Annotated in this window: 55 protein-coding genes, 1 pseudogene and 1 other annotated feature (1 of these 57 running past the window's edge); of the genes and pseudogenes, 20 read left to right on the top strand and 36 right to left on the bottom strand. The window is 45.6% G+C overall.

What is annotated here, in order from left to right; translation table 11 throughout:
- The 7 genes from AB3114_RS06160 to AB3114_RS06130 all read right to left on the bottom strand — a co-directional run.
- Positions 1-510 carry the 5' portion of an aldose epimerase family protein gene (locus AB3114_RS06160; protein ID WP_367342385.1) on the bottom strand. Its footprint begins 531 nt before the window's first position, so only the first 510 of its 1041 coding nucleotides appear in the window; the start codon lies at positions 508-510; its stop codon lies off the left edge, out of view.
- Positions 511-553: 43 nt separating this feature from the next.
- Positions 554-880: a hypothetical protein gene (locus tag AB3114_RS06155; protein ID WP_367342384.1), complete on the bottom strand. Its 327-nt coding sequence runs from the start codon at positions 878-880 to the stop codon at positions 554-556.
- Positions 881-969: 89 nt separating this feature from the next.
- Entirely contained in the window at positions 970-2394 is a 1425-nt protein-coding gene (gene araA, locus AB3114_RS06150; protein ID WP_367342383.1) for an L-arabinose isomerase, read from the bottom strand.
- A 141-nt stretch (positions 2395-2535) separates the two neighbouring features.
- The gene (locus AB3114_RS06145; protein WP_367342382.1) at positions 2536-3894 is read right to left on the bottom strand and encodes a sugar porter family MFS transporter; all 1359 of its coding nucleotides are present in this window, start codon (positions 3892-3894) and stop codon (positions 2536-2538) included.
- 312 nt (positions 3895-4206) lie between these two features.
- Positions 4207-5283: a GntR family transcriptional regulator gene (locus AB3114_RS06140; RefSeq protein ID WP_367342381.1), complete on the bottom strand. Its 1077-nt coding sequence runs from the start codon at positions 5281-5283 to the stop codon at positions 4207-4209.
- Positions 5284-5357: 74 nt separating this feature from the next.
- Positions 5358-6089 carry an L-ribulose-5-phosphate 4-epimerase gene (locus tag AB3114_RS06135; protein WP_367342380.1) on the bottom strand — a complete coding sequence of 244 codons (732 nt, stop codon included), beginning with the start codon at positions 6087-6089 and terminating at the stop codon, positions 5358-5360.
- 12 nt (positions 6090-6101) lie between these two features.
- Positions 6102-7736, bottom strand: coding sequence for a xylulokinase (locus AB3114_RS06130; RefSeq protein WP_367342461.1), 1635 nt, complete (start codon positions 7734-7736; stop codon positions 6102-6104).
- Between the two features lie 350 nt (positions 7737-8086).
- Between AB3114_RS06130 and AB3114_RS06125 the strand changes: the two genes are divergently transcribed.
- On the top strand, positions 8087-8398 hold the full coding sequence (locus AB3114_RS06125; RefSeq protein ID WP_367342379.1) for a thioredoxin family protein: 312 nt from the start codon (positions 8087-8089) through the stop codon (positions 8396-8398).
- 33 nt (positions 8399-8431) lie between these two features.
- Here the strand turns inward: AB3114_RS06125 and AB3114_RS06120 are convergent, their stop codons facing one another.
- From AB3114_RS06120 to treR, 3 genes are all read right to left on the bottom strand, one after another.
- Complete coding sequence (locus AB3114_RS06120) at positions 8432-8824, bottom strand: hypothetical protein (RefSeq protein WP_367342378.1); 393 nt, start codon at positions 8822-8824, stop codon at positions 8432-8434.
- A 157-nt stretch (positions 8825-8981) separates the two neighbouring features.
- Positions 8982-10643: an alpha,alpha-phosphotrehalase gene (gene treC / locus AB3114_RS06115; RefSeq protein ID WP_367342377.1), complete on the bottom strand. Its 1662-nt coding sequence runs from the start codon at positions 10641-10643 to the stop codon at positions 8982-8984.
- A gap of 13 nt (positions 10644-10656) precedes the next feature.
- Positions 10657-11382, bottom strand: coding sequence for a trehalose operon repressor (treR, locus tag AB3114_RS06110; RefSeq protein ID WP_367342376.1), 726 nt, complete (start codon positions 11380-11382; stop codon positions 10657-10659).
- A gap of 190 nt (positions 11383-11572) precedes the next feature.
- On the opposite strand from treR, the gene AB3114_RS06105 reads away from it, so the two are divergent.
- Complete coding sequence (locus tag AB3114_RS06105) at positions 11573-13513, top strand: glucose PTS transporter subunit IIA (RefSeq protein WP_367342375.1); 1941 nt, start codon at positions 11573-11575, stop codon at positions 13511-13513.
- Positions 13514-13599: 86 nt separating this feature from the next.
- Here AB3114_RS06105 and AB3114_RS06100 read toward each other — a convergent pair whose 3' ends face one another.
- The 8 genes from AB3114_RS06100 to AB3114_RS06065 all read right to left on the bottom strand — a co-directional run bounded on the left by AB3114_RS06100 (position 13600) and on the right by AB3114_RS06065 (position 20550).
- A complete protein-coding gene (locus AB3114_RS06100) occupies positions 13600-13965 on the bottom strand; it encodes a DUF1304 domain-containing protein (protein ID WP_367342374.1) in 366 nt (121 codons plus the stop codon).
- A gap of 10 nt (positions 13966-13975) precedes the next feature.
- Entirely contained in the window at positions 13976-14920 is a 945-nt protein-coding gene (locus AB3114_RS06095; RefSeq protein ID WP_367342460.1) for an alpha-hydroxy-acid oxidizing protein, read from the bottom strand.
- Positions 14921-15122: 202 nt separating this feature from the next.
- Positions 15123-15968: an alpha/beta fold hydrolase gene (locus AB3114_RS06090; protein ID WP_367342373.1), complete on the bottom strand. Its 846-nt coding sequence runs from the start codon at positions 15966-15968 to the stop codon at positions 15123-15125.
- Between the two features lie 232 nt (positions 15969-16200).
- Positions 16201-17061, bottom strand: coding sequence for an amino acid ABC transporter substrate-binding protein (locus AB3114_RS06085; protein WP_367342372.1), 861 nt, complete (start codon positions 17059-17061; stop codon positions 16201-16203).
- A 20-nt stretch (positions 17062-17081) separates the two neighbouring features.
- The gene (locus AB3114_RS06080; RefSeq protein ID WP_367342371.1) at positions 17082-17723 is read right to left on the bottom strand and encodes an amino acid ABC transporter ATP-binding protein; all 642 of its coding nucleotides are present in this window, start codon (positions 17721-17723) and stop codon (positions 17082-17084) included.
- A gap of 21 nt (positions 17724-17744) precedes the next feature.
- Positions 17745-18392, bottom strand: coding sequence for an amino acid ABC transporter permease (locus AB3114_RS06075; RefSeq protein ID WP_367342370.1), 648 nt, complete (start codon positions 18390-18392; stop codon positions 17745-17747).
- A 62-nt stretch (positions 18393-18454) separates the two neighbouring features.
- Positions 18455-18799, bottom strand: a binding site (T-box leader).
- 56 nt (positions 18800-18855) lie between these two features.
- The gene (locus AB3114_RS06070; RefSeq protein WP_367342369.1) at positions 18856-19800 is read right to left on the bottom strand and encodes an L-lactate dehydrogenase; all 945 of its coding nucleotides are present in this window, start codon (positions 19798-19800) and stop codon (positions 18856-18858) included.
- 93 nt (positions 19801-19893) lie between these two features.
- Positions 19894-20550, bottom strand: a complete 657-nt coding sequence (locus AB3114_RS06065) for a nitroreductase (protein ID WP_367342368.1) — start codon at positions 20548-20550, stop codon at positions 19894-19896.
- Positions 20551-20716: 166 nt separating this feature from the next.
- Here AB3114_RS06065 and nth point away from each other — a divergent pair, with 166 nt between their 5' ends.
- Positions 20717-21358, top strand: coding sequence for an endonuclease III (gene nth / locus AB3114_RS06060; protein ID WP_367342367.1), 642 nt, complete (start codon positions 20717-20719; stop codon positions 21356-21358).
- A 25-nt stretch (positions 21359-21383) separates the two neighbouring features.
- Here nth and AB3114_RS06055 read toward each other — a convergent pair whose 3' ends face one another.
- Positions 21384-22397, bottom strand: a complete 1014-nt coding sequence (locus tag AB3114_RS06055) for a uroporphyrinogen decarboxylase family protein (RefSeq protein ID WP_367342366.1) — start codon at positions 22395-22397, stop codon at positions 21384-21386.
- 345 nt (positions 22398-22742) lie between these two features.
- On the opposite strand from AB3114_RS06055, the gene AB3114_RS06050 reads away from it, so the two are divergent.
- A complete protein-coding gene (locus tag AB3114_RS06050) occupies positions 22743-22901 on the top strand; it encodes a hypothetical protein (protein WP_367342365.1) in 159 nt (52 codons plus the stop codon).
- Positions 22902-22918: 17 nt separating this feature from the next.
- Positions 22919-23242 (top strand): nucleotide pyrophosphohydrolase, encoded by a 324-nt coding sequence (locus AB3114_RS06045; protein ID WP_367342364.1) that lies wholly within the window; start codon positions 22919-22921, stop codon positions 23240-23242.
- 161 nt (positions 23243-23403) lie between these two features.
- On the opposite strand, the gene AB3114_RS06040 is transcribed toward AB3114_RS06045, so the two are convergent.
- The 7 genes from AB3114_RS06040 to AB3114_RS06010 form a co-directional block, all read right to left on the bottom strand.
- Entirely contained in the window at positions 23404-24009 is a 606-nt protein-coding gene (locus tag AB3114_RS06040; protein ID WP_367342363.1) for an N-acetyltransferase family protein, read from the bottom strand.
- A gap of 71 nt (positions 24010-24080) precedes the next feature.
- Complete coding sequence (locus tag AB3114_RS06035; protein ID WP_367342362.1) at positions 24081-25238, bottom strand: glycerate kinase; 1158 nt, start codon at positions 25236-25238, stop codon at positions 24081-24083.
- 100 nt (positions 25239-25338) lie between these two features.
- Positions 25339-26205 carry an aldo/keto reductase gene (locus AB3114_RS06030; protein WP_367342361.1) on the bottom strand — a complete coding sequence of 289 codons (867 nt, stop codon included), beginning with the start codon at positions 26203-26205 and terminating at the stop codon, positions 25339-25341.
- A 124-nt stretch (positions 26206-26329) separates the two neighbouring features.
- Positions 26330-26668 carry a branched-chain amino acid transporter permease gene (locus tag AB3114_RS06025; protein ID WP_367342360.1) on the bottom strand — a complete coding sequence of 113 codons (339 nt, stop codon included), beginning with the start codon at positions 26666-26668 and terminating at the stop codon, positions 26330-26332.
- On the bottom strand, positions 26665-27384 hold the full coding sequence (locus AB3114_RS06020) for an AzlC family ABC transporter permease (protein WP_367342359.1): 720 nt from the start codon (positions 27382-27384) through the stop codon (positions 26665-26667). Before AB3114_RS06020 ends, AB3114_RS06025 begins: the two co-directional genes overlap by 4 nt.
- Positions 27385-27410: 26 nt before the next feature.
- Positions 27411-28835 carry an APC family permease gene (locus tag AB3114_RS06015; RefSeq protein WP_367342358.1) on the bottom strand — a complete coding sequence of 475 codons (1425 nt, stop codon included), beginning with the start codon at positions 28833-28835 and terminating at the stop codon, positions 27411-27413.
- 22 nt (positions 28836-28857) lie between these two features.
- Positions 28858-30030 carry an ATP-binding protein gene (locus AB3114_RS06010; RefSeq protein WP_367342459.1) on the bottom strand — a complete coding sequence of 391 codons (1173 nt, stop codon included), beginning with the start codon at positions 30028-30030 and terminating at the stop codon, positions 28858-28860.
- Positions 30031-30238: 208 nt separating this feature from the next.
- Here AB3114_RS06010 and pgtP point away from each other — a divergent pair, with 208 nt between their 5' ends.
- The 4 genes from pgtP to AB3114_RS05990 all read left to right on the top strand — a co-directional run bounded on the left by pgtP (position 30239) and on the right by AB3114_RS05990 (position 34164).
- Positions 30239-31549, top strand: a complete 1311-nt coding sequence (pgtP, locus tag AB3114_RS06005; protein ID WP_367342357.1) for a phosphoglycerate transporter protein PgtP — start codon at positions 30239-30241, stop codon at positions 31547-31549.
- A gap of 135 nt (positions 31550-31684) precedes the next feature.
- On the top strand, positions 31685-32410 hold the full coding sequence (locus AB3114_RS06000; protein ID WP_367342356.1) for an ABC transporter ATP-binding protein: 726 nt from the start codon (positions 31685-31687) through the stop codon (positions 32408-32410).
- Positions 32410-33528 (top strand): ABC transporter permease, encoded by a 1119-nt coding sequence (locus AB3114_RS05995; protein WP_367342355.1) that lies wholly within the window; start codon positions 32410-32412, stop codon positions 33526-33528. Before AB3114_RS06000 ends, AB3114_RS05995 begins: the two co-directional genes overlap by 1 nt.
- Before the next feature lie 12 nt (positions 33529-33540).
- Positions 33541-34164 (top strand): TetR/AcrR family transcriptional regulator, encoded by a 624-nt coding sequence (locus AB3114_RS05990; protein WP_367342354.1) that lies wholly within the window; start codon positions 33541-33543, stop codon positions 34162-34164.
- A 55-nt stretch (positions 34165-34219) separates the two neighbouring features.
- Here AB3114_RS05990 and AB3114_RS05985 read toward each other — a convergent pair whose 3' ends face one another.
- From AB3114_RS05985 to AB3114_RS05965, 5 genes and pseudogenes are all read right to left on the bottom strand, one after another.
- The gene (locus AB3114_RS05985) at positions 34220-36730 is read right to left on the bottom strand and encodes an excinuclease ABC subunit UvrA (RefSeq protein WP_367342353.1); all 2511 of its coding nucleotides are present in this window, start codon (positions 36728-36730) and stop codon (positions 34220-34222) included.
- Complete coding sequence (locus tag AB3114_RS05980; RefSeq protein ID WP_367342352.1) at positions 36705-37847, bottom strand: AI-2E family transporter; 1143 nt, start codon at positions 37845-37847, stop codon at positions 36705-36707. The genes AB3114_RS05985 and AB3114_RS05980 overlap by 26 nt, the downstream gene beginning before the upstream one ends.
- Positions 37847-38676: pseudogene (locus AB3114_RS05975) on the bottom strand (TIM barrel protein). Before AB3114_RS05975 ends, AB3114_RS05980 begins: the two are co-directional and overlap by 1 nt.
- A gap of 29 nt (positions 38677-38705) precedes the next feature.
- Positions 38706-40202, bottom strand: coding sequence for a cardiolipin synthase (gene cls / locus AB3114_RS05970; protein WP_367342351.1), 1497 nt, complete (start codon positions 40200-40202; stop codon positions 38706-38708).
- A 113-nt stretch (positions 40203-40315) separates the two neighbouring features.
- On the bottom strand, positions 40316-41224 hold the full coding sequence (locus AB3114_RS05965) for an L-lactate dehydrogenase (RefSeq protein WP_367342350.1): 909 nt from the start codon (positions 41222-41224) through the stop codon (positions 40316-40318).
- Positions 41225-41395: 171 nt separating this feature from the next.
- Between AB3114_RS05965 and AB3114_RS05960 the strand changes: the two genes are divergently transcribed.
- The 7 genes from AB3114_RS05960 to AB3114_RS05930 all read left to right on the top strand — a co-directional run bounded on the left by AB3114_RS05960 (position 41396) and on the right by AB3114_RS05930 (position 48088).
- Positions 41396-42235: an alpha/beta hydrolase gene (locus tag AB3114_RS05960; protein WP_367342349.1), complete on the top strand. Its 840-nt coding sequence runs from the start codon at positions 41396-41398 to the stop codon at positions 42233-42235.
- 21 nt (positions 42236-42256) lie between these two features.
- A complete protein-coding gene (locus tag AB3114_RS05955; RefSeq protein ID WP_367342348.1) occupies positions 42257-43492 on the top strand; it encodes an MFS transporter in 1236 nt (411 codons plus the stop codon).
- 148 nt (positions 43493-43640) lie between these two features.
- Positions 43641-44207: a cadmium resistance transporter gene (locus AB3114_RS05950; protein WP_367342347.1), complete on the top strand. Its 567-nt coding sequence runs from the start codon at positions 43641-43643 to the stop codon at positions 44205-44207.
- Positions 44208-44225: 18 nt separating this feature from the next.
- Positions 44226-44555, top strand: a complete 330-nt coding sequence (locus AB3114_RS05945; protein ID WP_367342346.1) for an ArsR/SmtB family transcription factor — start codon at positions 44226-44228, stop codon at positions 44553-44555.
- 103 nt (positions 44556-44658) lie between these two features.
- A complete protein-coding gene (locus AB3114_RS05940) occupies positions 44659-45723 on the top strand; it encodes a hypothetical protein (protein ID WP_367342345.1) in 1065 nt (354 codons plus the stop codon).
- A gap of 208 nt (positions 45724-45931) precedes the next feature.
- Complete coding sequence (locus AB3114_RS05935) at positions 45932-46402, top strand: YhcH/YjgK/YiaL family protein (protein WP_367342344.1); 471 nt, start codon at positions 45932-45934, stop codon at positions 46400-46402.
- 102 nt (positions 46403-46504) lie between these two features.
- Positions 46505-48088 carry an MFS transporter gene (locus AB3114_RS05930; RefSeq protein WP_367342343.1) on the top strand — a complete coding sequence of 528 codons (1584 nt, stop codon included), beginning with the start codon at positions 46505-46507 and terminating at the stop codon, positions 48086-48088.
- 67 nt (positions 48089-48155) lie between these two features.
- On the opposite strand, the gene AB3114_RS05925 is transcribed toward AB3114_RS05930, so the two are convergent.
- The 3 genes from AB3114_RS05925 to AB3114_RS05915 form a co-directional block, all read right to left on the bottom strand.
- Positions 48156-48809, bottom strand: coding sequence for a histidine phosphatase family protein (locus AB3114_RS05925; protein ID WP_367342342.1), 654 nt, complete (start codon positions 48807-48809; stop codon positions 48156-48158).
- A 61-nt stretch (positions 48810-48870) separates the two neighbouring features.
- Entirely contained in the window at positions 48871-49761 is an 891-nt protein-coding gene (locus AB3114_RS05920; protein ID WP_367342341.1) for an alpha/beta hydrolase, read from the bottom strand.
- 47 nt (positions 49762-49808) lie between these two features.
- Positions 49809-50249, bottom strand: a complete 441-nt coding sequence (locus AB3114_RS05915; RefSeq protein ID WP_367342340.1) for a MerR family transcriptional regulator — start codon at positions 50247-50249, stop codon at positions 49809-49811.
- Positions 50250-50389: 140 nt separating this feature from the next.
- Between AB3114_RS05915 and AB3114_RS05910 the strand changes: the two genes are divergently transcribed.
- Both AB3114_RS05910 and AB3114_RS05905 read left to right on the top strand, forming a co-directional pair.
- On the top strand, positions 50390-51892 hold the full coding sequence (locus AB3114_RS05910) for an MDR family MFS transporter (RefSeq protein ID WP_367342339.1): 1503 nt from the start codon (positions 50390-50392) through the stop codon (positions 51890-51892).
- On the top strand, positions 51892-52611 hold the full coding sequence (locus AB3114_RS05905; RefSeq protein WP_367342338.1) for a DUF4811 domain-containing protein: 720 nt from the start codon (positions 51892-51894) through the stop codon (positions 52609-52611). The genes AB3114_RS05910 and AB3114_RS05905 overlap by 1 nt, the downstream gene beginning before the upstream one ends.
- Before the next feature lie 55 nt (positions 52612-52666).
- Here AB3114_RS05905 and AB3114_RS05900 read toward each other — a convergent pair whose 3' ends face one another.
- Together AB3114_RS05900 and AB3114_RS05895 are read right to left on the bottom strand one after the other, a co-directional pair.
- Entirely contained in the window at positions 52667-53530 is an 864-nt protein-coding gene (locus AB3114_RS05900; protein ID WP_367342337.1) for an alpha/beta hydrolase, read from the bottom strand.
- Positions 53517-54851, bottom strand: a complete 1335-nt coding sequence (locus AB3114_RS05895) for a PTS transporter subunit EIIC (protein WP_367342336.1) — start codon at positions 54849-54851, stop codon at positions 53517-53519. Before AB3114_RS05895 ends, AB3114_RS05900 begins: the two co-directional genes overlap by 14 nt.
- 217 nt (positions 54852-55068) lie before the next feature.
- Here AB3114_RS05895 and AB3114_RS05890 point away from each other — a divergent pair, with 217 nt between their 5' ends.
- Together AB3114_RS05890 and AB3114_RS05885 are read left to right on the top strand one after the other, a co-directional pair.
- Positions 55069-55743, top strand: coding sequence for a type 1 glutamine amidotransferase (locus tag AB3114_RS05890; protein ID WP_367342335.1), 675 nt, complete (start codon positions 55069-55071; stop codon positions 55741-55743).
- A 475-nt stretch (positions 55744-56218) separates the two neighbouring features.
- Positions 56219-57671: anthranilate synthase component I family protein (locus AB3114_RS05885; protein ID WP_367342334.1), on the top strand; the 1453-nt coding region annotated here is incomplete at its 3' end.

Here is a 57671-nt window from a genome sequence, read left to right as displayed (position 1 = left end):
CGCTGCGTCAGTGTGACCATAGAAGTCGATCGTTACCTGATTTTGATTATCCAAAGTATAAACCACTTGGACATTCGTCACACCAGGCATTCCGTCATCTTTTGGTCGGTAATGATTGCTTAAAATAATTTGCCCTGAATTTTCGTTAATCTGTGTGTCAACGTGCCAAAAATGATTCTGCCAACCTCGATCACCACTATGATTAGTATTATTTCCTTCGTTAGCTTGCAACTGATAGTTGTGACCATCAATTTGAAATTGAGCATGACCAATCCGGTTGGCAACAGGACCAATCAATTGACACACACAGTAGCCAGATTTTTGATAGTTCTCAACCGAGTCAGCACTTAATAGCAAGTTTAACCGCCCTTGAGGCGTCAGCACAGAAAATTCCTGCCAAATTCCTCCATAGTTAAGCACACTCATTCGCACATGATGGTCATTGGTGACAGTATAGCGAGTCACTGGGTGACTATTCATCTCTCCAAAGTTATCATGCGTAATTTTCATATATAATAATCCCCCATCATCAAATCACGGTATTAATTAACTACTAATGGTTAACAAACATCATTTGTACTCGTTGAGGTTGGTGTTGGTGCCAGTAATCAATTCCGTGAACACGGCGGTAATGATCCCAATCGGCCTTTTTAACCAACAGTCGTTCATCAGGCATACCCACAGGTGATACATCTACTTTATCGATACAGTACAGGTACATGGCCAACAAAATAACATCTGACACAATCCCTACGCCAGTAAAAAGCAAAAGCACACCCACAATCGAAAAAACTTTTTCAAACTTTGTCCAGCGCCTGTAATAAACGACGCCATCCTTCATAGTATCCGTTTTAACCGGTTTTAATTTACGAAATTTCATGGTAATGTCCCTTCATTCGTGATTCACTCATTTACGACAAAGAGGTCGGGAAGATTACCCTTTCCGACCTCTTTCAAACGTTCTAATTATTACTTAATATCGATTAATTCAATTCCGAAGAGACTAGCTAAAGTCTTCATTTGATCCATCGTCAAATTCATTGATAGAACAGTGTGGTGGCCACCACCGTTGCGCATCCATTGTGTTGCACCTTTCTTCAGGCCACACTTTGGCGTCCACATTTGCTTAGCCACAGGCAGGTTAGGCATTTCTTTTTCTGGCTTAGCGCAGGAAACATCGTAAGCAATGAACTTGTAGCCATCATCAAAGTATGACAATGTAATGTCAATCCCCTCACCTTCAGAACCAGTGAAGACCAACCGTGCTGGATCAGCTTTGTCACCAATATCCAGTGGGTGAACTTCAACCCGCGGCTTATCTGAAGCCAGAGTTGGATCAACTTCAAGCATGTGTGAACCCATGATTGCTTCATGACCCTTGCGCAGATCCAGGGTGTAATCTTCCATAAAGGCTGTCTGCTTATTTTCAGCAATGATCTTCAGCAGCCGTGAGAGACCAGCAGACTTGAAGTCCCCTTCAGCACCGAAGCCATAGCCATCAATCATCAGTAGTTGAACAGCTAAACCTGGCAATTGTTCAAGACCCTTCAAATCTTGGAAGTTAGTAGTAAAGGCATCATAACCCTTTTCATCCAAGAAATGCTTGATTCCTAAGTATTCACGCAGTTGATAACGTACTGAGTGAACATACTTATCATGGTCATTGTCACCTTCAACCATTTCGTAGTTGTCTTCCAGACGCTTGTATTGCTTATCGATATCGTCTTCAGAAACAGCATTCACAGCGGCTACCAATTCCGGAACTGGCCAGTAGTCAACAGTCCACCCTAATTTGATTTGAGCGGCAACCTTATCGCCTTCAGTCACAGCAACATCACGCATCGTGTCACCGAAACGTGCGATCTTGATCTTGAAACTCATGTCATAGCCAACAGCAACCTTTTCCCAGTCAGCAATCTCGCCCTGAACTTCTGGGTCATTCCACCAACCATAAACAATCTTATCTGGAATACCCATCCGTGCATTAATGTAGTCATATTCACGGTCACCGTGGGCACTTTGGTTCAGATTCATATAGTCAAAGTCAATCGTGTCAAATGGAATATGATCCAGCATTTGAGTGGCTAAGTGCAGCAGCGGTTTTTGCAGCAACTGAGTCCCGTGAATCCAATTCTTAGCTGGCGAGAAAGTATGCATCCAAGTAATGACGCCGGCAACCTTATCCTGATAATTGGCTTCCTTCATAAACTTAGTGATGCTGTCAGCAGTCGTAGCAACCAATTTAAAGACAAACTTGTAAGGTAATTTGCCACTGGCATTAAGCCCATCGACTAACTTGCGAGCATCTTTTTCTACTTGTTCCAGTGCTTCCGGACCATAAAGTGGTTGAGATCCTACAGCAAACCAAAATTCATATTCAGGTGTTTTTAACATAGTTAGAAATCTCCTTTGCTTCCATAATTATTAGAAAATGTTAATCAATCAACAGTTAATGTTTCAATTTATATGATATATCAGATAGTGTCAGTATAATAGTCAGATAAATTATTGATAGCAGTTAAATTATTAACTTGTCTAAGCTTTGTTCTTTTTAGCAGCTTTACGCATTGATGCTTCAATTTCTTCCAATGATTTTCCACGAGTTTCAAGGAAGAATTTATTAGTAAAGATGATACAAATGACACAGATAACACCGTAGATAATAAAGGTGTTGGAAATGTCAAAGGCAGCCAGCATTGATGGGAAGGTTAAGGAAACAACCATATCAGCCAACCAGTTAGTAGCGGAACAAAGTGATGTCCCTAATCCACGGATATTAAGTGGGAAGACTTCACCAATGTAAACCCAAGTGATTGGTGCCCAGGTACTTGCGTAAAAGGCAATGTAGACAGTCAGAGCAATGGCACTGACATAGGCAGCGGCATGTGATCCGTTGTCCAACTTCAGAATAGCAGCCATAACGAAGAGTGATAGACCCATCCCGGCAGCACCGACAGTCAGCATCTTCTTCCGATCAACGTGGTCCATCAGCAACATTGCGACAACCGTAACAATAACGTTGACAATACCAATACCGATGTGTGCTAGCAGAGCAGCTGCGACACCCCAACCAACCTTAGTGAAGATAGTTGGTGCATAGAAAATAACTGAGTTTGAACCGATAATTTGTTGGAAGATAGCAGCACCTAAACCAGTAACTAGAGCTGGACGAACATCAGAACCAAATAGTTCTTTCCAGCCACCCTGCTTTTGGTTAGCTGACACTTCGATTTCTTCCATCGCGGTGTCAACGGCTTTGGCATCGCCTTTGTTGGTGTCCATCAGAACTTCACGAGCTTCATCGCGATGACCAATCTTAACCAGGAAACGTGGGCTTTCTGGTAGGAAAAGAGCACCGAAGAACAAGATGACAGCTGGTAAAGCGGCAAATCCTAACATCCAACGCCAACCGGTGTAAAAGCCTTGGAACGTGTAGTTGAGGATGTAGGCTAACAGAATACCGATCATAACCATCAGTTGGAACATCGTGGCAACCGCCCCGTGCATACTCTTTGGTGCAAGTTCGTGCAGGTACGCAGGAATCAATGCGGAAGTAATCCCAACACCAATCCCTAAGATGACCCGCGTAACAAGCAAGGTCCAATATTCAGGAGCAAATCCTGAACCAAGAGCACCGACAGTGAAGATAAGTGCTGCCCAAATTAAGAGCTTACGACGACCATATTTATCAAGGAACTTACTAGTACCCAGGGCACCAATAATTGCCCCGATAAGAACAGATGAAACAACCATTCCTTGTTCCCATGAACTCAAATTTAATTGCTTTTGGATAAAGAGGATGGCTCCGGAAACAGAAGCAATATCGTAACCGAAGAGCAAACCACCTAGCGCACCAAAAGTATAAATAAAACCATTTGATGATACTTTTTTCAATTTTGTTCACTCCTATACTTATGAACTGAGCGACATTTTGAAATATGAAATCATATATGATAAAGAGAAGAACAATTTCTTTAAGCGCTTACATGCATAGTATAGGAAATTTATACGTATAAGTCAATAAAATATGTCAGATATTTCGATTTTATTACGGACAATTATTTGGTGTATACCATATAAATACTGTCACAACAGCTGTTAAATCCTTATACTTGTTAGTATAATTTTTCAAAAAGAAAACCCAACTATCAACCTCAGTTGCCTAAGATTGATGGTTGGGTTCATCAACAAATACTTAGTTGTTTATTATTGGCCAAGTGTTTTTACAGAATCACGTTCAATAATTTCTGGATGATAGATCTTTGACTGAACCTTTTGCCCTTTGATCAATTGTAAAATCATATTACCAGCGTCCATCCCCATCTTATTCTTCGGATGCACAGCTGTTGTCAAACCTGGCAAAATATATGCACTCAATAAATAATCATCAAAACCGATAATGCTGATATCTGCCGGAATCTTCAAACCTAAGGACCTTACTACATCCATTACTTGAATGGCTAACTGGTCATTATAGCAAGCAATAGCTGTTGGCCGCTTATCACTTTTCAGATATTCAGCAATTTTACTAAATATTTGAACAACATCATCACTCGACTGATACATAATGACATTGCTCTTCAAGCTAGCTTCAGGGTGAGACATATAAGCATCCATATATCCCTGCATCCGTCCGACACCCTGCATATCATCGACCTTATAAATACCGAGAATGCGTTCATGACCATGATCAAATAACAAATTAACCAGCTTTTCTTCAGTCTCACGATCTGCCGTATCGATATAAGGCAGTGGTGAATTATCGTAATGGGCATCGATAAACATTGCCGGAATATTAGATGACTCAATTTGATGATAGAGGTCTTGATTAGGATTAGGGCGTGCACTCTGGGTAGGCTCCAAAATAAGTCCATCAACGTTACTGTCTAGCATACGCTGCAGACTTGCACGTTCCTGATCATGATCATTATGGGTATTACCTAAGAGAATTGAATAGCCTTGGCTAGAAAGTGTGCGATCAATGCCACTAATGATACTAGGGAAAATATAATCAGCTAAGTGGGTGGCAACCACGCCCACAACCTTCTGATTTAAAGGCTTATCACGCTTACGCCAATTTTCAACAAACATTCCACCACCCTGCACTCGATAAATGAAATGTTCATTTTCCAGTTCACCCATTGCGCGTCTGATGGTATAACGACTGACACCGTACCTTTTCATTAATTCAGATTCAGTTGGAAGCTGGTCCCCTGGTTGATATTTACCGGAACTAATGTTGTCGCGAATTTTTTGTTTTACTGTTTCATACTTGGTTGCCATATTCTATATGCTCCTAACAAAAAACGGCACTGCAGCAAAAAAGTTGCACCACCGTTTAAATTAATTAATAAAGCTTATTGTTCACGTTTTGCGTGGTCCTTGCTGTGAGCATTATTTTGCCCATAATAAGCGTTTTTGCCGTGTTTACGGTAATAGTGCTTGTCCAATAGGTACTGTGGCAAGTGGTTATCCGCCCGGGTCAGCTGAAGAGAATGGTAATCTTCTTCAGCCACTACTTCCAGCACTTTAGCATTATAAACTGCCTTATCAGGTGTTGCGCCCCACGTAAATGGACCGTGTTGCATAACAAGGGCAGCCGGAGTAGCTTCATAGTCTAATCCGCGCTCTTTAAAGGTGCGAACAATTACTTTACCTGTATTGCCCTCGTAATCTTCTTCGATTTCTTCCTTTGTCAATGCATCAGCGGCAGGAACGTCCGTGTAAAAGGTATCGGCATGGGTGGTGTTCATAGCCGGAATATCCATGTGTGCTGCGGCGAAAGAAACTGCCCATGGGGAGTGTGTATGTACAATTCCACCAATCTTTGGGAAGTGATTGTACAAATAAGTATGAGTTGGAGTATCACTAGATGGGTTCAAGTCGCCCTCGACAACTTCACCCTTTAAGTTAACGACCACCATGTCAGATGGTTTGAGGTCCTCATATGGCACACCAGATGGTTTAATGACATAAAGGCCCTTACTCCGATCAATTCCAGACACATTACCCCATGTAAAGGTGACTAAACCAAGCTTCGGCAGCTTCATATTGGCTTCGTAAACTTCTTGCTTTAATTCTTCTAACATTATACTTCTCCTTTAGTTTAATTTCATGCTTTTACCGGCTTCAATTTCTGCTGGTAATGCTTCCTTATAATTGTCAATAAATTGTTCATATCCTTGAACACTCTCATCCTCCGGATAAAGGGTGGAGCTTTCGGCATTAGCAAACACTTCTTCGTCCAAATAGTCTGCCAAATTCTTACCCTTGCTGTCACTTGCGTAGAGTGCCAGGACCGCCATTCCCCATGGACCACCTTCACCTGCGTTACTCATCAAAGTAATTGGTGTATCAAGAGCATCAGCTAGAACTTGCTGAGCTACGACTGGCGTCTTGAATAGACCTCCTTGGGCCACTAAAACATCTGTCCTGATGTGTTCTTCACGCAACAAAATATCCATGCCAATTTTTAGTGGAGCAAAAGCAGAGTACAGTTGTGCCTTAAAGATATTAGCGAGTGTGAAACGACTATCAGGCTTACGAACCATCATTGGTCGGCCATCCTGAACTTCTGTAATGTTTTCTCCTGACAGGTAACTAAAATTGACTAGACCACCTGCGTCCTGATCGCCACGCAGTGAAGCGTCAAATAATTTTTCATATAATTCATTTGTTGGTAGGCTAATACCCAAAACTTTAGCAAATTGATTGAAAATATTAGCCCATGCATTGATATCTGATGAACAGTTGTTGGTGTGAACCATCGCAACAGGCGCCCCATCAGGCGTCGTGACCATATCAATGTCGCGGTGAACCTTATTCAATTGCTGGTCCAATACCACCATGGAAAAAGCAGACGTTCCGGCAGAAATATTCCCGGTCCGCTTGCGTACTGCATTCGTAGCGACCATGCCCGTACCGGCATCACCTTCTGACGGGGCAATCAAAGCCCCAGGTTGAAGCTGTCCACTAGGATCAAGCTTTTTTGCCCCAGCTGCAGTTAACTTACCTGCAGGCTCGCCAGCGAGCAGAACCTTTGGCAAAATATCCGCAATATTCCAATTAAACTTAGCGACTTCCGGTAATGAAGAAAATTTATCCAATAATTGCTTATCGTATGTTTTGGTTGCTTCGTCAATTGGGAACATTCCCGAAGCGTCACCAATCCCCGTGTTCTTTTGGCCAGACAATTGCCACGATACATAACCATCCAGAGTGGTTAGAAAAGTAATATCTTTGACGTGGCTCTCATCGTTAAGAATAGCCTGATAAAGATGAGCGACACTCCAACGTTGTGGAATATTAAAATCAAAGAGTTTCGTTAATTTGTCGGCTGCTTCAGCGGTAATATTGTTGCGCCAAGTTCGGAATGGTACTAACAAATTGTCATCTTTATCAAATGGCATGTAGCCGTGCATCATTGCACTGATACCCATTGACCCAATTTTTGCAAGCTTGACACCAAATTGTTCGGTGACACTAGCAGCTAATTTTGCGTAGCTGGTTTGAATGCCTTCCCAAACCTTGTCCAGTGAATAAGTCCAGATATGATCACGCAGTTCGTTTTCCCACACATAATCCCCAGATGCTATGACTTGATAATCATCTGTTACTAACACCGCCTTGATTCGGGTGGACCCCAATTCAATTCCAAGTGCAGTGTTTGCGCTTTCAATTTTGTCAATAATTGTTTGTTTGTCCACAGGCGTTGCCCCCTTCTTATTAATCAACATCATCATTGTATGATATTTATACGGATAAATCAAATTGATTCCCCAATTAATTACAGATAAATTTAAATTTATATCAGTATATATTCTGCAGCATCTAATAACTTAACGGATAAATACTTTTCTGCTGACAATAAAAAACAGCTACTGCAATCTCAGCAGTAACTGTCTCTTTGATTATCCAAATAGTGAATTAATCTAATAATTTGTATAGTGGCTATTCAACTTTTAACTGTACCGACACTTACCCATTACTAAATAATCTATCTATCAAATATCAATTTCGTTAGCTTTATGTAAGCGCCTTATTATGATAAAATTAGTTACATAAATAAAAAAACGAGGTAATTATTATGGCTGTACGTCCAACAAGTGACCAAACTTTTGAAACAGATACGAATCATGGCATTGCCGTTATCGATTTTTGGCAAGACATCGGTAATGGAGCTACCCAAGCCGCCGTCGACAAAGCAGTTTCCGAACAACTGCCAGACGTCAACTTCTTTGTGATGGATGTGATGCAAAACCATACCATCGCTAACCGCTACCAAATTAAGAAGTCACCGACCATCATGGTTAAGAAAAATGGCAAAGTCCTGGGAACCGCTGTTGGTTACCGGCCAAAGGAACCACTGATTGCTTACATCAATCACCTCATCAAATAATAAAAGCTGGGCGCATGCCCAGCTTTTTACATATTAATGCACCATCATCCCTGTCAGATAATCAATTACCCATACGATCCAAGCTACCAGAGCGTAATTAAGCATTGGCCGTGGCAGACGTTCCTTGTCTCGACGATAGGCACGAATTACTAAAATCACCATGATCAGCATCAAAAGCAATGCTAAGTAACCTAACCATGTGTGGAAGATAAACAGTGGTGATGACTCGTAAGCCTTCTGCGGGGTTGTCTTTCCCATAATGTAAAACAATAACGTTCCCGTAAAATCACAGCACCAGGAAACGATTACTGTGACTAAAGTTTTGACATGCATGGAGCCGAAACGGCGCATCCGGAAAATACTCCAGGTATATCCGACAAGGGCAATCGTGATAAAAATAATAGCAAAAATCAAAAGTGTCGACATAATGAAAGTCCTTTCTTTATTTACTAATCTTATGATAACATAAGATTCTGTTTTTGATTGCTATTTTTATATACGCATAACTAGATCCCAAAATATGTCATCAACAAAAAGCCTGTATTCTCAGTTGAATACAGGCTTTTTTTAAATATCATGTCATTTATAGTTTGATAGCAAATGCTTCATAAGGATTCATTTCTAGTTCTGCTGGAACTGTAGAAATCTCACGTTGGTCATTGCTGATGAGCAATTGGCAAGGCTTGTCTTGGAATTCATCAGGAATTGCCAACAGGTGGTGCCTGCTATAGAAATTAGCAAAGACCAATAACCGCTCGTTTGAATCATCTAAGTAGCGTTGGTAAGCAAATACTTCAGGATCGTCTTTCAGGAACATCTTGATGTGGCCATCAGAGACGAGGCGTTCGGTCTTCCGCAACTGAATCAACCGTTGGTAGTAGTTGAAGATCTGCCCATGATCGAGTTCATCTTGAACGTTAATCTGGTCCTGGTGTGTCGGCATCAACCACGGTTTGACCGTCGAAAAGCCAGCGTATTTACTACTATCCCAATGCATTGGCACCCGCGAATTATCACGAGACTTGGTCTTAATGATTTCAAAAGCCTGGTCTGGACTCATCCCCTTAGCTGTCATTTCTTTAAAGGCGTTCTTACTCTCAACGTCCACGTAAGAATCCATCGAGCTGTAGTCCGGATCGATCATGCCAAGTTCTTCACCCATGTAAATGTATGGCGTTCCCCGCATCAGATGTAGAGCCGTTGCCAGCATCTGTGCTGACTTGATGCGGTATTTACCGGTATCGCCAAACCGTGACAATGCCCACGGCTGATCGTGGTTATTCCAAAAGAGAGCGTTCCAGCCGCCGCCCTGATCCATCTTTTCTTGCCAATCCGTAAACAGTTGCTTTAATTTCATGAAGTCGAACGGTACCTTCGACCACTTGTTGCCGTGATCGTAGTCAACCTTCAGATGATGGAAGGTGAAGACCATCGATAGTTCATGTTCGGACGGTTTGGAGTATTCAATGGAATTGGGAATCGTGGTTGATGACATTTCACCCACCGTGACGCTATCTGGATCCTGGCCAAAGCTAGCCGCGTTCATTTCCTTCAGATATTTGTGAACAACTGGAGTGTCGGTATAGAGGCTCTTTTCTTCAACCGGATCGGTCGAATCAACCAGCTTATTAGCTTTCCCCGTGACGTTAATGACGTCGAAGCGGAAACCCTGCACACCCTTGGAGCGCCAGAAATTAATCACTTTAAAGACTTCTTGACGAACCTCTGGATTGTGCCAGTCGAGGTCGGCTTGCGATGGGTCGTAGAGGTGGAGGTAGTAGTAATCCGTGTCGCCAAACTTGGCCCATGCCGGTCCGCCAAACTTACTCTGCCAGTTATTAGGCAACGAGCCGTCAGCCTTACCTTTGCGCAGGTAGAAGAACTTCTGGTATTTCTTATCACCAGCCAATGCTTTTTGGAACCAAGCATTTTCCGTTGAACAGTGGTTAAAGACCATGTCGAGCATCACGCCCACGCCAATCTCCTTCAATTTGGTCACAAGTGTTTCAAAGTCGGCCATCGTCCCAAAACGGGGGTCGATCCGGTAATAATCGGCGATGTCATAACCATTGTCCTTCTGGGGAGAAACAAAGAACGGGTTGAACCAAATCATATCGACGTGCAGCTTTTTGATGTAATCGATCTTTTGGATAATACCGGGAATATCACCCACCCCGTCGTTATTGGAATCGTAAAAAGACTTCGGGTAAATCTGGTAAATTACTTTTTTGCCAAGGTCAGTCATAATGCTTGCTCCTTTATAATTTGATCTTTTGACGCCGTGCAAAGTCAACGAATTTAAACTTTTCGGGGTTATGAAATGAAAGAGTTAGCTGAAACGGTGTCGTGTCCGCCAGGAAATTACGGCTAGCCACAAGAATGGCATTGGGATGATCAAGCCGTAATTTATCTTGCACTGTCGATTTGATATGACTATAGGTAATCTCCTTAACTCCATAGGAAATATCGAGTTTGAGTTGATTTTCCAGATAATCATAAAGTGACTTTTTGGCTGCACTAACAGTCAATTTGTCCACGGGCGGATTAAAAAGAAAATCACAGTCCAGGACGGCTGGCTCGCCATCAATAATTCGTAATCGCTGCACGTAAAAGCCACGGTGCGATTCTAAGTTACTAAAATGGTCGCGCATCAACTCTGGGACATCATCCAGCTCGTCGAGGCGCAAAACTTCAGTTTTAGCCCGCATAGCTAGTGAATGGTTGAGTTCGGCAAAACTGGTGATGCCTGATAAAGGAAAAGAATAGCGATCCAGGTCAAGGACGATGGAGCCTTTTCCTTTCAGCTTTTGAATCATGCCGAGGTCGTTAAGGTGGGCCAGTGCTTTACGCACCGTTTCCCGTGACGAGCCATATAAGTCAACAAGCTGATTTTCACTAGGCAGGTAATCGCCCGCCTTGAATTGATGGTGACGAATTTTAGCGGCCAGATCGGCAGCGATCAGGTCTGCTTTGGCTTTTCCCATTGTGATCCCCTTCCTTTGCACCATTTGCCTTCATTATATCGTTGATGTCTAGACATGTAAAGTACCAATTAAAGCGCTAACAATGCTGTTAAATATAAAATCTTAATTTCATGTTGACAACTTGTATGTACATGTTTATGATATATGTGTAATCAAATTTGAAAGCGCTTTAAGAACAAGGAGCAAGATTATGGCATCTCAAAAAGTTTCATTATTAGCGCCGGTTAACGGCGAGGTCGTTGCTTTAAGCAAAACGTCCGATCCAATATTTAGCAAAGGTACGATGGGCCAAGGTTTTGGGGTCATCCCCAGCGACGGAAATATCGTTGCCCCAGTTAGTGGCAAGGTTTCGATGATTGCTGACACTAAGCACGCGATTGGGATCGTCACTGACGACGGTCTGGAAGTCTTGGTCCACATGGGTGTCGATACAGTTGGCCTCAAGGGTAAGCCATTTGACATCAAAATTGCTAAAGACCAGGACGTCAAAGCAGGTCAAGCCATCGCGACAATGGATATTGACTACATTAAAGGACAAAAAATTGACACGACGGTGATGACCCTAGTCACCAATTCTGCCCAGGTACTGAGTGGCCTTGATCTCACTGAAGGACAAGCTAAGGCTGGTGATGCGGTTTCTGAAGCATACCTGAAGGCTGAAGATAGCTCAGAATCCAGCAGCAAGAAATTGTCCTATGATGAATTAGCAACTTTCATCATCAAGAACGTCGGTGGTCCAGATAACATTAAGAACGTCATCCACTGTATTACCCGTTTGCGTTTCTACTTAAAAGACGAGAGCAAGGCTAAGGATGATGTCCTGCGTAACCAACGTGGCATCCTCGACATCATGCATGCCGGCGGCCAGTACCAAGTCGTCATCGGCAACGCTGTGGCAAACGTCTTCGACGCCGTCATCGCTCAGTTGCCAAATCTCGACGGTGATGATGATGACGCTGCGGCTACCAACCAGAACGACGGCCGTAACCCCGTTTCACGGGCATTAGGCAACCTGATCGGCTTTATCACCGGCTCGATGAGTCCGATCATCGGTGTCATTGCCGCGGCTGGTATTATCAAGGGTCTCCTGGCCCTGTTGACGCTACCACAACTGGGTTCACTGCTGAATACGAAGAGTTTGGTTTACATCACGGTCAGTGCGATGGCTGACGCTGCCTTCTTCTTCCTGCCAGTGCTGGTTGGTTTCTCTGCCGCCAAGCGGTTGAAGAGCGACCCAATTATTGCTGCAGTCATCGGTGCCTTCATCACATATCCACAGATGATCACTTTTGGGAAGAGCATGAAGACGATGTTTAGTCTCGGTGCATGGCACTTCCAATTCTTGAACTACTCCTACTCCATCTTCCCGATGATCCTAGCCGCTTGGTTGGCCGCTAAGTTGGAGAAATGGCTGAAGAAAGTATTGCCAACCTACCTGCAGATGATTTTCGTTCCGATGATTACCATCCTGGTTGTCGGCGGACTAACGATTGTCGTCACCGGGCCAGTCATCCAAGGTCTCGCTAACGGCATTGCCGTCTTCATCAACTGGTTGGTTTCCGCATCCGGTTGGATCGGTGGATTTGTTATCGGTGGTTTCTACCAAGTACTTGTTATCTTTGGCCTGCACTGGGGTGTCGTTCCACTGGTTGCTCAGCAAATCGCCTCAACTGGTCAAAGTGCCCCCAATGCCATCATTTGCTCAACGATGGTTTCTCAAGGTGCCGCAGTCCTCGCCGTTGCATTGAAGTCTAAGAAAGATGAACTGAAGGAATTAGGGATCGCTGCTGCTATCAGTGCCTTCTGTGGTGTTACTGAACCAGCGATCTACGGGATCAACCTGCGTTACCGGCGCATCTTCATCTCCGGTTGTATCGGTTCCGCCTTTGGTGGTCTGGTTACCGGTTTGATGCACGGGACGATGTTCGGCTTCACCGGTGGTCTGATCGGCTTCTCCAGTTTCTTCAACCCTGCTCACCCAACACAACTGAACAGCTTCTACACTTTCTTGCTTGCGAGTCTTGTTTCTATCATTGTCGCCTTTATCGTAGCCTGGGTTTGGGGCTACAACGACAAGATGGCCATGGGCAAGAAGGTTGCTAAGAAGCAACGTCCAGGTTCAGCTAAATAATTGATATATGCTCCTAAAGCGCAAAAGCCATCCCCAACAACATCAGCTGTTAGAGATGGCTTTTTCTATATTGTTCAAATATCAGTTTAAACTAAGAACGACAATATTAGTCCAACCAATGCCGGCACAAATTGCGCCCAAATGATCTTTTTTGTCGCGGTCAGCGCCCCGTAGAGTCCAACGACGGCGACAAATAATAAGAGAAGCTGACCAGCTAGGATGGACGCTGAACCATGGAAGAGGAACTGGCTCAGAATCAGTAGTAATCCCAGCATCCCGTTATAGATCCCCTGATTAGCCATGGATATCCGCGCTGCTGGTTGCCTGGTAAAGCTCTCCACCATATCAAAAGCTTCCGCCTGCTTAAGCGGGCTTGCGAACATCTCGACCAACATAATGCCAAGGTGTTCAATGCCGATCAGGACTGTGATGATTGTAAATACTAATTTCATATGAAAACCACTATTCGTAATGCAGCACCGTCGGATCAAAAGACTGCATATCCTTGACCCCGGTGTAGATCATCAATTGCGATAGCTGCTGGTTCATTTGCTTCACCTTATCCACAACAGCATCTTCACCGTCATCCAGCAGTTCCTTCAAAATACCACGACCGATCAGCACGGCATCAGTACCCATTGCCAGCGCTTTATAAGCATCGTAGCCGGTCATCAATGAACCATCGACAAAGACGGTCATCGTCCGCCGGTCCACAGCCTTCAAAATATCCGGTAAAATCTGCAGAGGCGGCATCCCAAACGGTACCCGCCCGTGGTGGTGTGAGACGACGATTCCGGCACAACCGGCAGCCTGGGCCTTCTTTGCATCCTGTACTGATAACACGCCCTTGGCAACAAACGGCAATTTAGTGCTATGCGCATAAGTAGTGAGGTCTTCTTCCGTAATCGGTCCCATCGACAAGCCGTCAACGACATCGTAGTTGCCATCGGCGCCCGCCACGTGGTCGATGTCGATTCCCACAGCCACTGCACCTTGTTCTTCTGCAATCTTTATTTCGTGTAAGATCCGTTGGTGGTCCGCAAATGGTTTGATGATGCGCACCGTGTCGGCGCCCTGCTTGGCAATGTCGGTAAATGTTGGGTCATCTTCCATCCCCACCCAGTTGAGAACGTTCAGTTGCTTAGCAGCCCGTGCTTTTTCCTGCATCGGTTGGCGCTGCGGGTCATCTAAAACCTGGTTGAGGTGGGAAACAGCTGCCAACGTTAACGGTGAAGTATACTGGTGACCAAACAGCGTCGTCGTCAAATCAGGTTTAACCGAGTCGATCAGACGCATCTCAACTAAGAGGTGATCTAAGTAGTTGCGATTGTGAACATTCGCGTCGTCGGCCCGGCCACTGGTAACGGGAATCGTTCCCGGCTTTCCCGGCCAATGATCAACCGGCATCTGTTGACCTGTTTGGTGTAACGAAGCACCCGTTTGGGCATCTGCTTTATCTTGTGCCATTATTACTCATCCTTCTTTCAAAGCAATTCACCGTTATTTTACCCATTTTACCTGCGACAAATCCAACAATCAGCTCGACAAAAAAGCGGCCAGGCAATCGCCCGGTCGTTTCGAACCACTCAAATCTTAATAGTACACTGTCTTATTTTCCCCACTTGCTGCAAATCAGCGTGGCGATTTCGTCGCAATGTGATTCCAAAACGAAGTGACCACCGTTTAGCAGGTGGATGTCAACATCAGAATCATCGCGCTGGTATGCCAGAGCACCTGGATAAATGTAACGTGGGTCATTCCGGCCCCAGGCCACGATCATGTCTGGGTGGTGCTTGCGTAAGAAATTCTGGTATTCAGGATAATTCTTGATGTTGTTCTGGTAATCCACTAGCAAATCTGATTGCCGTTCCAGATAATCTGGATCTTTCTGTGAATTGTAGATATCCATGGCATAGCCATCAGGACTAACGCTACCAGCTTTTTCACCCGTCAGGTACTGGCTCTTAATAGAGTCTGGGCTAAAAATGGCCTTGTACTTTTCACGCAATTCTTTCGTCGGCTTCTTCCAGTATTGCTTGCGGTCATTCCATTCTGGGCCGAGGCCTTCGTCATAGATGTTAGCGTTTTGGCTGACGATCCCCAAAATGTTATACGGGTGACGACGAGCCAGGCCAAAGCCGATCGGAGCCCCGTCGTCAAAGACGTACATGTAGAACTTTTCTACCCGCAGTTCTTCAAGTAAAGCATCGACGTAATCGGTCAGATGTTCGTAAGTGTATTGAAACTTGCTGTGTTGCGGTGCTGCGGAATTACCACAACCAATGTAGTCTGGCGCAATGACATGGAAATCATTAGCAAGCAATGGCATCAAATTCCGAAACATATAACTCGACGTTGCCGTCCCGTGCAGCAACAACATCACTGGTTTATCCTTTGATCCGCATTCGCGATAAAATGTGGATAATCCTTCAACATCAATTGTCTTATATTGCATGATAGTCCTCCAGTACTATTTTTTATTAATCATATTTAAGTACATTTACATTATAAGACAATTATATAATAATTCCATATTTAATTTATAGAATGATCAAATTATTTCAAAAATTATCTATAGGGAATTTTACAAAAAAATCCTCAGTCACCCGCCAATGCCTACCAGCACTAGCATCGTGACCGAGGATTAATTGTGTCAGTCGATATTTATTTCTGTAATTTGAGGAGAACTATTTTTCTACAGGGCCCAGGTAGTTGCTCTTGGAGCCGAACCATTTTTCGTTCAGTTTCCGCAACTGTCCATTCTTGTGGAGACGAACAAGGCCGGCGTTAACTTTCCGTTGGAGCGTCTTGTCACCCTTCCGCATACCCACACCGAAGAGGTCCGTTGGCATCTTGGAGTTGTCATAGATGGAGTAGTCCTTACTGTTGGACATGTGATCAATGTAGTACTGAGCATAAACTTGGTCCATCAAGATCCCTTTAATCCGGCCCGCGTTCAGGTCGATAAAGGCGTCTGGGTAGGTATCATACAGGATTGGCTTTTTGTTCTTAATTTTGTCCTGCAAAAGCTTAGGATTATCTTCCAGTGCTTGTTGCCCGGTAGAACCCGTTTGGGTCCCGAGGGCCTTGCCCTTCATGTCATTGAAATTCTTGATGTTGCTTTGCTTTCTTGTAACCAGAACTTGGGCGTTCTTGAGATAGCCACGGCTAAAGGCAACTTTTCGCTTCCGTTGAGGAGTAATGGAATAACCATTCCAGAGACAATCGATCGTGCCGTTCTTCAGTTCGGTTTCCTTCATTGACCAGTCAATGGTTTGGAAATCAACCTTAATCCCATACTGCTTAAAGACTTCACGTGCCAAATCGACATCATAGCCGACCAGCTTCCCGTTCTTTTGACGAAAGCCCATTGGTACGAAGGAGTCGTCCAAGCCGACGATCACCTTACCCCGTCGTTGGATGCGCGACCAGGTATCCTGGTGGTTAGCACGGTAAGTAACACTTTGACAACCACTCAGCATCATCACAGGAGCGACAAGTGCGAACAGCAGGCACAGCCGAAGAAGTATTTTTCTTGTTTTCTTCATTAACAATGCCTCCCTTCGGCTTAAGCTTCTTCACCATCAAGTGCTTTGACGGTGAACAGTTCATCAGCAACTTTCTTCGCAAAGTCCATGTCGTGAGTAATGATCAACTGGGTGGTTCCACCCTTCTTCAGGTTCAAAATCATGTCGGCCACTTCGTCCCGCAGATTCGGGTCCAGAGCTGATGTCGGTTCATCATAGCAAAGGATTTGAGGCTTCATGGCCAGGGCCCGGGCAATCGCAACCCGTTGCTTTTGCCCACCTGATAATTGCCATGGGTATTGGTCCTGAACCTGGGTCAGACCCAGCTGCTTTTCTAGTTGTGCAGCCTGACCATCAGCATCAGACTGGCTGATCTTCTTGACCAGTGTCGGTGCTAAAGTGATGTTTTGCTTAACACTGAGGTTCGGGAAGAGGTTGAAGTCTTGGAAGACAACCCCGAAAATCCGTTGGCTGTCTTTAGCAGGGTCAAAAGCCTTGCCATCTAATGAAAATTCACCGCTGTCGGCTTGTTCCATCCCCGTCATGCAACGAAGGATCGTCGTTTTACCAGCACCAGAAGGACCGACGATACAAAGGATTTCGCCATCCTTAACAGTAAAGTTAACCCCGTCGAGGATCTGACGCCCATCAAAACTCTTTTTTAAATTTGAAACTTTTAGCATTCTCAATTCCCCCTTAGGACTTTACTTGAAGTAGGAGTAACGCTTTTCGACCTTTTGAAGTCCCCAAGTGCAGATCGCAATCATAATCAGGTACATCAGAGCAACCAGGACCAGTGGTACCAGGGTGACGTCCCGTGACGTTGCAACGTTGCCGGCACGCAGCAGGTCGCCAAGACCGATGACGTAAACCAGTGATGAATCCTTAACCAAGTTGATAACTTCGTTCCCGATCGATGGGATGACGATTTTGACAACTTGTGGAATCACAATCTTGCGTAAGGTTTGTGGATAAGATAACCCTAACATCCGCGCAGCTTCGTATTGGCCATCGTCGATTGATTGAAAACCACCACGGAAGATTTCTGCGAAGTAGGCAGCATAGTTAAGAATAAATGCAAAGACCGCGGCGTTGTAACGTTGGAAGACGATGCCGACGATTGGCAAACCATAGAAGACAAAGATCAGTTGTAGCAGCAGTGGCGTCCCACGCATCAACCAAACATAAACATTTAAGATCCAGCGCAGTGGTGCAAACTTTGAAGTTAAGCCCAGGCTAACTAAGATCCCCAGTGGCAACGAACCGATTAACGTCCAGAAGAATAGTGATAAGGTCACGCCACAGCCGCTAAACAGCGATGGCAAGATTTGACTAACATAGTGTAATGACATGGACAAAGCCTCCTCAATAGATTCAACACAGTAAACAAAAAGTCCCCTTGATGCAAATGCATCAAGAGGACGAACTAATCGCGATTCCACCTCACGTTCGTGAATGGTTCACACCATTCACCTCAACGAGTTTACCGATGCGGCTAAAAGAAAAAGCCCTCACGCTAGTTTGCACTAGCATGAGGGCGATGCCGCGGTTCCACCTCATATTGCCAATCTCTCACGATCATGGCCTTAACGAGTTCATTTGGTAAACTCTGTGCTGTAACGGGCAGCCCCGGACTTTCTTACTTCGTTTCGGAAAATCAACTCACAGATGTGATTCACGAATTATCATCGTCCCTTCTCACCAACCAAGGACTCTCTTAACGTGATAGCTTCGTTACTAGTCTGTTCACTGTTGTTTTTAATGTTATTCTCATAATACACTAAGATTTTATATTGTCAAGCGCATTTTTAAATTTTAGTGAACTGAATCAAAGTTATGCTTGATCGCTGCAGCGGATTTTTCGTACTTATCCTCTTCGTCAGCGGTCAGATCCAAACCAGGATGGCCGACAATTCCGTCAGCGCCCACGGTCGTCGGGTGACCGATGTACGTATCCAGCTTTTCATCATAGGATGTTGCCGGAAAAGTGCGCTTTTCGTCGTTCAGAATAGATTTGACGATTGTCAGTGCCGTCATGCCGATCCCGTAGTTGGTAAAGCCCTTGCCAAGACCGACAACGTGCCCACCAAGACGAGCTTGTTTTTCCAGGTCATCCAGATCAAGACCCTTTTCCTTAGCGATCTTGCTCATCGGCCGACCGTTAACCGACACCGAACTCCATGCAGCAAACTGGGTTTCCCCATGTTCACCGATGACGTAACCAGCAACGTCAGTAATGGAAACGCCCAGTGCAACGGAAACAGCCCGGTGCAGTCGTGCAGTATCCAGTGAAGTACCAGTTCCTAAAACATGATTCTTCGGGAAGCCAGTTACTTCCTGCATCAGCTGGGCGATAACGTCACACGGGTTGGAAATGCAGACCATCGTACCGTGGAAGCCGCTAGCCTTAATCTTAGGACCAACTTCCCGTACAATCCGCGCTGAGTTAGATAATTCACCAACCCGGTTGTTGGACTTGTCGTTCGGGTTGCCCAGGACAATCTTAATGTTGCCAGCCGCAAATACGATTACATCGACATCTTTTAGGACGGACCAATCATCTTGATAGGGAATGTACTTAACCTTGGTCGTGGTGTCCAGATAAGCCTGTTGGTCAAAAAGATCAAATTCGTCGGCGCGAGCCACCTGATCCTTTTCATCAATCAGATATAATTCTTGTGCGACGCCTGCTGTGACAATGTTGGTAGCAACGGTCGACCCGACATGGCCGACCCCGATAATGGCAACTTTATTCCCCATAGATGATTCCTCCTAAATTAAAATGAGTTAATTCTCATTATAATTTAATTTTAGATTAATGCAACCGTCCAGCGAAATTTTATGGTCAACATTTCAGTCCCTGAAGTGCAATAGTTCATCTAACGGTTCGCGCTTAGAACGATAATCGTTCACCTTGGCATCAGCCGGATGACCAATTTCAACCCCGACCATAAAGCGTTCTTCTTCTGGGACGTTGAGGATTTCGTGCAAGATTTCCGGAAAACGCACGCTGTTATAAGTCGGAATCGAACCTAGTCCAAGATTAGTAGCGGCCAAGAGCAGGGTTTGGGTAAAACTGCCGGCGTCTAAAATCGACCAGTCAGGAGAAGCCATCGGGATGGTAACGAAGAGAATAGCTGGTGCGTAATTTAAATTATTTGCTGCACCCGTCATCGTATCATGGGCCTCATCAAAATTAGCAAAATGGTGGACGATTTCGTGACCCCACTGCTTCATGTTAGCTTGGGGACGCTCCTGCCAGTCGCCACGTGACATCACCTTCAAATCAGGATTACCGTGGTTGCCAGCCTTATCCTGTTCTTGGTAGGCTTCCTTAATCTTGCGTAGTGAATCCCCCATCGCTACATAAACTTGCCAGGGTTGGGAATCAACCCATGAAGGAGATTTTTGAGCCAAGCTTACGATCTGCTTAATCTGTTCTTTATCAACCGGCTGATCCGTAAACTGGCGCACTGAGTGGCGGTTGTTAATCACTGTCTGAAAATCCATCTTGTTCAACCTCCTGTATTATTCGCTAACTGAGCTCTAGCAGCTAAATGTAAGCTCTTTCTTTTATTATACGAGCTGAACTTGTTCGTGAAAAGGTACACTTAAGGTGAATTGCTCATCGTCAGTGTTAGAATTGACCTATCAATACTGTGAGAGGAAGTTAAAGATGCTTTCTGACGAAGAAATCTGCCATGCCATCCACGTGATGCGCCAAACTTTTCCCAATGCCAATACTACCCTAGAAGCCGATACAACCTACCACTTCTTATTGGCCACTATCCTAAGTGCCCAGTCGACGGACAAATCAGTCAACGCTATTACGCCTACCCTATTCCAGCGTTTTCCACAGCCCGCTGACTTAGCAGCTGTTGAACCTGCAGATGTAGAGCCATACATAAAACGACTGGGGCTCTACCACAACAAAGCCAAATTTCTGGTTAACTGCTCACGAGATATCGTTAAGAATTTCAATGGTCAAGTTCCGGCAACGCGTAAGGAGTTAATGACCCTCTCAGGAGTGGGACGCAAAGTGGCTGATGTCGTGCTGGCGGAATGCTTCCACGTCCCTGCTTTTGCCGTTGACACTCACGTTAGCCGTGTTGCCCGTCGCCTCGGGATGGTCCCGCCAAAGGCCAGCCTGCTACAAATTGAAAAAAGACTGATGGCAGCCGTGCCGAAAGAGAAATGGCTCGATGGCCACCACAGCATGATTTTCTGGGGTCGCTACCAGTGCACATCGCGCAATCCTAAGTGTGCAACCTGCCCACTACAGAAAATGTGCACTTTCTATCACCAAAACCAAAAGTAGCGACGGAGTGATCCGCCGCTATTTTTTAGTTAGATTCATGTGCCGCCTCAATTGCCCAGCGCAAGTGATCATAGTTGATGTCACGTGGCACTGTACAGTCAGCACCGATGATCACGCCGTGACTCCCGGCCTCATCAATTAAGCGGTGAACCGCATCTTTAATTTCTTCTTCGTTGCCCCGGTAAAGGACACCCTTCGTCGAATTGTCCAAGCCACCAAGGACCGGTCGACCGCCGAACAGTTTTTGCCCCTTTGCCAGCGAATAGCCATCCGTCTTCGTGGCCCAGTTAATAACCTGCAGCGGGTAATCGGTAAACCAATCCAAATGATTGTAGGCACCATCAAAGCCACAGATGTGCAAAATATTGAGTGGACTCACCGCATTGATTGCTTCTTGGACCAGCTGATCTGTTGGTTCCATCACTTGAGTAAAGAAGTGACTATTGTTCAAACGATCGTCTTGTACGGACTGGGTAGAGTAATAGATACCGTCGATACCAGTCTGCATCACCGCCTTAGCTACCTTGCCGAGATCATGGGCAATGACATCGAGAACGTGCTTGACCAGTTCAGGATCCTTTTCATAAAGGTCGGCGAAACGGTGGTCGGCCAGCAACAGTGGATCAACGTAATGTTGGATCAAAGCCCACTTAAACAAATACATTGGCGAAAACATGGTCACGAAGATCGGCTTATCACCGACCAATTGCTTTTGCTGCCGCGCCAAGTCGACTTGTTGGCTGATCCACGGGTCATCATCAGCTAACGGTTGAATCTTAGCCAATGAATGGGGATCGTTTGGATCATCCACCCCGCGAAACGGATAAGGGAAGTAACCGTCCAACATCGTTTTAACAAAGTCCACATCTACTTGAGCTAAGTAATCACGATGTCCATCCAAATTAATTTTAATCACAGATGGATCTTCAAAGGCATTAGTAAATTCATTGTCCGCAAAGTGACGCCAGAATGAAGCAGGAACCACCCCATTGCCCTGTCCGCGGAGCACCTTCAACACTGTTTCCCTTGGTAATGACATAATTAACCTCCTGACTAACATTGATTATCATCAAATCCAGTGTAGCAGGAATGTTAGCAAGCAGTCATTATCTATTAATAATTAATTTTGTGGCAGGGCTAGCAAAATAAACAAAAGCACTAACATCACACCTGCACCGATCACTTGACTCACCATACTATCAGCCTCCTTATCTTGTAGTTGATGATTACAAGTATATAAGCGCATCCTAAGTTTGAACATTTGTAATTTTTTATTGGACTATACGCGTAGCGTATATTATTGCTTTTAGGCGCACTTAAAAAAATTATTCAACTGTCTTTGTGATATGATGGAGTTGTGAAGTAGATTGAGGGGGGAAGAGTAATGAAAAATGCAATGAACGTTATTAGATTAATTTTTTGGTTAATTGTCCTCATTCTGTGCCTGTGCAATAAGATGATGTGGGCCATGGATCTGATGGCTGTTGGAATGCTGGGCGAAACTATCATCAGCATCTACCACCAACACCAGACCAATAACTAAGACCGGAGGTAGATCAAATGGACTACGCAAAAATCGTCAAAGAACTCCGTAACTTCCGCGACCACCGCCACTGGAATAAATTTCACAACTTAAAAGACCTGGCTATTTCCGTTAATCTGGAAGCCAGTGAAGTTCTTGAAATCTTTCAGTGGATGCCTGCCAACCACCAACTGAGCGATCAAGAACGACAGCACCTAATCGAAGAACTCTCTGACACGATGATCTATTTGATCTACATGTTTGATAAATTAGGCATTGACCCCGGCGACGCCATCGAAAAGAAGATTAATTTTAACAAAACCCGTCACTGGCCCAAAATCGATAATGGGGGCCAACAATAAGAAAGGGGCTGTGACATAAGTCCCATTACATGGATAAAAAGTTAACGCGCAGTACAACAATGGCCTTTAGCATTCGGCAAAAACCGAACGCTAAAGGCCTATTGTTGCTTGCGGGGGCGTGACTACGAAGTCGCAAACGACTTCTGTCACGCTCCCAATTTTTATTTCAGGATCTTTTGGAGTGGTTTAGAAGGATCACTTAACAACTGGTTGAAGTTTTTCACCGGAGTTGGGGTAGTTTCATGCTTAGCAAGCATCTTTTCCATCCAGACCATATCGTACCAACGACCGAATTTCGAACCACAACTGCGAAACTCACCGACTTTGCGGTAACCAAGGTGGTGATGGAACTCGACACTGTTAGGTGTGAGATACGGATCTTTAGCAGTTGGATAAGCGATGCAGGCATAAAGATTGGTAATGCCCATCAACTGACAAATTTTCTCGATTGCGGCGTACAGCCGACCGCCAATACCAGTGTGGCGGGCATCCGGAGCCACGTAAATTGAGGTTTCCACAGCCCAGTCGTAGGCCTTACGTTCGCCAAAACGACCGACATAGGCATATCCCAAAATCTTGCCATTGCTCTCAGCTACTAAGTAGGGATATGTACACAGTGTATTAGCAATACGGTGACGAAATTCATCTACGCTGGGGACAACATCCTCGAAAGTGATGGCCGTTTTTTGAACATATGGAGCATAGATATCAACTAACCGTTCAGCATCTGTCAGTTTGGCAACGCGCAAAGAAATTTGCTTATCCATTCGATCTTCTCCCTTAATATTATTAAGAGACATTGTAACACAGTCCTGAGATACTGGAACGATTAATTAAATTAATTAAGTCTTGAATTCAGGCTAGCCTTAATCAACCGTCCAACATTTTCAGCCGTTTGGGCAATATCATTTCTTGCATCTTTCATCGCTTGCGGTAAAGCTTTAGCTCCTGCCGGAGTTGAAAAGATCGCATCAATGGCGTCTTTAGCATAAAGTTGCTCGACACCACGACCGATGTTACCAGCCAAAACAATCACCACTGCCTTGGGGGCCACCGCCTTACTGGATTGCGCAACTCCGTAAGGCACCTTACCGAACTTAGTTTGGAAATCAATACTGCCCTCACCGGTAAACACGTAGTCCGCTCCACGTACTTTTTCTCTTAGGTGGCTAGCTTCAATTACAAGTTCCACCCCGCGTCGCATGTGTGCGCCGGTAAAAGCCAGCAAGCCGGCCCCTAATCCGCCAGCTGCTCCTGCACCGGGTGTATGTTCTACATCAGGACCCCCTGCTGCCGAAATTTCCCGGGAAAAATGGTGTAGGTTGTGGTCAAGGGTTTGCACCATCGTCGGCGTAGCACCCTTTTGCGGGCCAAACACGGCTGCCGCTCCATCAGGTCCCGTTAAGGGATTCGTGACGTCAGAAGCAATGTCGATTCTGAGATGGCGCAAACGCGGATCAATTGTTGAAAAGTCAACTCGATCGAGTTCAGCTAATGCGCCACCACCCATGCCAATGTCTTTCCCGTCATCCCCTAAGAGTCGCACGCCTAACGCCTGGGCCATCCCCGCACCGCCGTCGACCGTTGCGCTGCCACCGATGCCGATAATCATTCGACTAACGCCATGGCCCATCGCGTCACGCATCAATTCACCTGTACCGTAAGTGGTCGTCACCAAGGGGTTCGCTGTTTGATGGTCAACGAATTGCAGTCCGCTCGCCGCTGACATTTCAATGACGGCTGTCTTACCATCGCCAAGCAGGCCGTATTGAGCATCCACCAAGTGGTTGAGCGGATCGTGAACGCGGGCAGTCACGAAGTGTCCACCCGTTGCCGATACCAGTGCATCTACCGTTCCCTCACCACCATCAGCCATCGGAACAAGCTCATATTGAGCATCAGGGTAAATCCGGCGTAACCCCCGGGCGATAACCCGTGCGACTTCTTTGGCAGTCAAGCCACCCTTAAAAGAATCCGGAGCAATGACAAATTTCATCCCATTCACCTTCCATGTATTCTTGTCATTATTTTACCCCTCAAGACAGCAAAATCCCGGCAATCGCAAAAACGGTCACCGGGATTTATTATCTTAGATTTTAGTCGTTAGCGTGAACATCAAATGCCTTCAGCAATGATTCACCAACACCAGGAGCATCAGGATCGTGCATCCCCTTACCCTTGTCCAGGGCACGGATAGCATCCATCTCGTCACTAGTCAATTCAAAGTCAAAAATTTCGGCATTAGACTTGATCCGTGACTCATGCACAGACTTAGGGAAGATGATGACACCTTCCTGGTGTTCAAAGCGCAGGATAATTTGGCCAACATTCTTTCCGTACTTATCGGCCAACCGCTTCAGGAGTGGTTCATTGAAGAGATCGGCATTGCCTTCACCCAGCGGAGCCCAAGCTTCCAGGGTAACGCCTTCTTTAGCCATCAACTGACGCAGCGGTTTTTGTTGGAAGTAAGGGTTGTATTCAACCTGGTTAACTACCGGGGTGACATCCTTAAAAGCACTCTTCCACTTGTTCCAAAGCTTTGGCGTCATGTTAGAGACACCAATAGAACGGATCTTGCCGGCTTTTTGGGCTTCGACCAAGGCGCGCCAAGCTTCGTCCACCTTACCATAAGGCTGGTGAATGAGGTAGAGATCCAGGTAATCTAACCCCATTTTTTGCAGGGTGTTATCAATCGTCTTCTTGGCATCTTCGTAAGCGTAATCCTGAATCCACAGCTTTGAAGTGACCCAAATTTGGTCACGGTCAATGCCGCTGTCCTTGATGGCCTTGCCGACTTCCTGTTCGTTGAAGTAAGCTTCAGCCGTGTCAATGTGGCGGTAGCCGAGCTTCAGTGCTGATGATACTGCCTTGTAAGTTGAACCATCCGCTGGAATCTGAAAGACACCGAAACCAAATGATGGGATGTCATGACCGTCGTTGAGTTTAAATGTTGGAATTTGCATGTTTGAACCCTCCAAATTTTTATCTTTTTCTATCGATGTTTCACCAATGATTGTATGGGAACATCTACTAAATGAAAATTAAAAAGGATTCATACTAGTATACGCCAATAGCATACTAATTAGCTCAGAAGACAAAGTCAATTAAGACAATATAAGATACTGTACCGATAATCAGCGAAAGGAACATATTCCGCCGCCACAGATGAATGAGAACGGTGATCAATCCCGCAATAAGATCCGGCAGACCATGATTGCCTGACAGCAAATGAATATTACGGTAGCAATAAACTACCAGCATCCCCATAATCGCTGGAGGCAGAAACTTGCCTAATCCTTCGATAAAGGGATTTAATTGCTCCTTGTCTCCATCAGAACGATCAAAAAGTAGAAAAGGCGTCACCCGCGTCATAAAGTTGGCCAAAGCAGCGATTGCAATTGAAATCAGTCTTTGAATAACGGTCATTGCTGCTCCCCCTTCCCGTGGTGCCTTTGCAATAAGTAGTATTCCAACACAAGCAGCAGTAAGGCAAAGACGATAAAGTAGGTTTTACCAAAAGCCAGCAGACAAGCAATTGTGATCAAAAGGCCGCTAACTGAACTGATGTGTGACTCCTCGCGCAGAAACTGGTCCAGCGCCAAAGTAATGAAGAGGGCAGTCATGATAAAACTGAGGCCCTTGATTTGAATTTGAAAAACGCCACCGAGAAAGCCACCCAAAAAGGCGCCACTGACCCAGTAAGCCCAATCCAAGACGGTAATCCAAAAGTTGACACTAGTTCGATCCAAGCCAGTGGGAACTTTCGTGTAGTAGTTGAGGACAAAAGTTTCGTCACTCAGGCCAAAGATCAGCAGCCATTTACGCCAACCAGCATGGCGATAACGTGACAGCATCGAAACAGAATAGAAGAATTGGCGAAAGCCGACAACCAAGGTGATCACCAGCACCGTTACTGGGTTAAATTTCTGCACCAGCATGTTAGCCAACACAAATTCAACAGACCCCCCGTAAATCGTGGCAGCCATTAGCGTTGGGTACCAAAACGCCAACCCTAAGTTGTGCATATAGAGGCCGTAACCAAAGCCCAATGCCAGGTAGCCACAAAGAATGGGCAAAGATTGTCGCAGCGCAAAGCGAAAATTACTTGTGTTTGTCGTCATCGTCATCACTTCTCTTCTCATCAAAATTTAATGCTGATTATAACACCCTACTTGTTCTGAAGCTTGGAATGTTTGAGACCATACACAAAGTAAATGATCATCCCGATGACAAACCAGCCCAACATCAGTAATTTAGCATCATTGCTTAATCCCCAGAAAATCACCGCGGAAAACGCTGCTGATAAAACGGGTAAAACTGGGTAAAGCGGCATTTTGAACTTAGCTTCCGGCAAATCACGTCCTTCACGCGGTCGCAATGCATAGACTGCTAAAGAAACCATGATAAAAGCAACTAACGTGCCGGCCGAAACCAGGTTAGCCAAAAAAGTAAACGGCAGAAAGCCAGCAACGAAGATGGCCGCTACCGTGACCAGATTCAGGGCATTCACCGGAATGTGCTTGGCATTGGTACGGCCCAAAAAGTCAGGTAAAAGGCCATCACGACCGAAAGAATACAGCAAACGGGAACTTGCCAGGTGAATACCGATCAAAGCGGCAAAAATTCCCACGATAGCAACCACGGAAAGCAGGTTGGCCGTCAAATAGTGACCCGTATGACGTAACGCCCACGCAGCGGGTTCTGCGTTGTTATCGTAATTGCTGTAGCGGAACATCCCTACCAAAACCAAAGAAACCAAAATAAAGAATGATGTCCCAATGATTAGGGTGCCAATCAGGCCCCGCGGCATCGATTTACCCGGGTCTTTGACTTCAGCTGAATTAGCCGCAATTGCATCAAAACCAACGTAAGCGATAAAAATCTGGGCAGCCCCCGCTAAAATCCCGGTAGCACCACCAAAGGACGTCCCTGGACGGTGAGGTGGAATAAATGGCACGTAGTTGTGAACGTTGATCGCCGTTGCACCGACAACGATGAAGAGGGTTACGACGATCAATTTGATAATTACAATTGTGTCTTCAACCCGACTGACGGTATGGGTCCCCCGGTTGAGCAACCAGCCGACACTCAAAATTGCCAGCACCGCTAACAAATCAACGTAAGTTCCCCGGCTGGCGTTAAAACCGCCCGAAACGGCCGCCGGCAGCTTGAGACCAAGACTAGTCAAAAAGCCCCTCATGTAGGCGGACCATCCTGAGGCCACGAACGCCACCGAAATGAAGTATTCAGCTAGCAGCGCCCAACCGCTGACCCAACCGAAGAATTCACCTAGTAAAACGCTGAGCCACGAAAAGGCAGATCCAGCAAAGGGCAATACCGATGCCATTTCCGCGTAGGCAAATGACGCCATCCCCGCACCGATGGCGGCAATGATAAACGAAATAGTAACGGCAGGTCCAGTGTGTTCAGCAGCGACGATTCCGGGCAAAGTGAAGATTGCGGTTCCGACGACCATTCCCAGACCAAGCCCCAACAAATCTTTGGTCGTCAGATATGGCACTAGGTGGCGATCCTTACTGGCGTAAAAAGCGGGATCCTGTTTATGAAATAGTTTTTTGATCAGCTGAGACATCCCAGCAAACATCCTTTCTGTATTAATGCAGCCATTCTGGCTTCGTTACAAATACTTCCATGTTATCATGACCATCCTGGTGAACGATCGCTTCGCCAGTACGCAGCTGCCCTATGTCGTTAGCCGACAACGCTGTTAAGCCGGCTAAAGAACTCAGTTCCTCTGGTGCCGCCAGTCGGTGAATTAAATAACTGCTAAATTGAGAACGCAAGCGTGCTGGTAAGTCCAATGGCGACTGGGTCGTCATAGTAACAGATATTCCCGCCTTCCGTCCTTCCCGCAGAACTTGAAAGATGCCGTTATCGGCCAGCTGCCGTGGGTCGGTTGGCAGATAGCGATGCGCCTCATCCAAAACGATGTTAACCGGACGGGGCTGTCGACTTGCCAATTGCATCATCAGTAAATGGTGAAACAACAAGGAAATAACGACCCGTTGAGAACTTAGGTAGCGCTGTAATGCCGACAAATCAATCACTAGAGTCCGATGGATGCTGGTTTGGTTTAAAAACATCTTCAAAGCAAAGAGCAACTCCGTTTGGGAGCGTCCTTTTTGGGTACTCTCACCGAACAATACCCGGAAAGCATGACTAATTAATCGCTGACGCACAGTTGTTAGCTGTAGCCAATTGCTGTTAATCACCCGTCGATCATACTGCTGGCCCAGCAAAGAATAATCAGCATCATCACCTTCGCTAGGGATAATCATTTCTTCAATCAACTGCCGACCCAATAGTTGTGGGTTGTAGGAACGCGCCCAATCACCCAGCCGTTCCAGTTGCCGCTGATATTTGGCAATTGGTACGTTGATCTTGACGTATGGTTGATCGTCGTTCACCAGGTTACGTTGAATTCGCAGGGCATTAATGGCTGAAATCAAAGCATTAATTACAGAGTCCGGCAAATGAACATTCAACGCCAGGCATAATTGCTGGGCGGATAACTGACCTGCCTCCAGATAAGCATTATCCGCTAAGCGGTAGGTGACGGCATTAGGCAGCTGTCGGTATTCGCCGGTCGGATCCAGGACAACATTTGTGTAATTAGCGTGCTGTAATTGGTTCAGCAGCGCCAATGTACTGGTGGTTTTGCCACTACCGGTTTGGCCGACAATGAGTAAATGCTTTCTGATTAATTTCTGCAAATTAATTTGTAATGACTCGCCATCCCCTCTTGTGGCAAAAGAATTCTTCGTCATCACCAGGACTCCCTCCTCTAACAACATGCACCCTATTATAGTTGACATTAGACAATAATGAGAATAAATTATGATAATTTAGTTTACACAAAGATATTGTCTAGTCCAATAGACTAGATTATTTAGATCTTTAAATTGCCAATAAACCGCTTTCAGATTATAATGAACGAGGCACTATCTTAAATAATACATAAGGAGCCCTTTCATTATGGAAAAAAATAAAATGGACGCGACCTATCATCGTCTGCGCCTGCAAGTTTTTCTGGGGATTTTTATCGGTTACGCTGGTTATTACCTCTTGCGTAATAACTTCTCAATTGCAATTCCGGGTCTGCTAAAAGAAGGCTTTACGAAAGCCCAGCTTGGCTTTGCCCTATCGGCAGTGTCGCTTGCTTACGGGATCAGCAAGTTTGTCATGGGTATCGTTTCCGACCGCAGTGATGCCCGTATCTTTCTGCCACTCGGCCTACTATTAGTTTCTATCGTTAACCTCGCCCTTGGTTTTATCCCAGCTTTAACCAGTAGCGTAGCAATGATGTTCATCGTACTTTTCGTCGTCGGCTGGTTTCAAGGAATGGGTTGGCCGCCTTGTGGTCGTGTGCTGGTACACTGGTTCTCGGTTAACGAACGTGGTGGCAAGACAGCTCTGTGGAACACCGCCCACAACGTCGGTGGCGGTTTGATGGCGCCCCTGGCCAACTGGGGAATTGCGGTAATTGCTGCCAGTTCCATCGCTATCAAATCTTACAACGGGGCCTTCGTCATTCCAGCTGTGGCAGGCTTAATCATCGCCCTGATTGCTTTTCTCCTAGTACGCAATAGCCCAGAAAAGATGGGACTACCACCAATTGAGGAGTACCGCAACGACTACCCGAACAAAGAACATAAACTCAGCGAACGCAACTACTCGACTAAGGAACTGCTCTTCAAGCATGTTCTCAATAACAAGTGGATTTGGGTCATCGCGGTCGCTAACATCTTCGTCTACCTCGTCCGCTACGGTGTGGAAAATTGGCTGCCAACTTACCTTACTGAAGTTAAGCACATCACGCTGAGTTCTGCTTCCACTTCCTATCTCTGGTATGAACTAGCCGGTATTCCGGGTACCCTGCTTGCTGGCTGGGTCTCTGACCACATCTTCCACGGTCGGCGGGGACCAGCTAGTTTTTGCTACATGGTATTGGTATCGCTGTTTCTCCTGATCTACATCTCCGCTGATTCGATCACGACCATCAACATTGCCCTCGTCGCCATCGGTTTTCTGATTTACGGACCAGTTATGCTGATCGGTTTGCAAGCCCTCGACCTAGTACCCAAGAAAGCGGCCGGAACTGCTGCCGGCTTAACCGGCCTCTTTGGTTACTTCTTCGGTTCATTCTCGGCCAACGCCGTTTTAGGCTGGGTCGTCGACGTCGCTGGTTGGCACATGGGATTCATGCTCATCCTGGTAGCCAGCATTCTGGCTTGCCTGATTTTTCTGACGACGTGGAACGTCCGGGGTCAATCATTAGTCAAATAGTTTTATTTTTGATTTACACAAATGCGTCATCCTTTCGGAATGGCGTTTTTTTAAATTTGACAAGGTGAGTAAGCACTCACTATAATAGGGACATCAAGTTAAGTGAGTAATTACTCACTTCAAGGAGGAAAGCTCATGACAGCAACAATCGACCTCAAACACCTGCAAAAATCATTTGGCAAACAGCAGGTGCTAAAAGATATTAACTTAACCGTCAACGCCGGCGAAATTGTCGGTCTAATCGGCCCTTCGGGTGCTGGCAAATCAACCGTCATTAAAACGATGCTCGGGATGGAAAAAGCAGATGGTGGCCAAGCACTCATCTTGCAAACTACGATGCCCAACCGGCTGGTCTTAGGCAAGATCGGTTACATGGCCCAAAGCGACGCCCTATACGAAGACCTCACTGCACGCGAAAACCTCGCTTTCTTTGGCAGGATGAAGGGCTTGAACGGGAAAAAATTAAAAGATGAAATCTCCCACGTCAGCCAGGTCGTCGACTTGACGTCTGACCTGGATAAATTGGTCAGTGGTTTTTCCGGTGGGATGAAACGGCGTCTATCATTGGCCATCTCACTCTTGGGATCAGCCCAGTTATTGATTTTGGACGAACCAACAGTCGGCATTGATCCGGCGCTGCGACGCCAAATTTGGCACGAACTCGGCGTCATCCGCGACCAAGGGCGAAGTATTTTAGTCACTACCCACGTGATGGCAGAAGCAGAAGCCACTGACCGGGTAGCACTTTTAATCGGCGGCAAGATCGTTGCCTTTGACCAGCCGCAAAAATTGGAACAAAGCTATGATGTTTCTTCAATTGAAGATGTCTTTTTGAAAGCAGAAAAGGAGGCACAACAATAATGCGAATTCTTGCAATTGCCCAGCGGGTCCTCAAAGAAGTGCTTCGTGACAAACGAACGCTGGCCCTCATGTTCTTAGCTCCCATCGTCATCATGTGGCTACTGAACGTGATGTTTTCAGCTAATTCGACAACGAATGTCAAATTGGCAACGGTCAACGTCAACCAAACCGTTCGCCAAAATCTTGATAATACCAAGCATGTGGCCGTCCAAACTTTCCGTCACAACCAAACGGCCCAAGATAGGCTGAAAAATCACCAAGTCGACGGTGTCATTCTTTTTCACGATAATAAATACGACGTCACCTACGCCAATACTGACTCCAGCAAGACGACTTTGACAAAGCAGGCACTGAAGGCAGCACTCACCAAGCAAACCATGACCACCCTGACGGGAACCATCAAACAACTGCAAACTCGGATGGCAGCGGCCAATCCTCAGATGGCGAGTCAGCTTCAACAGCATAAGGCTAAGGCACCACAAATCAGCAATCACTACAACTACGGTGATAGCAATACTGGTTTCTTCGCTAAGATCATCCCCATCCTGATGGGCTTCTTCATCTTTCTCTTCGTCTTTCTTGTCTCTGGGATGGCGTTGCTACATGAACGAACCAGTGGAACACTCAGTCGGCTGCTAGCCACTCCTGTCAAGCGCAGTGAGATTGTCTACGGCTACATGATTTCTTATGGAATCGTTGCTATCGCCCAGTCGATCGTTATCGTTCTCGCGACAATCTGGCTGTTAAAGATCGAAGTCGTCGGCAGCATCATCAGTATTGTCTTAATCAGTTTGCTTTTTGCTTTAGTAGCCCTGGCCTTCGGGATTCTGATGTCCACCTTAGCTAACTCTGAATTCCAGATGATGCAGTTCATTCCCCTCGTGGTCGTACCCCAAGTCTTCTTCTCAGGGATCATCCCGCTGGATTCAATGGCAACGTGGGTTCAGTACATCGGCAAAATTCTGCCATTGACCTACACCGGTGATGCCCTCACGAAGATCGTCATGGAAGGAACGCCGCTGACCCAGCTTGGCGGCGACATCCTGGCCCTCTTCATCTTCTTGATTATCCTGATTGTATTGAATATCATTGGACTAAAACGTTATCGCAAAGTGTAAAGGGTGGTTTTCATGGCAGAAGTATTAACATCATACGAAAAAGACTTGCAGGCAGCTAAAATTCCTGCCGGCAAAAAGAAGGTTTTGCTAGCGGCTATCCACCTTTTCGCTGAACAAGGCTTTGCGGCCACCACCACCGCCCAAATTGCAAAGTCCGCCGGTGTCAGTGAGGGAACCATTTATAAATATTTTTCGTCGAAGAAAAAGCTACTAGCGCAAGTGCTCATTCCCCTGCTAACACAAATCCGTGATAACTTCTTTACCCAGCTGGACCCCGACCAATCGCTAGATGATTTCATCGATTTTGTGATTCAGGATCGTTTGCAGTTTGCCAGACAGAACTTTGCCTTGATCAAAATCATGCTGCAAGAAGTCCTGACTGACCTGGATCAAATATCAGCTGTCAGCTCACTTCTGCAGGGCCCTCACGGCATCTTTCGACAGATTGAAGACATCAGAAAACGATATCCAGAAATCAATCCTCACCTGACCCAAATCCAGATCATCCGCATCTTTTTGTCGCCGATGTTGGGCTATCTCTTGCAAGTTCAGCTACTAAAGCCGCAGTCAAAGGATCAGCCAATTGACTTTCGCATCGTTCACCAGCAAATTCGAGCTGGGTTAACAATCCAATAAACAACAAGCACCCCGCTTTCCTGACACTTGGTCAGGGTAAAGCGAGGTGCTTGTTTTAGTTTTGGAAGCGACGCCAGTAATCCGCTAGGTACTTAGTCGTCAGACTCGTCGGCTGGTCAGCTAATTTCAGGGGCTCGCCAGTGGCCACAATCCGGCCACCTTTACTACCGCCACGCGGACCGAGGTCCATCATGTAATCTGCATTGACGATCAAATTGAGGTCGTGGGTAATCGCGATGATCGTCGCGCCACGATCCAAGAGTTGCTGCAGCACGTGGACCAGCGTCTTAACGTCCAGGGGATGAAGACCAATCGTTGGTTCATCAAAGACGAAGAGCGTCGTCTTTTGGTTGTGGTTGAGGTGCTTAACCAACTTCAGCCGCTGTGCTTCTCCACCCGATAAGGTGGGAGTACTTTCCCCAAGGTGCAGGTAATCCAGGCCAACCTCTTGCAACAGTTGCAGTTCGTGCTCAATCTTAGGCACGTCTTTAAAGACTGGCAATGCTTGACGCACGTCGAGCTTCAGGAGATCAACGATCGAATAACCATGCCATTTCACGGCTTGCACGGTGTTATTGTAGCGATCACCATGGCAAACCGGACAAACCTGCTGCATATCTGGCAAGAACTGGATATCCAACGTGACTACACCAGCCCCACCACAGTTGGGACAAGCCCCCTGCTTATTGTTATAAGAGAAATAACTCGGCGTGTAGTGCTTTTCCTTAGCCAAAGGTTGGGCGGCAAAGAGTTTGCGCAGATTATCCATGATTGACGTATAGGTTGCCACCGTTGAGCGCTGGGTCTTGCCAATTGGGGCAGCATCGACACTCACCACTTCTTTCAGCGGTGATTGCAGCTGCTTGACCTGAACCGGCAACGGCTGACCCTTTGATTGAGCCTTGATTGCCGGCACCAAACTGTCGAGAATCAGGCTGCTCTTCCCTGCTCCGGAAAAGCCAGTGATAGCACTCAGGCGGTTAACCGGCAATGACCCTGCAACGTTCTTTAAATTGAAATAGTCTTTAACAGCAAAATCGATTTGTTTAGCTGCAGCCTTGTTATTAAGCGGTCGCGCCATCAAGTCGGCACTGCCATTTAAATACGGCCCAATCTTAGACTGTGGATCATTAGCAATTTTCTTCGGTGTTCCCTGGTCAATCACTTGTCCGCCGTTATCGCCAGAACCAGGGCCAATTTCGATGATCCAATCAGCTGCTTTGATGATATCGACGTTATGGTCAACCACTACCAAGGAATTACCCTGGCGCACCAACTCTTTAAAGACGTTCAGCAAGCCGTTGATGTTGTCAGGATGGAGACCGATCGAGGGCTCATCCAAAATATAGAGGACACCCGTCGTCTGGGTCCGCAAGGTGCGCGAAAGCTGAATCCGTTGCAATTCACCAGTTGATAACGTATTGCCGTTACGTGACAGGGTGAGGTAATCGAGCCCCAATTCCAGTAATGGCCGTAAATTGTCATCAAATTCCTGGAAGAGACTGGCTGCCATCTTATTCATGTTGGCCGGCAAGGTAGCCAGGACTTTCTCTTTCCAGTCAGGCAGTTCACCCAACGTGAGGTCGCTAACTTGGGCGATATTCAGTCCGCCCGCCAATTGCTTCAGCAATTCCGGGCGCAGACGCGTCCCGTGGCAAACCGGACAAACTGAGTAGTGGAAGAATTCACTGATGCGCTTTTGCGCCCGGGCACTCTTGCTAGTCCGCGCAGATTCCAGAACGGCTTCATGAGCATTCTCGTACAAGGCATTGAAGTCATGGAAGACACGACCGGTTCCCGAACGAAAATCCATCTTGTACTTTTTCCGGGGGCCATTCAGGACAAAATTTTTCTCTTTATCAGTCAGATCCTTGTATGGCACGTCAATTCGCACCCCAGCCTGCTGAGCCACACTCGGCATAAAGTTGCGGCCAGGTAGGTGCCAGGAAGCCACTGCACCATCTGCCAGGCTCAAATTCTCATCACCGATCAGCTTGCTCTCATCAATTGCACGCACCTGACCAGTCCCCTGGCAGCGGCGACAAGCTCCGTCAGAATTAAAAGCAAAATCTTCAGCGCTAAAAGCTTGGAACTTAGCCCCACAAACCGGGCAGATCAACTGACCCATCTGGTCGCCAGTCTGACTCATCATTTCCGCAATCTTCAAGCTAGGTTTAAGGCGGTGACCATTTGGACATACCGGTGAACCAAGCCGTGAAAAGATCAGCCGAATGACGTTAAAAATTTCACTCATCGTTCCTACCGTTGCGCGTTCGGACGGGATGGATGGTCGTTGCTTCAGGGCAAGAGCTGACGGGATATGCTTGACGCTCTGGACATCAGCTTGTGCGCCGAGCTTAATACGGCGGCGTGTATACGTCGACAGCGCCTCTAGGTAACGCCGTGACCCTTCTTCATACAAGATCCCCATCGCTAGTGAACTCTTCCCCGATCCAGAAAGACCAGAAATAGCCACGAATTTGTGGAGTGGGATATCAACATCAATGTTCTTGAGGTTGTGAACCTTTGCCCCACGAACTTCAATCTTGCTTGGTAACTTGTCCATCTTTGATTCCCTTCTCTCCCTTCTTTCGACGGCGCTGCACATCCTCGCCGACTAATTGGTAAATGGCAGCGAATAGCGGAACCGTCAGCATCATTCCCAAAATACCAGAAAAGCCACCACCGATAATAACTGCGGCAAACACCCAAACACTTGGTAAGCCCAGGCTGGATCCCACCACTAAGGGGTAGGTGATCCGGTTGTCAAATTGTTGCAGAACAATAATGAAGATCAGAAATACCAGCGCTTTAAAGGGCGAATCAGCAAAAATCAGCACCACTCCAACGCTGGCACCCAAGATGGCGCCAATGATCGGGATCAAGGCGGTAAAACACGTTACGGCCCCAATCATAGCAGCGTATGGCAAGCGCAAAATAATCATTCCTAAAAAGCAGGCAAAGCCCAAAATAGCGGCATCTTTACATTGGCCAACGATGTAAGAACTATAGCTGCGGTCAAAGGCTTGGATGATGTGCATGATCGGAGCTTGTGCCTTCCCGAGGTAGGCATCCGCGAGTTTCTTAATCTGCCGTGCTAATTTTTCCTTGTATACCAACAGGTAAATGGAGAAGAAAAGCGCGATGACGGCTGTCGTAACTCCTGACACGATAGAAGAAGCCGTTGACATCACTGTTTTAAGCGTTCCCCCAAAACCGTACGTCACATACTTGCCAATTTGGCTCCAGTTAAGGTGACGCGGGTCGAGGTTCTTCCAAAACTCTTTAAACTGGCCATTTTGTTGGAAATAGGCGATGAAGTGGTTGACGACATGGCTATGATTAGATACTAACAAGCGGATACAGTTAATAAGTTCCGGAATGACCAGCCTAACAACCAAAGCGATGATCAAAACAATCGTCAGATATGAGGCAATAATGCCAAAAAGTCGCTGAAACTTGCGAGCCCGCGCACTTTTAAAAAATTTCTTGAAAAGATGCTCATATTGTCTCAGCAAAAGATTGACAACATAAGCCACTACGCAGCCAATCAGCAATGGCATGGCTGCCGAAAAGCCACGCCCCAGTAGTTTAGCAACGCTCGGCCAGTAAGTGATAGCAAGGTACAGGACAAAAACTGCAATGATTAAGGAAATGTGGCGTCGGTTAATCTTAATTTTCATTAGCATCCCCCCTCGTGCGTTAACTGTTGCAGGTAGTGGTGACTCGCGATCTGTTCTCGGCAATCATCAGTATCTTGCAAGGCAATCTCATAAATACTCGTTGCCTGTGGATTCAATAGCGGCAAGACCTTTTGCCAATCGATCTTTCCCTGTCCCAATGGCAAACTGTCGTGCTTTTGGCCCATCGAATCAACCAGGTGGTAGTGAACTACTGCCGGTGCCAAGTGACGTAGTGAAGCTTGCAATCCCGGGTTATCACCATGGAGCTCGATAAAGCAGTGGGACGTATCAAAAGCCAACCGGTAGTGGTGGCTCAGGATTTCGTCCTCCTGCTGGGGATGACCATAGGCAAAGACCGGTGCAATTGAATTTTCAAACATAATGTGGTCTCCACCAGCACGTTGAAAACGGTCTAGTCGATCGTACACGGCCTGGCGAGCTTGTTGGACACTCGGGTAAAGATCGACCATGTGCATGACTTCTGGGCCGGAGTAACCACCATGAACCAGAACCTGCACATCAAGGTCATCTGCTAAGCGAATAAGCTGAGCCGTCGATTGCTCGATAAAGCGGTAAAGATCTGGATAATTTTTCTCTGGGGCCACTACATCCATGTGATAACCCTGAAAATTCACGGGTGGTGGATCACAATGTGTTTTATTCCCCGCGATTGGACATACTGAACCGCATCATAGAGATGTTGATAGCCTTCCGTCGTAAAATCATCAACGTCCGTGTAAAATTCGTAAACATGGGGATGATACTGCAGGCGATCATCAATCTGTGAACGACTGCTGCTTCCCTTCAAACCAAGCTCTGGCATGAACATATCATTTTCCAACTCTCTTCGTCATAAATTTATAAAACTGGTGACAATAACCGTGAGAAGTACTGTTTGAATTGACGCCACCGCGACTGTTTGGCAAAGTAGGCCGGTGTCATCTGCGTGCTCTTCTTCAGATCATCTTCAAAGATCTGCTTCAGCTCCTTGGTCAGTTGTTCATTGTACATAAAGGCATTGGCTTCCCAGTTCAGTCGGTAAGAACGAAAGTCCTGGTTAGCTGAACCAACGGAAGCGTAATAGTCATCACTGATCACTGTTTTAGCATGGATAAAGCCGTTGTCATATTTGTATACTTTGACCCCGTTATTGGCCAAGTATTTGGCATAATACTCAGTTGCTCGGTACACGAACGGGTGGTCCGGCATGCAGGGAACCATAATTCGAACGTCGACACCGCTGCGTGCAGCGATCACTAACGCCTCCAGCATTGGCTCACCAGGAATCAAGTAAGGTGTTTGAATGTAAACGTAGTGGTGGGCAGCCGAGATCATCGCCTCATAGCCACGCCGAATAGCCACGTTCTCACTATCGGGACCGGAAGAAACAATTTGCATGGCCACGTTGTTAGCAGCATCATTCGTCGGGCGTTTGGTAGTCAGTTGCCCCATCAATTGATCTAAATCAACCTTAGGCTTACCGGTTTTCTGACAGGTAGCATTCCAGTCCATGCCGAAACGACCGGTCAAGGAGAGCACCGCCTGCCCAACAACCCGAATGTGGGTATCACGCCAGTAACCAAATTTAGGCATCTTGCCGACGTACTGATCACCAATGTTGAAGCCACCGATATAGCCGACCTTGTCATCAATAGTCACGATTTTTCGGTGTAAGTGGTAATTCAAACGCGGTGTATTAAAGTGCTGTTTGGTTCTGGAGTTAAAGGGTTGAGCGTGACCACCTAGTGATTCCAGCTTAGCGAAAAATTTATAGGTAGTTCCCCGTGAACCACTTAAATCATAGAGCACCTTCACTTGCACTCCACGAGCGGCAGCACGTTCCAACGCGGATAAAATTCGGTGTCCCAGATTATCAGCGTAAAAGGTGTAAAATTCGACATCAATGTGATCTTGGGCCTGGTCAAAGTCCTTAATCATCTGCGAAAAGAGCTTTTCTCCATCCGTAAATATCCGGACTTGGTTATCAAAACTAACCAGGGCATCGTTTAGACTGGTTGAAAGAGTCACCATTTGGTGGGCAGACATCAAATGCTCCTGCTTTAACAACAAGCGGTGTTTCTTCAACAAATCAGCTTGCTTTCTAACATAGGTCTGCCGGAACCGCCGTTCCTCATCTTGCATATTAAAAATATCATCACTGGATATTTTCCGCCCAACGAAGAGGTAGAGGATAAATCCAATTACCGGGAAGACCGACAATACCAACAGCCAGGCCCAAGTTGAAGCGATATCGCGACGGGTTCGAAAAACCGTCCAAATGGCAAAAGCAATGTTGGTCAACCATAACACTTCAATAATTCGACGAATGATGTCCCAAGTCCATACGATGTTCATGTTGTCCCTCCGCTCATTTCAATAAACTATGTTTAATGATACATCATCCCAAAAGAAAAAGACTAACCGCCCGCGCGATTAGCCCTCCTCAATGTCAATTTGGATGGACTGGCTTAGCCTTCAACCTTTTCCTTAATGGTCTTAGCTGAAGCATCCAGTTTAGCATTTTCTTCGTCAGTCAGCTGTAACTGTGCGACGTGTTCAACCCCATCCTTGCCGATCACAGCTGGGTAGCCAATGTAACTGTCGTACTTCTTAAGGTAAATTGAAGCTGGCAGGAACTGCTTCTTGTCGGTGAAGATAGCCCGGACAATGTCAACAGCACAGGCGGCAATGGCGTAGCAGGTGTAGCCCTTGCCATCAACTACGGTAAAGGCACCGTGACGTGCTTCTTCATCCAGCTTATCCAGGTCAGCCTTGCCTTCATCAGCGAACTTTTTAATTGGTTGGTTGTCGATGCTGACGGTGGACCAGGCAGTAAATTGTGAATCACCGTGTTCGCCGAGGACAAAGCCATTGACGTTTTGCGGAGCTTCTTTGAAGTTAGCACCCACAGCACGCTGCATCCGTGCGGTGTCCAAGAAAGTCCCAGTACCAAAGACGTGTTCATGTGGCAAACCCGTAACCTTTTGCAATTGGTTGACGATCACGTCACACGGGTTGGAAATGTTGAGTAAAATGCCATGGAAGCCGCTGTCCTTGATCTTTTGACCAACCGTTGCGGAGTTCTTCAAATTAATTGGCAGTTCGGCAAAACGATCGTCAGTCCGAGCAGTGGCGGCCACGTCACCAAAGGCCGTAATTAGAACATCGGCGTCCTTTAGTTCACTGTAGTCATCAATCTTGATGACTGCCGAATTTTCGGTCCGTGCAAATGAATCATTGAAGTCGAAGTACTCAGCCTTCGTCTTCTTCTTATTGCTGTCAATCAGCACCAGTTCATCTACTAGACCCTTCATCAACAGAATGTGAGCAACGGTCGACCCCACATGGCCCAAACCGATAATGCCAATCTTATGCATCAAAAACATCCTCCCTCAATTCAATCTTAAATCATTTTTGTGCAAAGCTTTACAATCTCTATTTTAATATAGTCTGTGCTAATTGTCTGTCTCATTAACAATTTTTATATTTTTTGGCCGTCAAATTAGTGCTAAAGTGGATCTATATTACCCGACGAAAGGATCTCTATCATGTTATTGCGAAAGTTTCGATTCTTATTGTTAGCACTGGTTGCGGTGGTCAGTGTCAGTCTATCCCTGACCATACCTGTCCACGCTAGTTCTAATACTGCCACCGTCTTCGTTCATGGCCTGCAAGGAAGCCATAATTCAACCGACACGATGATCAGCGACCTGAGCCAGCGTTATCCTGGTACCAAACGAGTAATGACCATCAACGTCCAGGAGGATGGATCACTCCAGGTTAGTGGTCACTACCGCAACGTTAAGCATCCCCTGGTCCAAGTGAATTTTCTCAACAACTCTGCTCCTACCACAACCAATGCCCAGTGGCTCGGTAAAGCAATGAAATACCTAAAAACTAAGGCAGGCGTCTCCAAGATCAACTTTGTTGCCCATTCAGCTGGTAACGTCGCTGTCTACCAATTACTGACATCCCATCCCCAATCCATCCCTGATGTTCAAAAATTTGTCATTTTAGCGGGGCCTTTTGACGGCGTCCTGTCACTTAACGACCAAGCCAATAAAGTCAAAGTGAATGCTAATGATCATTACAAACCAAGCGTTGAATATCCCGCTAATAGCTACTACCCAAGCTACCAGCAACTGGTCAAGATGTCCTCAGCCTTTCCGAAAAACATCAAAGTTCTCAACATCTATGGCAACGTTGGCGACGGCAGCAATTCAGACACGCTGGTCAGCAACGCTTCTGCCCTTTCGGTCAACTACCTGTTAAAGGGTCAAAAATCATCCGTACAAAATCGTTGCTACCGCAGCGCCAAAGCCACTCATTCAGGCTTACACCGCAGCAAAACCGTCGACAACTGGATCGCTAACTTCTTGTGGAAATAGTACGAAAGGAGGAGGACCTACTTGCCTCAATCCTCAAATTTGACTGACCAGATATGGCGTCGTAATTTGCACGTCTTATCCATTGCTGTTTTCTTTGCCGGCATCGCTTTTTCCGAAATCATGCCGTTTATTTCCCTGTTCTTAGCCGAACTTGGGAACTTCACCCACAAACAATTAACCAACTGGTCCGGGATTGTTTTTTCCGTATCTTACGTCGTCGCCACTATTGTGACCCCTTGGTGGGGTAAACTAGCCGATGCCAAGGGACGTAAGCCGATGATCCTCCGCGCTTCTCTCGGGATGGGGATCGTGATCGGCGCCATCGGTTTAGTAACCAATGTCTGGCAACTGGTGGTCTTGCGAATGCTGCAAGGTGCCTTTGCGGGATTTGTCTCTAACTCCAATGCCCTGATCGCGACTGAAGTACCCAAAGAACACAGTGGCAGTGCCCTCGGTACCATGATGGCTTGTTTCACTGGTGGCAACCTCTTAGGTCCATTCATTGGTGGGACGATTGCCACTTTCTTTGGTTATCGTTTTACTTTCTTCTTAACGGGTTTCATCCTGATCGTAATCTGCTTAGCCTGCTGGAAATTTGTCGACGAAAGCAACTTTCATCCCGTCGCTACCAAGGAAGTTGGTTCCAGCAAAGATGTGATCAAGTCCTTGGTATCAGCACGGATGATCTTTGGCCTCGTTCTCACCACCGTCATCATTCAGTCAGCTAACAATTCCATCAACCCGATTATTTCGCTCTTCGTTAAACAACTGCTGCACGGTAGTTCCCACACCACCTTTGTCAGTGGGGTTATTGCGGCGCTACCGGGTATTGCCACCATCACCATCGCTAGCCGTGTCGGCAACCTCGGTGACCGCATCGGAACAGATAAAATTCTCATCTTTGGTTTCATTCTCAACACCATCGTCTTCATCCCGACTGCCTTTGTCAGCAATTGCTGGCAACTGGGCATCTGCCGGTTCATCGTCGGTTTGGTAGATGCCTGCCTCTTCCCGCAAGTACAAACCATGCTGACGAAGAACAGTCCGGTTAGTGCTACCGGTCGGGTCTTCTCCTGGAACCAAAGCGCCATGTACATCGGTAATATTGTCGGTTCGCTGATGGGCGGTTGGGTTGCCGGTCAATTTGGTTTTAGCGCCGTCTTTCTGTGGACTGCTGGACTGGTGTTCTTAAACCTCATACTTTTCCTAATCAATGTCGAATGGCCACTGCACCACGTTGCAGGGACCCGCAGTTAAATTCAGTTTCCATAGTTTTCACTTAAGTGAGGACTATGGAATTTTTATTTCCCGGGCAATTTTTTATGAATCACATATCAGTATTGACATATACCTAATTCGATATATAATATATACCGAATTTGATATTTGATATGGAGGCATTACCATGAATTGGTGGATTATTATCGCAACGTTTATTGCGGTTAACTTAGACTTCTTCTTCATCTTGTTGTTATTGTTAAAAAAATATCGCCTATCATCGGTCATCGCTGGTTACCTCATCGGCGTATTATTGTTGATCACCCTTAGTTACGTTGCTGGGCAAATTCTCGCTAAATTTTTGCCGGAGTGGCTGCTTGGCGTTCTAGGGATCCTCCCTATTTGGATGGCTCTTCATGATGACGATGATGAAGGCAACCAAACAGAATCTCACCGTCCAATGGTGACAGTCCTTATCACTTACCTGTCAGTTTGTGCTGGGTGCAACCTCTCAATTTTTCTACCCGTTCTCACCGGTATCAAAGTGAGCCAGTTCTTAGCAGTACTAGTCGTCATCGGTATCTGCACCGTCATCGTGGTCTGCCTGCTGAAATTATTTGGCGAAATCCCAGTAATTAACCACTTTATGACAAAATATAGTGAAATTTTGATGAAAATCGTGTACATTGGTGTTGGTTTATACGTCTTTTGGGACAGTGGTCTCATCAGTCACTTATTCAAGTTCATTTCATAAGAGGAGTTCAAAAGCAGCATGAAGGTTTCGGATGATCTGATTAACGAAGCAGCCAAAATCTATAAAGTCTTAAGTAACGGGACACGCATTAAGATTCTCTACTTCCTGCGCTATCAGGATAATGACGTCGCAGTTAGTGAAATTGTCGACGCCCTTGGGCTAGCCCAGCCTGTCATTTCCAAACAGTTGGCTATTTTGCGGCGCTACCAGTTAGTCCGAAACCACAAGGAAGGCAACAAAGTTTTCTACATTCTCGATGACCCTCACGTCGTCGAAATGATCGATGACATGCTTAATCACGTCAAGCATGAAATCAAGGGCCTGCCGCATCCAAAAAATTTGTACTAAAACATCGGTTCCAAAAGGGAGCCGATGTTTTATTTATTTTAAGAAGTTTGTTATGATATAATTGTATCGAACATACGTTCTAGACGCATTGGAGGGACTCGAAATGTCTTTTGAACTCGTATATATTGCTAAATCCGGAAATAAGAGCTACTGGACTAGCAAACACAATTTTTCTAAAAAAGCAGCTAATCACTTTCAATGGCCCAATGTAGATGATATCGATCTGGCAAAATTAGCCAGTACCTATCCCACCATTTTTAGAAATAAGAACCAAAAGCGTTTTAAGGTCCTGAATACAGCGTCCATGCAAATAGTACCGCTTAGTGATCAACAGCAGTCAGAAGCACCAGTTTCAAATCGTCCACACGTCAACATCACCAAATCTATTGAAAAGAAAATCCAAACAGATGGTAAAGAATTCGTGATTGTCACAGTGGTCGACCAAGCTTTCCAATATCTAGATACTACTATGGGCAATCATGGTGACTTTGTTTCGTCATTAAACAAACAGACCAAACGCTGGGATGATGTCAACAAAGCTATCAAGACCGCTGAATCGCTATATAAAAATAATAAGTTTTGGAAAGATTGCGATAACTTTGAAGAAAAATTGTTGTATGTTCTGAACGCCAAAACAGATACCATCATTTGGTCATCAGACAACCCAGAGGTTCAACTAACGCCAACGTCACAATTATTAGCTAATCTTGCGGAACTAAATGCACAACTAACTGAACATTTCAAAGCAGATAACAACAGAAATAGGGATTGTGCAACAGCTAAAATAATGCCAATTGTTGATCTTAACGGAATTACTGCTGAAAAAGTATTTGCTTCCTTAGCATTTCTCATCAAAGCACTAACTTATCAAGAAAAAATTGCTCAATTGCTTACTTATTACGACAAACGAGTGATTCAAGACCAACTCCACACGGCTGAACTAGCGGACCTTCAACATTTTGATGCTTCAAAATTTGTACGTAGCCTTCAAGCTAGTCGCCAAAATTGTCGTCGGATCAAAGATCTCAGTGTCATTTTGAATTGCCTTGCCGAAAACATGGATAGCGAAAGCATCATCACATCTTTACGAAACCATCCATCGCTTCACAACCATTATTGCTATCGGGATCAAGAAACAGCAAAAATCATGGAAACATTAGAAAAATAATTAATAATTATAAAAAGCATTTACTAGCTGATTTAGTGTGATTACTAGGTGCTCGATAATAATTATCGGCAATGAAAGCGTATACAAATTAATATCGAAATGATATTATTAATTTGCAATAGTTGTTTACACCTTATCACTTGTTAATTTTACTTTTTTAACAAGTCCTATTCTGTCAAATTGACTATTAGCCTAAGACAGAAAAGAGGTGTCACAATTGATCATCACGCCATTGAAGCACATCAGCCGTTTTATGGGCATTTCACCAAATCTTGATATTGCTTTTCAATACTTAGCTCAGTTAAAGCTGCCTGACGTCGTTCCGACAAAAGAACCAGTTGATCTGTCCGACGGAGTCAAAGTTAATGTCTTTGATTACCAGCCCAGTCAAACCAATCCCGGTTCTCAACTGGAAGGGCACCAAAAATGGATGGATATCCATCTAGTGGCAAGCGGTGCTGAGCAAATGGCCGTCGGTAGTGCAGATGCAGTCAAACAAACTGTTGACTACGAGGCAGACAAAGACATTGCCTTTTACGAAGGCCAGCCAGAAGCAGTGGTTAATCTTTACCCAGGTGATGTTCTCGTTACTTTCCCTGAAGATTTCCACCAACCAGGCATTAAAGCTAACGACTTGCCAGTTCGCAAAGTGCTCATCAAAGTCAAAGTCGATTTTTAGGATTATTTTTTCATCACTTGCTAGCAATTATTTACCGTTTTTTAGATGAACTGAACAATTCCATCTTCAATCCATCCTTGTCTTAATGAAAGGAATTATTTTATGGATAACGCAAGTGCTAATAACCACTGGTATAACGAAATTAACCACGACCAGTGGAAGTCATTCTTTGCCGCAGTTGTTGGATACTTTCTCGACGGGTTTGACTTCAACATGGTCAACCTGCTACTAGTTCCAATTTCCAAGTCATTCGGTATTCCATTAATCCTTGCTTCGACCTTGATTTCAGCCGCCTACCTTTCCCGTTGGTTTGGTGGAATGTTCTTCGGGGCCATCGGTGACCGCTTTGGGCGAAAAGCTTCGATGGTCACTTCGATCCTTTTCTACGCCGGTGGGACTTTTGTCTGTGCCTTTGCCCCTGCCTTCTGGGTTCTATTTGCTGCTCGGCTCTTCATCGGACTTGGAATGGCCGGTGAATACAGTTCGTCCACGACCTACGTCATGGAAACCTGGCCGAAGAACATGCGTAACAAGGCTGTCGGCTTCGTTGTCGCGGGCTTCTCACTCGGTGGCGCCGTGACGGCTCAAGTCTACAAGCTCATTTCTTACCTCGTTCGTGACACCTCATGGGCTTCTAATGACTGGCGAATTTTCTTCTTCATTGGCCTGATTCCTGTGATCTTCGCTCTCTGGATGCGGCACTCCATTTCCGAATCAAGTGACTACGTTGAGATGAAGAAAGCCCAGGAAAAGGTTGCTAAAGAGGACCCGAACTACCAGCCACCACGTGACATGTTCTCCGTCTTGTACCGGACCAATGCCACCCGGACGATCATCAACTTCATCTGCACCGTTCTGACGATTGCCCTGTTGGTGGGCGTCTTTCTGATGTCCTCCAAGCTGTCAGTATGGCAATCAGTCATCGCCTGGATTCTGATCTTCGCGACAATCATGTCCTTTGTTTATCAATTCATGGGCAAACGTTGGCCAATCGGTCTGGGCATTTTGATCATCATCGTCGGTGCCAACCTGGTTAACGGACCAATGCAATCACTGATGCCAACCTATTACGCTAACTCCCTGCACTTCTCAACGGGGATGGTTGCTAACTTGACATCCGTCTTCTGGATTGGCCAAGTTATCGGCTGTATCGTGGTTGGTTTCGTCGGCGACCGTTTTGGTACCCGTCGTGCCTACTGGGTCGGTGACCTCTGCTCGCTGATCGTCGTAGCACCAATCTTCATGATCACCCGTCAGATGATGGATGCTAACAAGATGTGGCTAGTCGTCTTCATTATCTTCCTGATGCTGTACGAAATGTTCATCGCCTTTTGTGCGCTGATTCCAAAATTCATCGGTGCCTACTTCACCACCGCTAACCGGAACGCCGGAGTCGGCTTCCTGGTTAACGCTGGGGGGCTGGGTCAAGCCCTAGCGCCAGTGCTGACCCTAACATTGGCTGGCAAGGTTTTCCAGCCGATGGGCCTAGGCCTCGGTTGGACCCTGTTCTGGATCCTGGTAATCATGACCGCCTTTGTTATCATTTGTCTCTGGATCAACTTACCGGCTCGCCTGCAAAAACTCGTTCATCCAGAATTATTGCGGAAGCAAGACTGGTCCGATAAGGACATCTCAAACGTCGAAGATGAAGTGAAGATGCAAGCGCAAAACCAAGATCAAAAGTAATTTATTTTCACTAAATAAGGGCTTCGCTGATCGATCAAATCGGTCACCGAAGCCCTTTTGTCATGCCCTAATCGCTAAATTTGTGATTGTATTCAATTAATTTGATGTGCTTATCTGTCACTTCCACCTGGGTCAGACCAGCATTGGTTGGGAAATTACCAACAGTGTCAGCGCCCAAAGCATCCGCAATCGTCCGAATAAAAGTACCGTGAGTGACTAACAGAACGTGGTCGCCATCCTTGGCATTGCGTAAGATCTTCCGCATCCCCGCACGTGCCCTGGCAGCAATATGTTCGTAAGATTCCGCCTGACCAGTCGGATCCATGTCGTGCATCATATTGCGTCCCGCTTCCAAGCTTTCGTGCCGAATAATGTCGTCGTGATCCTGATAACCATGTTGTTGAGCGATAATCCGCCAGTTCATATCAGATGGGAGCCCTTCATAGTAGCCAAAGAAGACTTCCCGGAAATTGGGATCCTCATAAACTTTTTTGGGTTTATCAATAAGGTGCTGAATGATGATGTCACGGGTTTGCATTGCCCGCTTCAAATCAGACGAAACAACCAAGTTATATTGCCGATTTTTCAGTGCTTCACCCGTTGCGGCGGCTTGTTCGCGACCATGTTCATTCAGGTCAAAGTCGATCCAGCCTTGAGCACGGTTAAGGGTGTTCAAAAAAGTTTGCCCGTGACGAACAATGTCTAGTTTGATTTCTGTCATTATCTTTCATCCCTTTTATTGTTAACAATATCATGAACAGTTGTCTAATAACAGGACAAACTTAATTCTGCAGATACTTTTTCAAGAACGCTACTTCATCATCATTAGCTTTCTTTGCCAATGGATCTTTCTGCGAAATCATGAAGACATGGTGAGCTGGGTGTTCCTTATCACCGTAATTGCGAAAGACGTGTGGTAATCCTTTGGCTAACATATAACCATCCAGCCGAACCGAACAGTCATGAATCATGTCTTTATTGCCAGTGGCGATGAAGATTGGAGGCAAGCCCTTTGTCAAATATTGTTCATATGCCAACTGTTGACCCTTTTCTTTAACAATCTCCGGCAAGAAATAGGCTGATGGCAAGCCGTCCAACGTCCCCGGTAAAGTCAAAAACGAAGCGCCACAGTTGTTAGCCGCTGCCCGAATCTTCATTGCCGGACGCTTGAAACCTAATTGACGGCGATAATCGGGATTGATATAGGCAGCTAAGTACTGCATCATCATTTGACCACCAGCACTATCGCCAATCAGGACCACGTTATTCACATCTAAATCATACTGATCAGCATGATCGACCACCCAGTGCATCACCCGGTTTACTTCTTCTAGCTGTGCCGGATAGTGAACTGTGGGCGCTAATTGATAATTGAAATTGACGAAGGCAAAGCCGCGTTGTGCCATCCCCATCCCATAATACTGGTAGGTTTCCTTTGTGCCGTAGCACCAGCCACCGCCGTGAATGGAAATCATCACTGGTAATTTTCCCTGATATTCACTGGGGCGATAGATATCTAACAAATTCCATTTGGAGACAGGACCATAGGCAAGGTCGTCAATTCGTTGAACACCCTTGAAAACATGCGGTAACCCGGCATCACGTTTTTCATCATTTAATGAAGCAGACTCCCGAAACTGATTGATTAATTCCATTACTTTTGCTGAAGACACGCGAAAACATCCCTTTTCCTGTTATTGCAATCAATATAACAACAAAATTATTTTTCTTCAGTCGGACGCAAATGCAGTTTGACCTCTCCATCTGACGTTACGGTTGCACATACCTTTTGGGTTGGGTCATCATCCAGTGCTCCTAAATCAACGATAATCTTATCTGCATTCGGCTGATCAATATCTTTGATGCCCTTCATAAGAAATGTGTGGAATAGATAACGTATCTGTTTATGTTCTTTTTCCTTGGCCACCGCAGTTTTCAGCGTAAATCCTTGGTCGAGATAGTATTTAATGGTTGCTACCTGCAACATTGTATAAAAATTGAAGTAATGATTTTTGTTGTTTTCGTCTTGTTTAGATTTAATGAATCCCTTGCGTTCCCAGTAGCGAAGCTGACTCGGTGAAACATGCGTCAGTTTTGACATTTCAGTCATGCCAAGGTTGATTCGTTTGCTAAATATCATCCGAAATAGTGATTCTTGCACGTGTGATCCTTCTTTCTTTATCACATTTATATGTATTGATTATATATTTTTAAATATCTTTGTCAAATTATTTGACAAAGAACTTCAAAAGTCTTATATTCGTATCATCGCTTATTTTAAGAGAAAAGAGGCTGACACACTTGAATGATGATGTACAAACGGTTGACATCAACGGTCAACCATATAATCGTTCTTTAATGGTGCTGGTCATGTTGATTGGGGCCTTCTGCACATTCCTCAACCAAACTATCTTGGCCACCGCCTTTCCTGCATTAATGAATGCTTTCAATATTAGTACTTCTACTGTCCAGTGGCTGACCACTGGTTTCTTAATGGTCAATGGGATCATGATTCCTGTTAGTGCCTATCTAACTAGCCGTTTTAATACTAAATCACTTTTCATCATTTCAATGATTATTTTCGAAATTGGTACTGTGATGGCTTGGCTAGCACCTCATTTTAGTGTCCTGCTAGCTGCACGGCTTATCCAAGCGGTTGGTGTTGGTATTAACATGCCATTGATGCAAAACGTCATGCTAAGCATCTATCCACCGGAAAAACGTGGTTCTGCAATGGGGATCAACGGCCTGGTAATTGGACTGGCCCCAGCCATTGGCCCAACCCTTTCCGGATGGGTCATTGACAACTACAACTGGCGGATGCTTTTTGAAATGATTGCCCCAATCACTGGTGTGGTTATCATCGCTAGTTTCTTCTTTGTGAAAAACGTTATTCCAAATGAGAAGCCACACCTTGACTGGCTTTCTGTTCTGATCTCAACTGCTGGTTTTGGTAGTATGCTCTACGGCTTCTCCAGTGTTGGTGATAAAGGTTGGACGAGTCCAGAGGTGATTTGGACCGTCTTAATTGGTGTTATTCTCGTCGCTATCCTGGTCCTTCGTCAGAATCATCTCGATGAGCCATTCCTGGAATTCAAAGTCTTCGAAAGCAAAGAATTCACGTTGGCAACTATCCTGAGTTCCATCGTCATGATGGCCATGGTCGGTGTCGAATTAGTCGTTCCAATGTACCTCCAAATCATCCATGGCATGTCCGCCTTCCATTCTGGGCTGACGCTCCTCTTCGGTGCGCTGTTGATGGGGGTCATGAGCCCAGTTACCGGAACCCTCTTCGACCGTTACGGCGCCAAACGTTTAGCAGCCACCGGGATGTTTATCCTAACCATCGGAACCATTCCATTTGCCTTTTTGAACCGTGACACACCAACGATCTACATCGTCTTCCTCTACGCCATCCGGATGTTCGGTATTTCCATGGTCATGATGCCTGTCACCACCGCCGGTATGAACTCACTTCCGTTACACTTGATTTCCCACGGGACCGCCGTCAACAACACCTTGCGGCAAGTGGCCACTTCTGTCGGGACTGCCATCATGATTTCCGTGCTGACCAACGTTACCAAGAGTAACCAACCAGCACATTCTCTGTTGACTCAATCTCCATTGCAATACCGTTCTAAGATGCTAGACGCTACTTTGCTAGGCTATCACTCTGCATTCTTATTTGCGGTAGGATTCGCAGTCCTCGGCTTTATCCTGACTTTCTTCGTCACTAAAGGTACTGGGGTTCGGAAGAGTGTCGTCAGCATTGATGAACCAAAGAAAAAGGATGGTGACAAATAATGATAATCATTTTGATGTTTGTGAGTGCCATCTGCGTATTTCTCAGTGTTATGTTCACCAAAACATCCGCAGCACGGATCTTACTGACTGCCATTTCTGGTATCATTTTCGTCGGCTCCACAGTTATCATGACGGGTAATTACAACCTTCACTGGGGAATGCACCAGGTCACAACGACCAACACTCAGCAAATTTATTCTGCTTCTAATTCATCCATGCCGCTAGCTCTATACCAACCAGTCGGCAAGAGTGGCAAAGACGACGTCTATATTTACAACACCAAAGTCCGTCAAAAGAAGCCTAACCATACTCAAGCCAATGAGTATACCCATAATCAGATGAAACGGACAAACGGAACCAAAGCCCAGCTCATCACCAAGGAAACACGTTGGCGCTACAATGGTGAACTCGACCGCGTTCTCTTTGCCTGGACCGATATGGATGGGACATTAGTTAAACGCACAAATACTTTCCAATACCCGCATGCTTACGTCAAGGTCAGCACTCAGCAAGCCAAAAAGCTCGCCCAAGCTGCCAAATCTTCTCACAACAAGCAGGCCCAAGCAGCGATGCAACAAAAAGCTAAGGCTTACGTTAGCGCTCAAGTCAAAGCTGCAATGACAAAGAACCCAAAGATGAGTTCTTCCCAAATTCAAGACGTAACGAAACGTGCTGAAATGCAGTTCCAGTCACAAATGATCAAGCAGATGCTGCAATAACTCTATACAAGATATGCTAAACGGCCACCGCAATTTGCGGTGACCGTTTTGTGCTTTAATTAGCGGGACGTGTTGTTTGACCAATCGGCTGTCTCTGCTGAGGGCGGTTGAGAATGTAACGCTGGATCAAATCTAGCACCTGACTGTTCTGTGGTAAATCAGAGTGCTCTGTCAAACGACCCGTGACGGTAATCTGGGTATAATGCTTAACCTGTTTTTGGTAAATATACTTACCAGCCAGCACACTGCTCAGTTGGACGATCCCGTCTTCAACATAATTTTCGGATCCGGCTACCGAATAGACAATCAAACTCTTGGGAATGCGACTGCGGTATTTTTCAAAATCACTTAACATCTGTGTTTTCCGGCTAGTCGGTTCAGAGAAGTTATAAGGACTACCAATCGTCATCAAGCGGGTAATCCGAATTTGACGTTCATTAAAGTAATGCTCTAGGAAATACGTGTAAATCAGACCACCATTGGAATGCCCGATGCCCTTAAAATTATTGAAGCGATAACGTTGTTTAATCTGGTTAAAGGCTCGGTTAAACATTGCTGCTTGTTTTTTGATGTTGCTGTAGTCATCGTGATTGTTTTGGAAACCAACCACAATAAAAGGCTCCCGATCATTAGCACGCATCCGACCGGTAAAGACAATTTTGCCGGAATTATACACTTTCACTTTCACCAGACTGTGGTTTTGGTGGTCCTGACGGTTAATTTTCGCTACCAAGCGATCAAACCTGTTGACCGTTGCACTACTGCCCGGAATCATAATCACGGGTGACATCCGCGAACGCTGACGGGATTCCATCAGCTGAACATTGCGGTGTGCCCGGCATGCACCGAAAATAGCAAGCACCAAAGTGAGGAGGCCAAAAGCAACAATGATTGCCCAGTGTTGTTTACTTAGTTTCATTTGCATCCCCACCTTCCCGACTCTTGGCAAGCATTTGATCAACGTTATCAGCTAATTTGACGAACGGAATGTAGGCAGCTACATCGATAATCAACAGGATGATCGACACCACAAACTCCAACCAGTTCCCACCAGATCCCATCAGTGGGCCTAATATTCCGGGTGTATTAACCGGAATTGGGTAAGCCAGTGGCGGCAAAACATGAATCATGATCAATGAACTGGCCACCAACATATTAAAGATTGGCATAATTAACGTCGGTAACAGATAAACTGGGTTTAACACCATCACGGCGCCATACAGAACCGGGTAATTGACGTTAAAAAACACCGGAATCGAACTTGCTGAAGCTACACGACGCAAATTCTTTTGGTGACTCACCCACAAAATCGCGATGACAAACGCTAGAGTAACACCAATACCACCAAAATTAGCAAAACCGTTGTAAAGTGAGGAAGGCGTAAATGGGTATGGGATATGCCAAGCCGTTTTATGTGCTAGTGCGTAGTTCAAGTTGTCGGACAACTCACTGCTAAACATGTTGTTAGGAATATTGAGCAACTCTGGAAAACCAAGCCAAGCACCCAAGGTAACAACCAAAGAGAGGATCAGCGTCGTTCCGTAATTGCTGTTGCGATTAAGCATCTCCGTCAATGAGTTAGCGGCCATTTGATCAACAGTAAAGGTCCGGATCAAGGCATAAATAACATGAATCACAAAGGCAAGAATTAGAGCAATCAATAACGGCTTCATGTTATCAAACGCTCGACTCACAATATCATCGCTCTTCAATTCAAAGTTAGCCACTTCGGATTTATGACCAAACCGGGCGTAAATCAGGCCAATAAAATAGCCAACTAATACACCGACGATAAACCAGTGCGGACCATAATAACGCATGTCCATCACACCAATCCGCCCACGCTCGTAGTGCATGAAGATTAAAACGTAAGCTGCCATCGCGAAAGCACCCACTGCTGGAATATCTTTGTGGTGCTGACGTAGTGTCAACTGGGCACTGACTAAAGCAGCATAAGTAGAAATGTAGCCGATCGTCACGTTGAAAATATCGCTGAAAATTTCGTAAAAGAATCGATACTGGGAAAACCAGCTTCTAATAGATATCATATTGCCGATAAAACCACTAGGCGAAAAGACTACTCGAGACAAAAGGTAAGCAAAAGACCCAATCAAGGCAATGGGAAACAAAGTCAGCATCGTCCGTTGTAGAACCTGAATAAAGGGCAATTGGCGAAACTGCACCATCTTTTTCACCACGACCGGGTTATCATAAAAAGCTGGATGATTGATATTAGACATTCCCTTCTCGAAAGGTATAATTAATTTCCATCTAATAATATCATTATCTCCCCCAATGGAGAGCATTGAATTCATACATTTCTCTCTAAATTCTTTATCAATCCTCAGGGAGTATTTCATCTTCTTCAAAAACATGTTATTCTATCGTCATCAAGGGCATTTGCAGGCGAAACCCATATCAAATTGCCGGTGGCACTTCTGTGCAGAAAGGTTAATTATGCGCATTAATATTTTGCAACACACACCTAACGAAGGCCCCGGCTCGATTCTTAAGTGGGCACAGGCTCATGGTCATCAAACTTATGTTTATCATCCCTACCAGTTCGGTCACCTGCCGACTGCGGATCAAACTGACATGCTGGTCATCCTCGGCGGCCCAATGAGCCCAAACGACGATCTGCCGTGGATCCACCAAGAACGGCAACTAATTAAACAGTTATTGGCAAAAGGGACACCCATGTTTGGCGCCTGCTATGGAGCCCAACAGATTGTTAAAACCCTAGGTTACAAAATCAGTAAAGCTCCCGCTAAAGAAGTCGGCTGGGCTCCAGTGTACTTGCAGAGTCACCAAATTCCTGGCATACCTGATAAACTAATGGCTCTGCATTGGCACGAAGAAATGTTTGACATTCCTGAAGATGCTGAATTGCTCTTCTCTAGTGATAAAGTCAAAAATCAGGGATTTGTCTTAGGGCATCGCATTGTCGGCTTGCAATTCCACTTCGAACCCCTGGCTGACAATGTCCGCGAAATTGTGGTTAATGACTTTCCTTATGTCAAAGGATCCGTGCTGGGTCAAAGTGCTGAGGACATCTTAAACACTCCTGTTCCTGCCGAAAACGAAAAAGTAATGTTTACGATTCTCGACTACATTACTGACGGCGTTGAATAATTCTGAGCAATGAAACAGTGGCTGTGATGGCCGCTGTTTTTTTATGTTTAAGTTATTAAATTAAAAATATCTGAGAAAAACTGTTGTTTTCTTAATTTTTGGTGTTAAAATAATTCACAACTTAAATATTCGTCCATACAAACCAATGAAGTGGAGATCAAGGTTGTTGTGCACGCACAGAGAGTTACGGTGGTGAGAATGTAACCGAACGCAGGCAGCTAAATGGACCACAGAGGGTTTCCCCGAAAGTTTTTCGAGTACGGGAAAACGTACAAGCATACGTCAGTTGCTAGGAGTATGAATACGTACTCTGCTGAGGAGCGAATATGGTTAAGTGTATTTTAGTCTAGCTAAATAGCCTAACTGTATTCGAAATAAGGTGGCACCGCGGGATTTTATCCGTCCTTAACTTTGCATTAATTATGCAAATGTTATGGGCGGATTTTTTTTGTGCAAATCTTTAAGGAGTGATGAAATGAAAGAACAATTAGCACAATATCTCCGCACTTACTCTGCGGTTCCACTCACTATTCAATACCATGACCCCAAATTTGATCCTTTGGCTGCTTTTCAAAAATTAAACCAGCCCAATCAACCAGCTTTTCTGTTGACTGGTAAACCCAAAGAGAAGGAGGATGGTTACTCATTTATCTGTCTAAATTCAGAAATGACATATCGCTATCGCGATTACATCTTAACCACAACGGATTTGCGGAACGGTAATCAACATCAAGAAAAAGCTGACTTTAAACAATTGGTCAACGACCTCTTAGCCAAATACAAAACACCACACATCAAAGGATTGCCTCCCTTCACGGGTGGTTTGACCGGGTATTTTGCTTACGATTATGCCAAATACTCTAATCCGCAACTGGATCAACCAGTCAAAGATGATCTAAGTTTAGACGATGCTGAACTCTTGTTAACCAAAACCGTGATTGCTTTTAATCACCACAGTCAAGAAGTAACGCTGAGTCATATTATGACCAGGGCAGACTTTGAACAGCACTATGAAAAGAGCTTGGCAAAATTAAAAAGTCTTCAACAATCCTTGCAAGAGCCAAGTCATTTCCATCACAATGCGCTACGCCTGAAAACACCATTCCGTTCTCAATTTAGTCTGTCAGAATTTGTCGACAAAGTTAAAGCAACACAGCAGCACATTACTGATGGCGATATCTTCCAGCTGATTTTATCAGACCCACAACGGGCACAAATCAATGGCAGTCTGCTGGCAACTGCTGATCAAGTATTTAGTGACAACCCATCACCTTACCAGTTCTATTTTCATGACGGGGACTTTGAAATCATCGGAGCATCCCCTGAAACCCTGATTACCAAACGCCAAGATTCTTTGTACACCTACCCATTAGCTGGCACGCGACGACGCGGACGGACAAAAGAGGAGGATGATCGTTTTGCCCACGAATTACAGACCAGCCCGAAGGAAACATCAGAACACAATATGCTGATCGATCTCGGCCGTAACGACCTCGGTAGGATTAGCCAATTTGGCACGGTTCACGTTACCAAGGAAAGACAACTTTTGAAGTTCTCCAACGTCATGCATCTTGGTTCAACGGTCGAAAGCACAGTTGCTAAGGGTATCACCGGAATGGACATTATCCAATCAGTTCTACCGGCAGGCACCCTAGCTGGAGCTCCCAAGGTTTCTGCCATGACAATCATCCAGCAACTGGAACAAAGGAAACGTGGCGTTTACGGCGGTTGCCTTGGCTACTTTTCATTTGACGGCAACCTCGATTTTTGCATCGGCATTCGCCTCGCCTACCGCAAAAAGGATCAACTGGTCATCCATTCAGGCGCCGGTATCGTGGCCGACAGCATCCCTGAGCATGAGTACCAAGAATTCAACAACAAAGCCCGTGGCATCAAGACCAGCATCTTAGCATCAGCAAAGGAGGCAA

The sequence above is a fragment of the Limosilactobacillus sp. genome, from assembly GCF_040772465.1.
Lineage (GTDB): Bacteria > Bacillota > Bacilli > Lactobacillales > Lactobacillaceae > Limosilactobacillus.
The sequence above is the reverse complement of the archived record's forward strand: the minus strand, read 5'-3'. Positions and strand labels throughout refer to the sequence as shown.

Coding starts and splice junctions, on each gene's coding strand:
- AB3114_RS05905 (WP_367342338.1), top strand. CDS start 51,892: ATGATAATCATTTTGATGTTTGTGAGTGCCATCTGCGTATTTCTCAGT.
- AB3114_RS06095 (WP_367342460.1), bottom strand. CDS start 14,920: ATGCCGGTTGATCATTGGCCGGGAAAGCCGGGAACGATTCCCGTTACC.
- AB3114_RS05980 (WP_367342352.1), bottom strand. CDS start 37,847: ATGAAAATTAAGATTAACCGACGCCACATTTCCTTAATCATTGCAGTT.
- AB3114_RS05940 (WP_367342345.1), top strand. CDS start 44,659: ATGTCTTTTGAACTCGTATATATTGCTAAATCCGGAAATAAGAGCTAC.
- AB3114_RS06025 (WP_367342360.1), bottom strand. CDS start 26,668: ATGACCGTTATTCAAAGACTGATTTCAATTGCAATCGCTGCTTTGGCC.
- AB3114_RS05990 (WP_367342354.1), top strand. CDS start 33,541: ATGGCAGAAGTATTAACATCATACGAAAAAGACTTGCAGGCAGCTAAA.
- AB3114_RS05895 (WP_367342336.1), bottom strand. CDS start 54,851: ATGTCTAATATCAATCATCCAGCTTTTTATGATAACCCGGTCGTGGTG.
- AB3114_RS05985 (WP_367342353.1), bottom strand. CDS start 36,730: ATGGACAAGTTACCAAGCAAGATTGAAGTTCGTGGGGCAAAGGTTCAC.
- AB3114_RS06020 (WP_367342359.1), bottom strand. CDS start 27,384: ATGAGAAGAGAAGTGATGACGATGACGACAAACACAAGTAATTTTCGC.
- AB3114_RS06000 (WP_367342356.1), top strand. CDS start 31,685: ATGACAGCAACAATCGACCTCAAACACCTGCAAAAATCATTTGGCAAA.
- AB3114_RS06130 (WP_367342461.1), bottom strand. CDS start 7,736: ATGTTGATTAATAAGAAGGGGGCAACGCCTGTGGACAAACAAACAATT.
- AB3114_RS06090 (WP_367342373.1), bottom strand. CDS start 15,968: ATGCAATATAAGACAATTGATGTTGAAGGATTATCCACATTTTATCGC.
- AB3114_RS06125 (WP_367342379.1), top strand. CDS start 8,087: ATGGCTGTACGTCCAACAAGTGACCAAACTTTTGAAACAGATACGAAT.
- nth (WP_367342367.1), top strand. CDS start 20,717: ATGCTTTCTGACGAAGAAATCTGCCATGCCATCCACGTGATGCGCCAA.
- araA (WP_367342383.1), bottom strand. CDS start 2,394: ATGTTAAAAACACCTGAATATGAATTTTGGTTTGCTGTAGGATCTCAA.
- AB3114_RS05890 (WP_367342335.1), top strand. CDS start 55,069: ATGCGCATTAATATTTTGCAACACACACCTAACGAAGGCCCCGGCTCG.
- AB3114_RS05995 (WP_367342355.1), top strand. CDS start 32,410: ATGCGAATTCTTGCAATTGCCCAGCGGGTCCTCAAAGAAGTGCTTCGT.
- AB3114_RS05930 (WP_367342343.1), top strand. CDS start 46,505: ATGGATAACGCAAGTGCTAATAACCACTGGTATAACGAAATTAACCAC.
- AB3114_RS06070 (WP_367342369.1), bottom strand. CDS start 19,800: ATGGGGAATAAAGTTGCCATTATCGGGGTCGGCCATGTCGGGTCGACC.
- AB3114_RS06045 (WP_367342364.1), top strand. CDS start 22,919: ATGGACTACGCAAAAATCGTCAAAGAACTCCGTAACTTCCGCGACCAC.
- AB3114_RS06075 (WP_367342370.1), bottom strand. CDS start 18,392: ATGTCATTACACTATGTTAGTCAAATCTTGCCATCGCTGTTTAGCGGC.
- AB3114_RS06015 (WP_367342358.1), bottom strand. CDS start 28,835: ATGTCTCAGCTGATCAAAAAACTATTTCATAAACAGGATCCCGCTTTT.
- AB3114_RS06040 (WP_367342363.1), bottom strand. CDS start 24,009: ATGGATAAGCAAATTTCTTTGCGCGTTGCCAAACTGACAGATGCTGAA.
- AB3114_RS06050 (WP_367342365.1), top strand. CDS start 22,743: ATGAAAAATGCAATGAACGTTATTAGATTAATTTTTTGGTTAATTGTC.
- AB3114_RS06120 (WP_367342378.1), bottom strand. CDS start 8,824: ATGTCGACACTTTTGATTTTTGCTATTATTTTTATCACGATTGCCCTT.
- AB3114_RS06085 (WP_367342372.1), bottom strand. CDS start 17,061: ATGAAGAAAACAAGAAAAATACTTCTTCGGCTGTGCCTGCTGTTCGCA.
- AB3114_RS05960 (WP_367342349.1), top strand. CDS start 41,396: ATGTTATTGCGAAAGTTTCGATTCTTATTGTTAGCACTGGTTGCGGTG.
- AB3114_RS06080 (WP_367342371.1), bottom strand. CDS start 17,723: ATGCTAAAAGTTTCAAATTTAAAAAAGAGTTTTGATGGGCGTCAGATC.
- AB3114_RS06100 (WP_367342374.1), bottom strand. CDS start 13,965: ATGAAATTAGTATTTACAATCATCACAGTCCTGATCGGCATTGAACAC.
- AB3114_RS06035 (WP_367342362.1), bottom strand. CDS start 25,238: ATGAAATTTGTCATTGCTCCGGATTCTTTTAAGGGTGGCTTGACTGCC.
- AB3114_RS06010 (WP_367342459.1), bottom strand. CDS start 30,030: ATGACGAAGAATTCTTTTGCCACAAGAGGGGATGGCGAGTCATTACAA.
- pgtP (WP_367342357.1), top strand. CDS start 30,239: ATGGAAAAAAATAAAATGGACGCGACCTATCATCGTCTGCGCCTGCAA.
- AB3114_RS06140 (WP_367342381.1), bottom strand. CDS start 5,283: ATGGCAACCAAGTATGAAACAGTAAAACAAAAAATTCGCGACAACATT.
- AB3114_RS06065 (WP_367342368.1), bottom strand. CDS start 20,550: ATGGATTTTCAGACAGTGATTAACAACCGCCACTCAGTGCGCCAGTTT.
- AB3114_RS05965 (WP_367342350.1), bottom strand. CDS start 41,224: ATGCATAAGATTGGCATTATCGGTTTGGGCCATGTGGGGTCGACCGTT.
- AB3114_RS05945 (WP_367342346.1), top strand. CDS start 44,226: ATGAAGGTTTCGGATGATCTGATTAACGAAGCAGCCAAAATCTATAAA.
- AB3114_RS06105 (WP_367342375.1), top strand. CDS start 11,573: ATGGCATCTCAAAAAGTTTCATTATTAGCGCCGGTTAACGGCGAGGTC.
- AB3114_RS05925 (WP_367342342.1), bottom strand. CDS start 48,809: ATGACAGAAATCAAACTAGACATTGTTCGTCACGGGCAAACTTTTTTG.
- AB3114_RS06030 (WP_367342361.1), bottom strand. CDS start 26,205: ATGCAAATTCCAACATTTAAACTCAACGACGGTCATGACATCCCATCA.
- AB3114_RS05900 (WP_367342337.1), bottom strand. CDS start 53,530: ATGAAACTAAGTAAACAACACTGGGCAATCATTGTTGCTTTTGGCCTC.
- treR (WP_367342376.1), bottom strand. CDS start 11,382: ATGGGAAAAGCCAAAGCAGACCTGATCGCTGCCGATCTGGCCGCTAAA.
- cls (WP_367342351.1), bottom strand. CDS start 40,202: ATGAACATCGTATGGACTTGGGACATCATTCGTCGAATTATTGAAGTG.
- AB3114_RS06055 (WP_367342366.1), bottom strand. CDS start 22,397: ATGTCATTACCAAGGGAAACAGTGTTGAAGGTGCTCCGCGGACAGGGC.
- AB3114_RS06135 (WP_367342380.1), bottom strand. CDS start 6,089: ATGTTAGAAGAATTAAAGCAAGAAGTTTACGAAGCCAATATGAAGCTG.
- AB3114_RS06155 (WP_367342384.1), bottom strand. CDS start 880: ATGAAATTTCGTAAATTAAAACCGGTTAAAACGGATACTATGAAGGAT.
- treC (WP_367342377.1), bottom strand. CDS start 10,643: ATGACTGACCTTGGCAAAAAAGTAATTTACCAGATTTACCCGAAGTCT.
- AB3114_RS05950 (WP_367342347.1), top strand. CDS start 43,641: ATGAATTGGTGGATTATTATCGCAACGTTTATTGCGGTTAACTTAGAC.